This is a genomic window from Mesorhizobium sp. M0522 (assembly GCF_040321085.1).
Taxonomy (GTDB): domain Bacteria; phylum Pseudomonadota; class Alphaproteobacteria; order Rhizobiales; family Rhizobiaceae; genus Mesorhizobium.
Map to the genome: position 1 here is coordinate 169,951 of NZ_JAMYQW010000005.1, position 54,686 is coordinate 224,636.

60 protein-coding genes, 1 tRNA gene and 1 pseudogene (2 of these 62 only partly in view) are annotated in these 54,686 nt (G+C 62.4%); 37 read left to right on the forward strand and 25 right to left on the reverse strand.

Features of this window, described 5'->3' with window-relative positions; translation table 11 throughout:
- Positions 1-115, reverse strand: the 5' end (the start) of a protein-coding gene (locus tag NKI58_RS09115) for an alpha/beta hydrolase (RefSeq protein WP_352786389.1). The gene continues 542 nt to the left of window position 1, outside the view; only the first 115 of its 657 coding nucleotides appear in the window; the start codon lies at positions 113-115; the stop codon falls past the left edge of the window.
- Positions 116-330: 215 nt separating this feature from the next.
- Between NKI58_RS09115 and NKI58_RS09120 the strand changes: the two genes are divergently transcribed.
- On the forward strand, positions 331-1,506 hold the full coding sequence (locus tag NKI58_RS09120) for an OpgC family protein (protein ID WP_352786391.1): 1,176 nt from the start codon (positions 331-333) through the stop codon (positions 1,504-1,506).
- Positions 1,507-1,528: 22 nt separating this feature from the next.
- On the opposite strand, the gene NKI58_RS09125 is transcribed toward NKI58_RS09120, so the two are convergent.
- Positions 1,529-2,608, reverse strand: coding sequence for a LacI family DNA-binding transcriptional regulator (locus tag NKI58_RS09125; RefSeq protein WP_352786393.1), 1,080 nt, complete (start codon positions 2,606-2,608; stop codon positions 1,529-1,531).
- A gap of 371 nt (positions 2,609-2,979) precedes the next feature.
- Here NKI58_RS09125 and NKI58_RS09130 point away from each other — a divergent pair, with 371 nt between their 5' ends.
- Positions 2,980-3,123: a hypothetical protein gene (locus tag NKI58_RS09130; RefSeq protein WP_352786394.1), complete on the forward strand. Its 144-nt coding sequence runs from the start codon at positions 2,980-2,982 to the stop codon at positions 3,121-3,123.
- A gap of 69 nt (positions 3,124-3,192) precedes the next feature.
- On the opposite strand, the gene NKI58_RS09135 is transcribed toward NKI58_RS09130, so the two are convergent.
- Both NKI58_RS09135 and NKI58_RS09140 read right to left on the reverse strand, forming a co-directional pair.
- Complete coding sequence (locus NKI58_RS09135; protein ID WP_352786396.1) at positions 3,193-3,564, reverse strand: DUF423 domain-containing protein; 372 nt, start codon at positions 3,562-3,564, stop codon at positions 3,193-3,195.
- Between the two features lie 53 nt (positions 3,565-3,617).
- Positions 3,618-4,877 carry a multidrug efflux MFS transporter gene (locus tag NKI58_RS09140; protein ID WP_023674475.1) on the reverse strand — a complete coding sequence of 420 codons (1,260 nt, stop codon included), beginning with the start codon at positions 4,875-4,877 and terminating at the stop codon, positions 3,618-3,620.
- Between the two features lie 197 nt (positions 4,878-5,074).
- On the opposite strand from NKI58_RS09140, the gene NKI58_RS09145 reads away from it, so the two are divergent.
- Positions 5,075-5,737, forward strand: a complete 663-nt coding sequence (locus NKI58_RS09145) for a GntR family transcriptional regulator (RefSeq protein ID WP_352571474.1) — start codon at positions 5,075-5,077, stop codon at positions 5,735-5,737.
- Positions 5,738-5,833: 96 nt separating this feature from the next.
- Positions 5,834-6,091 (forward strand): DUF982 domain-containing protein, encoded by a 258-nt coding sequence (locus NKI58_RS09150; protein ID WP_023674477.1) that lies wholly within the window; start codon positions 5,834-5,836, stop codon positions 6,089-6,091.
- Between the two features lie 51 nt (positions 6,092-6,142).
- On the opposite strand, the gene NKI58_RS09155 is transcribed toward NKI58_RS09150, so the two are convergent.
- Positions 6,143-6,301: a hypothetical protein gene (locus NKI58_RS09155; RefSeq protein WP_352449291.1), complete on the reverse strand. Its 159-nt coding sequence runs from the start codon at positions 6,299-6,301 to the stop codon at positions 6,143-6,145.
- Between the two features lie 113 nt (positions 6,302-6,414).
- Complete coding sequence (locus NKI58_RS09160) at positions 6,415-7,458, reverse strand: aldo/keto reductase (protein ID WP_352449292.1); 1,044 nt, start codon at positions 7,456-7,458, stop codon at positions 6,415-6,417.
- Between the two features lie 280 nt (positions 7,459-7,738).
- Between NKI58_RS09160 and ppk2 the strand changes: the two genes are divergently transcribed.
- A complete protein-coding gene (gene ppk2, locus NKI58_RS09165; protein ID WP_352575879.1) occupies positions 7,739-8,659 on the forward strand; it encodes a polyphosphate kinase 2 in 921 nt (306 codons plus the stop codon).
- A gap of 49 nt (positions 8,660-8,708) precedes the next feature.
- On the opposite strand, the gene NKI58_RS09170 is transcribed toward ppk2, so the two are convergent.
- The 3 genes from NKI58_RS09170 to NKI58_RS09180 form a co-directional block, all read right to left on the reverse strand.
- The gene (locus tag NKI58_RS09170) at positions 8,709-9,356 is read right to left on the reverse strand and encodes a dihydrofolate reductase family protein (protein WP_352571472.1); all 648 of its coding nucleotides are present in this window, start codon (positions 9,354-9,356) and stop codon (positions 8,709-8,711) included.
- Positions 9,357-9,756: 400 nt separating this feature from the next.
- Complete coding sequence (gene hemB, locus NKI58_RS09175; protein WP_352571471.1) at positions 9,757-10,788, reverse strand: porphobilinogen synthase; 1,032 nt, start codon at positions 10,786-10,788, stop codon at positions 9,757-9,759.
- Between the two features lie 87 nt (positions 10,789-10,875).
- Complete coding sequence (locus tag NKI58_RS09180) at positions 10,876-11,700, reverse strand: DUF8605 domain-containing protein (protein WP_023674483.1); 825 nt, start codon at positions 11,698-11,700, stop codon at positions 10,876-10,878.
- Positions 11,701-11,845: 145 nt separating this feature from the next.
- Between NKI58_RS09180 and NKI58_RS09185 the strand changes: the two genes are divergently transcribed.
- From NKI58_RS09185 to NKI58_RS09200, 4 genes are all read left to right on the forward strand, one after another.
- Entirely contained in the window at positions 11,846-12,889 is a 1,044-nt protein-coding gene (locus NKI58_RS09185; RefSeq protein WP_352786400.1) for an enoyl-CoA hydratase/isomerase family protein, read from the forward strand.
- Entirely contained in the window at positions 12,886-13,308 is a 423-nt protein-coding gene (locus NKI58_RS09190; RefSeq protein WP_023674485.1) for a DUF6163 family protein, read from the forward strand. Before NKI58_RS09185 ends, NKI58_RS09190 begins: the two co-directional genes overlap by 4 nt.
- A gap of 202 nt (positions 13,309-13,510) precedes the next feature.
- Positions 13,511-14,026, forward strand: a complete 516-nt coding sequence (gene ldtR, locus NKI58_RS09195; RefSeq protein ID WP_023674486.1) for a transcriptional regulator LdtR — start codon at positions 13,511-13,513, stop codon at positions 14,024-14,026.
- A 338-nt stretch (positions 14,027-14,364) separates the two neighbouring features.
- Entirely contained in the window at positions 14,365-15,618 is a 1,254-nt protein-coding gene (locus NKI58_RS09200; protein WP_023674488.1) for a L,D-transpeptidase family protein, read from the forward strand.
- Here the strand turns inward: NKI58_RS09200 and NKI58_RS09205 are convergent.
- Positions 15,615-15,752, reverse strand: coding sequence for a hypothetical protein (locus tag NKI58_RS09205; protein WP_156937265.1), 138 nt, complete (start codon positions 15,750-15,752; stop codon positions 15,615-15,617). The two genes, NKI58_RS09200 and NKI58_RS09205, sit on opposite strands and share 4 nt — an antisense overlap.
- Between NKI58_RS09205 and NKI58_RS09210 the strand changes: the two genes are divergently transcribed.
- The 13 genes from NKI58_RS09210 (at position 15,747) to NKI58_RS09270 (ending at position 28,215) form a co-directional block, all read left to right on the forward strand.
- A complete protein-coding gene (locus tag NKI58_RS09210) occupies positions 15,747-17,393 on the forward strand; it encodes a Na+/H+ antiporter (RefSeq protein WP_352786403.1) in 1,647 nt (548 codons plus the stop codon). The two genes, NKI58_RS09205 and NKI58_RS09210, sit on opposite strands and share 6 nt — an antisense overlap.
- Positions 17,394-17,509: 116 nt before the next feature.
- The gene (gene glyA / locus NKI58_RS09215) at positions 17,510-18,823 is read left to right on the forward strand and encodes a serine hydroxymethyltransferase (RefSeq protein WP_352449301.1); all 1,314 of its coding nucleotides are present in this window, start codon (positions 17,510-17,512) and stop codon (positions 18,821-18,823) included.
- Positions 18,824-18,886: 63 nt separating this feature from the next.
- Positions 18,887-19,465, forward strand: coding sequence for an invasion associated locus B family protein (locus tag NKI58_RS09220; RefSeq protein WP_036238056.1), 579 nt, complete (start codon positions 18,887-18,889; stop codon positions 19,463-19,465).
- Positions 19,466-19,617: 152 nt separating this feature from the next.
- On the forward strand, positions 19,618-20,127 hold the full coding sequence (nrdR, locus tag NKI58_RS09225) for a transcriptional regulator NrdR (protein WP_023674492.1): 510 nt from the start codon (positions 19,618-19,620) through the stop codon (positions 20,125-20,127).
- 2 nt (positions 20,128-20,129) lie between these two features.
- A complete protein-coding gene (ribD, locus tag NKI58_RS09230) occupies positions 20,130-21,260 on the forward strand; it encodes a bifunctional diaminohydroxyphosphoribosylaminopyrimidine deaminase/5-amino-6-(5-phosphoribosylamino)uracil reductase RibD (RefSeq protein WP_352786407.1) in 1,131 nt (376 codons plus the stop codon).
- A gap of 30 nt (positions 21,261-21,290) precedes the next feature.
- Positions 21,291-21,908, forward strand: coding sequence for a riboflavin synthase (locus NKI58_RS09235; protein WP_352786409.1), 618 nt, complete (start codon positions 21,291-21,293; stop codon positions 21,906-21,908).
- A 130-nt stretch (positions 21,909-22,038) separates the two neighbouring features.
- Positions 22,039-22,533 (forward strand): 6,7-dimethyl-8-ribityllumazine synthase, encoded by a 495-nt coding sequence (ribH, locus tag NKI58_RS09240; protein WP_352449305.1) that lies wholly within the window; start codon positions 22,039-22,041, stop codon positions 22,531-22,533.
- Positions 22,530-23,030: a transcription antitermination factor NusB gene (gene nusB / locus NKI58_RS09245; protein WP_352449306.1), complete on the forward strand. Its 501-nt coding sequence runs from the start codon at positions 22,530-22,532 to the stop codon at positions 23,028-23,030. Before ribH ends, nusB begins: the two co-directional genes overlap by 4 nt.
- A complete protein-coding gene (locus NKI58_RS09250; protein WP_352590543.1) occupies positions 23,027-24,244 on the forward strand; it encodes an MFS transporter in 1,218 nt (405 codons plus the stop codon). The genes nusB and NKI58_RS09250 overlap by 4 nt, the downstream gene beginning before the upstream one ends.
- Before the next feature lie 159 nt (positions 24,245-24,403).
- Positions 24,404-25,315: a glycine betaine ABC transporter substrate-binding protein OsmF gene (gene osmF / locus NKI58_RS09255; protein WP_352590546.1), complete on the forward strand. Its 912-nt coding sequence runs from the start codon at positions 24,404-24,406 to the stop codon at positions 25,313-25,315.
- Between the two features lie 43 nt (positions 25,316-25,358).
- Positions 25,359-26,534, forward strand: coding sequence for an ABC transporter permease (locus NKI58_RS09260; protein WP_352590549.1), 1,176 nt, complete (start codon positions 25,359-25,361; stop codon positions 26,532-26,534).
- On the forward strand, positions 26,531-27,469 hold the full coding sequence (locus NKI58_RS09265; protein WP_023674500.1) for an ABC transporter ATP-binding protein: 939 nt from the start codon (positions 26,531-26,533) through the stop codon (positions 27,467-27,469). The genes NKI58_RS09260 and NKI58_RS09265 overlap by 4 nt, the downstream gene beginning before the upstream one ends.
- Positions 27,466-28,215, forward strand: a complete 750-nt coding sequence (locus tag NKI58_RS09270) for an ABC transporter permease (RefSeq protein ID WP_352746346.1) — start codon at positions 27,466-27,468, stop codon at positions 28,213-28,215. The genes NKI58_RS09265 and NKI58_RS09270 overlap by 4 nt, the downstream gene beginning before the upstream one ends.
- A 27-nt stretch (positions 28,216-28,242) precedes the next feature.
- On the opposite strand, the gene NKI58_RS09275 is transcribed toward NKI58_RS09270, so the two are convergent.
- Positions 28,243-28,476 carry a hypothetical protein gene (locus NKI58_RS09275; protein ID WP_023674502.1) on the reverse strand — a complete coding sequence of 78 codons (234 nt, stop codon included), beginning with the start codon at positions 28,474-28,476 and terminating at the stop codon, positions 28,243-28,245.
- A 106-nt stretch (positions 28,477-28,582) separates the two neighbouring features.
- On the opposite strand from NKI58_RS09275, the pseudogene NKI58_RS09280 reads away from it, so the two are divergent.
- Positions 28,583-29,048: pseudogene (locus NKI58_RS09280) on the forward strand (DUF2165 family protein).
- Between the two features lie 255 nt (positions 29,049-29,303).
- Positions 29,304-31,445, forward strand: a complete 2,142-nt coding sequence (locus NKI58_RS09285) for a sodium-translocating pyrophosphatase (RefSeq protein ID WP_352590555.1) — start codon at positions 29,304-29,306, stop codon at positions 31,443-31,445.
- Positions 31,446-31,569: 124 nt separating this feature from the next.
- On the opposite strand, the gene NKI58_RS09290 is transcribed toward NKI58_RS09285, so the two are convergent.
- Positions 31,570-32,103 carry an outer membrane protein assembly factor BamE gene (locus NKI58_RS09290; protein ID WP_352590558.1) on the reverse strand — a complete coding sequence of 178 codons (534 nt, stop codon included), beginning with the start codon at positions 32,101-32,103 and terminating at the stop codon, positions 31,570-31,572.
- Between the two features lie 114 nt (positions 32,104-32,217).
- Here NKI58_RS09290 and NKI58_RS09295 point away from each other — a divergent pair, with 114 nt between their 5' ends.
- The 7 genes from NKI58_RS09295 (at position 32,218) to NKI58_RS09325 (ending at position 37,154) form a co-directional block, all read left to right on the forward strand.
- Entirely contained in the window at positions 32,218-32,757 is a 540-nt protein-coding gene (locus NKI58_RS09295; RefSeq protein WP_352590561.1) for a ubiquinol-cytochrome C chaperone family protein, read from the forward strand.
- A gap of 40 nt (positions 32,758-32,797) precedes the next feature.
- Positions 32,798-33,346: a YceD family protein gene (locus NKI58_RS09300; RefSeq protein ID WP_352456592.1), complete on the forward strand. Its 549-nt coding sequence runs from the start codon at positions 32,798-32,800 to the stop codon at positions 33,344-33,346.
- Between the two features lie 123 nt (positions 33,347-33,469).
- Positions 33,470-34,540 carry a phosphate acyltransferase PlsX gene (gene plsX, locus NKI58_RS09305; RefSeq protein WP_352472001.1) on the forward strand — a complete coding sequence of 357 codons (1,071 nt, stop codon included), beginning with the start codon at positions 33,470-33,472 and terminating at the stop codon, positions 34,538-34,540.
- Between the two features lie 9 nt (positions 34,541-34,549).
- Positions 34,550-35,521 carry a beta-ketoacyl-ACP synthase III gene (locus NKI58_RS09310; RefSeq protein ID WP_023674509.1) on the forward strand — a complete coding sequence of 324 codons (972 nt, stop codon included), beginning with the start codon at positions 34,550-34,552 and terminating at the stop codon, positions 35,519-35,521.
- A gap of 105 nt (positions 35,522-35,626) precedes the next feature.
- Entirely contained in the window at positions 35,627-35,950 is a 324-nt protein-coding gene (locus tag NKI58_RS09315; protein ID WP_023717292.1) for an integration host factor subunit alpha, read from the forward strand.
- A gap of 245 nt (positions 35,951-36,195) precedes the next feature.
- Positions 36,196-36,738, forward strand: a complete 543-nt coding sequence (locus tag NKI58_RS09320) for a MerR family transcriptional regulator (RefSeq protein ID WP_023674511.1) — start codon at positions 36,196-36,198, stop codon at positions 36,736-36,738.
- A 74-nt stretch (positions 36,739-36,812) separates the two neighbouring features.
- On the forward strand, positions 36,813-37,154 hold the full coding sequence (locus NKI58_RS09325; protein WP_023674512.1) for a hypothetical protein: 342 nt from the start codon (positions 36,813-36,815) through the stop codon (positions 37,152-37,154).
- Positions 37,155-37,280: 126 nt separating this feature from the next.
- Here NKI58_RS09325 and NKI58_RS09330 read toward each other — a convergent pair whose 3' ends face one another.
- Complete coding sequence (locus tag NKI58_RS09330; protein WP_352590567.1) at positions 37,281-37,472, reverse strand: hypothetical protein; 192 nt, start codon at positions 37,470-37,472, stop codon at positions 37,281-37,283.
- Positions 37,473-37,789: 317 nt separating this feature from the next.
- Between NKI58_RS09330 and NKI58_RS09335 the strand changes: the two genes are divergently transcribed.
- Positions 37,790-38,068 carry a helix-turn-helix domain-containing protein gene (locus NKI58_RS09335; protein WP_023674515.1) on the forward strand — a complete coding sequence of 93 codons (279 nt, stop codon included), beginning with the start codon at positions 37,790-37,792 and terminating at the stop codon, positions 38,066-38,068.
- A 119-nt stretch (positions 38,069-38,187) separates the two neighbouring features.
- Positions 38,188-38,646 carry a YbaK/EbsC family protein gene (locus tag NKI58_RS09340; RefSeq protein ID WP_352456594.1) on the forward strand — a complete coding sequence of 153 codons (459 nt, stop codon included), beginning with the start codon at positions 38,188-38,190 and terminating at the stop codon, positions 38,644-38,646.
- Between the two features lie 38 nt (positions 38,647-38,684).
- On the opposite strand, the gene NKI58_RS09345 is transcribed toward NKI58_RS09340, so the two are convergent.
- From NKI58_RS09345 to NKI58_RS09375, 7 genes are all read right to left on the reverse strand, one after another.
- The gene (locus NKI58_RS09345; RefSeq protein ID WP_023674517.1) at positions 38,685-38,879 is read right to left on the reverse strand and encodes a hypothetical protein; all 195 of its coding nucleotides are present in this window, start codon (positions 38,877-38,879) and stop codon (positions 38,685-38,687) included.
- Positions 38,880-39,026: 147 nt separating this feature from the next.
- Entirely contained in the window at positions 39,027-39,260 is a 234-nt protein-coding gene (locus NKI58_RS09350; RefSeq protein ID WP_352786414.1) for a hypothetical protein, read from the reverse strand.
- A 790-nt stretch (positions 39,261-40,050) separates the two neighbouring features.
- Positions 40,051-40,127: transfer RNA gene (locus NKI58_RS09355), tRNA-Pro, on the reverse strand.
- A 36-nt stretch (positions 40,128-40,163) separates the two neighbouring features.
- On the reverse strand, positions 40,164-41,453 hold the full coding sequence (locus NKI58_RS09360) for an O-antigen ligase family protein (RefSeq protein WP_352786416.1): 1,290 nt from the start codon (positions 41,451-41,453) through the stop codon (positions 40,164-40,166).
- Positions 41,450-42,985: an undecaprenyl-phosphate glucose phosphotransferase gene (locus NKI58_RS09365; RefSeq protein ID WP_352571457.1), complete on the reverse strand. Its 1,536-nt coding sequence runs from the start codon at positions 42,983-42,985 to the stop codon at positions 41,450-41,452. Before NKI58_RS09365 ends, NKI58_RS09360 begins: the two co-directional genes overlap by 4 nt.
- 117 nt (positions 42,986-43,102) lie before the next feature.
- Complete coding sequence (locus tag NKI58_RS09370; protein ID WP_352571456.1) at positions 43,103-44,227, reverse strand: glycosyltransferase family 4 protein; 1,125 nt, start codon at positions 44,225-44,227, stop codon at positions 43,103-43,105.
- A gap of 12 nt (positions 44,228-44,239) precedes the next feature.
- Positions 44,240-44,803, reverse strand: coding sequence for a polysaccharide biosynthesis/export family protein (locus tag NKI58_RS09375; protein WP_023674625.1), 564 nt, complete (start codon positions 44,801-44,803; stop codon positions 44,240-44,242).
- 255 nt (positions 44,804-45,058) lie between these two features.
- On the opposite strand from NKI58_RS09375, the gene NKI58_RS09380 reads away from it, so the two are divergent.
- On the forward strand, positions 45,059-47,308 hold the full coding sequence (locus NKI58_RS09380) for a GumC family protein (protein ID WP_023674626.1): 2,250 nt from the start codon (positions 45,059-45,061) through the stop codon (positions 47,306-47,308).
- Positions 47,309-47,331: 23 nt separating this feature from the next.
- On the opposite strand, the gene NKI58_RS09385 is transcribed toward NKI58_RS09380, so the two are convergent.
- Positions 47,332-48,561: a GNAT family N-acetyltransferase gene (locus NKI58_RS09385; protein WP_352456599.1), complete on the reverse strand. Its 1,230-nt coding sequence runs from the start codon at positions 48,559-48,561 to the stop codon at positions 47,332-47,334.
- A gap of 89 nt (positions 48,562-48,650) precedes the next feature.
- On the opposite strand from NKI58_RS09385, the gene NKI58_RS09390 reads away from it, so the two are divergent.
- Positions 48,651-49,709, forward strand: a complete 1,059-nt coding sequence (locus NKI58_RS09390; RefSeq protein WP_352456600.1) for a polysaccharide deacetylase family protein — start codon at positions 48,651-48,653, stop codon at positions 49,707-49,709.
- On the opposite strand, the gene NKI58_RS09395 is transcribed toward NKI58_RS09390, so the two are convergent.
- The gene (locus NKI58_RS09395; protein ID WP_023674629.1) at positions 49,706-49,933 is read right to left on the reverse strand and encodes a DUF2842 domain-containing protein; all 228 of its coding nucleotides are present in this window, start codon (positions 49,931-49,933) and stop codon (positions 49,706-49,708) included. The genes NKI58_RS09390 and NKI58_RS09395 overlap by 4 nt on opposite strands.
- Positions 49,934-50,083: 150 nt before the next feature.
- Here NKI58_RS09395 and NKI58_RS09400 point away from each other — a divergent pair, with 150 nt between their 5' ends.
- Entirely contained in the window at positions 50,084-51,178 is a 1,095-nt protein-coding gene (locus NKI58_RS09400) for a COX15/CtaA family protein (protein ID WP_352456601.1), read from the forward strand.
- Here the strand turns inward: NKI58_RS09400 and NKI58_RS09405 are convergent.
- Genes NKI58_RS09405 through speB form a run of 3 tightly spaced genes read right to left on the reverse strand, consistent with a single transcriptional unit; the run spans position 51,168 to position 53,971 of the window.
- Positions 51,168-52,007, reverse strand: a complete 840-nt coding sequence (locus tag NKI58_RS09405; RefSeq protein WP_352826935.1) for an aminoglycoside phosphotransferase family protein — start codon at positions 52,005-52,007, stop codon at positions 51,168-51,170. The two genes, NKI58_RS09400 and NKI58_RS09405, sit on opposite strands and share 11 nt — an antisense overlap.
- Positions 52,008-52,934, reverse strand: coding sequence for an N-acetyl-gamma-glutamyl-phosphate reductase (gene argC, locus NKI58_RS09410; protein WP_352456603.1), 927 nt, complete (start codon positions 52,932-52,934; stop codon positions 52,008-52,010).
- 29 nt (positions 52,935-52,963) lie between these two features.
- A complete protein-coding gene (speB, locus tag NKI58_RS09415) occupies positions 52,964-53,971 on the reverse strand; it encodes an agmatinase (RefSeq protein WP_352449331.1) in 1,008 nt (335 codons plus the stop codon).
- A 286-nt stretch (positions 53,972-54,257) separates the two neighbouring features.
- Here speB and NKI58_RS09420 point away from each other — a divergent pair, with 286 nt between their 5' ends.
- Positions 54,258-54,686 carry the start of a glycerophosphodiester phosphodiesterase family protein gene (locus NKI58_RS09420; RefSeq protein ID WP_352456604.1) on the forward strand. The gene runs 630 nt beyond the window's last position, so the window shows 429 of its 1,059 coding nt (coding positions 1-429); it begins with the start codon at positions 54,258-54,260; its stop codon lies off the right edge, out of view.

Below are 54,686 nucleotides of genomic sequence, written 5' to 3' on the forward strand. Positions count from 1 at the left end.
CCGATCCATGCAACAGGAACAGCCAGTCACCGGGTAAATTGGCGGATCGATGGAGCCGGTAGAAAAAGCCTGAATTCTCCTGCAAAATACCGTCTTCGAGGCTTTGCTCGGCCATAGTCACATCCTTTTGATTCCGCGTTACTTTCGTTAATTTGCCGGCTTCAAAACGGAATATTTTCAAGCTCCGCGAAAGTTGATTGAACCGGGCGCATTTCAGTCCGTTTCTTTGCCGATATAATCCCCGCGGGGGGATCGAAGCAGTGTGCGCCGGGTGGTCGCCCGAGGGATCGCATGCCGGGCATGAACAACCAGCTTTAAGGCCTTTTATCGATGACCATGCCAGTTTCGCCGGAACGCGATACGCGTATTGATGTGTTCCGGGCTCTCGCCCTCCTGACCATATTCGTCGACCACGTGCCTGGCACCGTTTTCGAAACCCTGACCTACAAGAATTTCGGGTTTTCGGATGCGGCCGAGGCCTTCGTGCTGATCTCCGGCATGTCCGTCGCTCTCGCCTACGGCACTAAGTTCCAGCCGGGAAACCGGCTGATTGCAACACTGAAAATGTGGCGCCGCGCCGGTGTGCTCTATGTCACCCACATCGTCACGACGATGGTGGTGATGGCTATCTTCTGCGCGGCGGCGGTGTTTGCGAAACGGCCGGATCTTCTGACGCTGATCAACATCGAGCCGCTCGTCAGGAACCCGCCACAAGTCCTGGTCGGCATCGTCACGCTCGGCCATCAGCTCGGTTACAACAACATACTGCCGGTCTATGCGGCGCTGCTGTTGATGGCGCCGGTCTTCCTGCTGTTCATCAGCTACCGGCCACTGGCGGCGCTCGCAGTATCCGCAGCCCTTTGGCTGATTGCCGGAATCTACCAGATCGCGCCGCCGAACTACCCGGAGCCCGGCTTCTGGTTCCTCAATCCGCTGTCATGGCAATTGCTGTTCAATATCGGCATGGCCAGCGTGTTGCATGTGCGGCGCGGCCGCACCATCCCTGTCAATCGCTGGCTGGTCGGCGCGGCCGCCGCCTATGTGCTGACGGCACTCGTCTGGGTGCACAGCCCGCTGTGGGGGCATGTGTCGTGGCTCGACCTGCCGGTGGTGCTGACCGGTTTCGACAAGACGTTCCTGTCGTTGCCGCGGCTGCTGCACATCCTGGCGATGAGCTATCTGGTCGTCGCCTTGCCTTTCGTCTCGAACCTGTTCCGCACCGGCCGCGACAATCCGCTCGCCATATTGGGCAAACGCTCGCTGCCGGTTTTCATTGCCGGCACGGTGATTGCCATGGCGGCGCAGGTGATGAAGCTGGTCAACCCGGGCGGCTTTGCCTATGACAGTCTGCTGCTCGCCGCCGGCATCGCCATGCAGTTCGCGCTCGCCTTCTATCTGGAATGGCTGTCCGCTATCGGCTGGTCCGGCAAGGGCAAGCCGGTCCGCAACGAGGCGTCACCGGTCCGTCCATCCTTTGGCATCGGTCCGATGGCGGCCAATCGATAAGATTTGGAGCCGATCTGCCCAGTCAACCTGTGCCTGGCGGCGGCCCGGACGACGCCCTGACGACAAGTTCGACATCGAGCGTTTCTCGCCGCACCGTGCCGTCGAAGTCGAGGATTCTTCGCGCTGCCCGGCGGCCGATCTCGGCGATCGGCTGGGCGATGGTGGTGAGCGGAGGCTCGCAAATTGCGGCTTCAGGCACGCCGTCGAAGCCGACGACGGAAACATCGCGAGGAACCGCGATGCCCCGCGCGCTGAGCCATTCCAATGCTTCCATCGCGACCCGGTCCGACATCGCCAGGATGGCGGTCGGCGGTTCTGCCGAGGCGAAGAGGGTTTCGAGGCCGGCCTTTGTGCTGGCCTCATCGTTTTCAGTCTCGTAGACCGGCACCTTGGCGGTATCGACGCCGAACCGGGAAAGCTCTTCGAGATAGCCGAGGAGGCGGTCACGGGTTCCTGTATAGACTGCGGTCCGGACCTGCTCGGGCGAGACAAGTCCGGTGCTGTCGTCGGCGAAGGCCAGCGACAGCACGGCGAAGCGGCGATGTCCAAGTTCCGCCAGATGGCGCGCCGCGAGCCGGCCGCCGGCAACATTGTCGACGCCGATCGCGGAGACCGTGGCGTCCTGCGAGCCGAGCTCGAGCGCGACGAAGGGGAGCTTGCGTTCGCGCGTCAGTTCGACGAGGCGCGGACCGCCCTCGATGCAGAACAGGATGAAGCCGTCGACCAGGGCGCTCTGGATATTCCAGGCAAGTTTTTCCTCGTTGCCGGCCGACACGAGGGCTATTCCCGCGCCGGTGGCGTCGCATGCCTCCGAGATGCCGGCCATCATCACGCGCGCAAAGGGGTCGTCGAAGAAATAGGACAGCGGCTCGGTTGTGGCGACGCCGATCGCATTGACCTTGCCGGCGCGCAGCAGGCGGCCCTTTGGATCGGGGCCGGCGTAGCCCAGCGCGTCGGCCGCCGCCTTGACCCGCTCGCGGACTTCCTCGCGTACGATTTCGGGACGGCTGAAGACATTGGAGGCAGTGCCGTGTGATACGCCCGCGGCTTTGGCGATGTCCGCCAGCCGGATGGGCCTCCTGCCTTCGGTGAGTGATGCCATTTGTTTGTCTCCGGGACTCCGGTCCAACAGTATCGCCGACTACCTAACACCTTCGTTGGATCGATTCAAATTTTTGCTTGACATTTGTGGTGCGATGCGTATTCTTTGAATCGATCCAAGAGCGTTTTTCGTCCCCAGATTGGATCGATACAAGAGGAGAGCGCCATGCACCCCGTCAATTATCTGTTCGAGGACATTTACCGGAACGACTGGAGCATCCGTTCGAGCGCGGAGGCCCGGAAGCGGCGAAACAGGACCGGTCCGTGGATTCGCGACCTGGGTTTCCTCGTAGGACGCAAGCGGAGCTGATCGGTGGCCTATTTTTGTGCCCGCTGATTGGATCGATTCAAAAAACTAGAGGAGATTAAACCATGCACCCGATCAAGCGTCTGTTCGAAGACATCTATCGCAATTATTGGGGCATCTCGCCGGCCACCGAACGGCCGGAGCGGCGGCGTGTAGTCAAGACGACCAACAGCGATGGCCAAGTCCGGCCCGAACGTCCGCGAGACTGAGCTGGCAAGACAGAGCTCGTGGATCGAGGGCGGCTGGCGAAGGAGCAGCGGCCGCCACTGGTTGCCGCATCAATGGCGGCGCGGCCGCACCAGCGCAGAAGCGGCCATCACCAGCCAGCCGCCGATGAGCAGCGTGCCGCCGATCGGCGCCGACATCGGGAACAGCCGCGAGCCAAGGAAGTCGCGGGCCAAAAGATCTCCCGAGAATAGCAGAAGCCCGACGAGAAGGATGAGGCTTCCGGTTCGCAGAATGCTATTGCCACCGAGCAGCCCGACGGTAAGGAAGACCGGCGCATGCAAGAGCAGGAAGGATGCGGCCGTACCGACGAAAGCGCCGCCGAGATGTGCCGCCGCCGCCGAAAGCGCCACGCCGGTTGCGCCGCATAGGCCGCCGGCAAGAACCAGAATGCGGCCGCCTGCCGCGTGTTCATCCGTGCTCATTTCCACGCCTCCGTGATTCCTGGCGACCGCCTGAGATAGTGCCGCGAACCGTGTCAGGATTTGCCGGCTTCCGCCAGCATGTCGCGTTCGCGGCGCGACTGGACCAGCCAGTTATAGGCCGCTCCGCCCGCCATCAGAATGGATGTGCCGAGAAACACCGAGCGCATACCGAAATGGCCGCCGGCGAAGCCGCCGAGCAACGGTCCGGCGACCTGCCCGACATATTGCGCCGAGATCGACAAGCCCAGCACGTTGCCGCCGACCCCGTCGGGCACATTGTGGCGGATGACGCTGGTGATGCAGGGCAAAAGACCGCCAAGCGCCAGGCCCATCAGGAAACGCAGGCCGACGAGCTGCCAGCCCTGGGTAACGAAGGCCTGCGGGATCAGCAGCAGCGCCGAGACGGCGAGTGCGGCAACGATGACGTTCCAGTGGCCGATACGGTCGGCGAGCTTGCCGAGCCGCGACGCCGACAGGATGGCGCCTAGCGCTGCCGCGGACATGACGATGCCGGAGACCAGCGTGACCTGGCTCTGATCTTCGATGAGCTGCTGGACATAGACGGTGATGATCGGCTCGATCGACATGGTGGCGAAACTCAACAGCATGCCGGTCGCCAGCATGGCGACGACGGGGCGCTTGTCGGGAATCTGCGACCAGCCGTCTTTCACTTTTTCTTCTGACGCGGCCTTGGCGGCAACCGGGCGAGGGGCCTCCTTGATCAGCAAGGTGGTTGCCAGAAAAGCCAGGAAAATGACGCCGCCGGCGAGCAGGAATGTGGCGCGGATGCCAATCAGCGGCGGCAGCGCGCCGCCAAGCAGCGGACCGACCAGGGCACCGGCCGTGATTCCGGCCGACAGCACGCCCAGCGCCCAGCCGGAGCGATCCTTCGGCGTCTGCATGGCAACCAGGATGGTCGAGCCCGAAGAATAGCCGCCGGCAAAGCCGATCAGCAGGCGCAAGAGCACCAATTGCCAGACGGTCTGCACCATGCCGGTCAGCGACATACACAGCGCCATGCCGAAACTGGCTCGCACCAGCATCAGTTTGCGGCCGTAGCGGTCGCCTAGCCGCCCCCACAGGGGCGCGACCAGCGCGGCAGCAAGGAAGGTGGCGCCGTAGGCGATGCCCGACCACTGCACGATCGCCGCATGGCCCTCGGCGCCCAGCTGCTCGACGTAAAGCGGCAGGAAGGGCAACAGCAGCGTCATCGCTACAAGCGTGCTGAACGAGCCGGCAAAACACACGGCGAGATTGCGGCGCCAGTGGACGTTGTGCGTGCCTTGCATGGCGAGGGCGGCGTCTTGCGGCATGTCATGTCCTGTCCGGCCAGCTTGCATGAAACTTGCTACGGATACCAATTTGGGATACCAAACTGGTATCTGTCATGAACGCAAGCCCCGTCGCTGTCAATGCGGGCCTCTCAAACATGATCGACAAAGGCCGGCGTGATCGGCCAACGCCGGCCAGTGACCCGATTGCCGGAACAAATGACCTGAACGGAACGCCAATGTCGCAGATGCAGAACGTCGAAAAGCAGCTTCGCGAGATGATCCTCGGGCTCGAGATCGGTCCCGGCGAGCGGCTGACGGAGCGCTGGGTCGAAAGCCGCTTCGGTGCATCGCGCACGCCGGTCAGGGCGGCATTGCTGCGGCTCGAGACTGAAGGCCTGATCTGCCGCGACGGCCGCGGCTGGACGGTCTCGCCCATCAATCTTGCTGAACTCGAGCAGATCGCCGTCTATCGCGAGGCGGTCGAGGTCGCGGCACTCAGACTAACTTGCACCTTGCAGGACAGAAGTGCCGTCGAAATCATCGAGGCGATGCTCGATTCTTGCGACGACAAGACGCCGCGCGAGGAATGGCATCGCGTCGGCAGGGATTTTCATATCGAGTTGGCGCGTCTATCCGGCAACGAGTTCCTGTTCAGAGCGGTTCGCGACGTGATGACACGCCTGTCGCGCGCCCGCTGGCTCGAGGTTCGCGACGAGGCAGCGCTCGGCCGTGCCTGGGCCGAACACCATGCCATTCTGTCGGCGGTGCGGGCCGGCGATGCCGATAGCGCCGCCCGCCTGCTTTCGGCCCATATCATCGGCAGCCGCGACCGGCTGGTGACCTCGCTGCGCAACGACCGGCGCGGCCTGCGCGCCCGGGGATTTGCCGTCGTCGCTTGAGTGAGGATCGGCTGCCATTGATCACGAAAAGAGCAGATGAGCGAAGAATGCTACTTTCGGTCTCGCTTCGCAAATGCCGATGGCGTAAGAGCAGCGATGGAAAACAACCGATTTGACACACCCGTGACCGTCAAGGGCGCGGCGGGAAGCAATCAGCTCTTGCGTACGGCCCGCGAGGCTTCCGACTACCTCCTCAACAATTGGCCCGGCAAGCGCAGCCCCAAGCACCGCGAAGCGTTGCAAGCCTGTCATGATGCGCTGGCCGGCGACAAGCCGGCCATGAACGCAAGACGGGCCTTTATTGCCGCCGCGCGTGAAGTGAACGTCTTCGTCAGCGACAAGGCGCCCGCCTGAGGCATAGCGGGATTTGACCGAGGCCCGGACCGCCTGACAGGCCGGGCGTCATCACTCGGTCGTTTCGGTTTTGGTTTGGGACTCGCTCTCGCCCTCGGGCTTCGATCGCTCCTTGGCTGCGACCTTGGCAGCCTGCTTTTCCGCCTTCTTGGCAGCCTTCTGCCGGTCGCGTTCCTTGCGTTCCTGACCGTAGTTCGGTGCTCGTGCCATATCGTTTCCTTTCATTGTGCTTGGCCTTTGCCTAGGAGCATTGGACCGCAAACACAACACCGCAAGGCACGATCGGGCTCCATATCTCGGCGCAGTCCGGAGAGCCCGGCTTTTCAGGCGCCGTCGCGGTCGAGGACGAGATCGGCCGGCCCGAACCGGTCCTTTGCCGTGAATTGCTGGTGCCAGTAGGGATAGAGCACGGGCGGCCTGCTGACCACGTCGAGCCGTGTGCGCTCCTCATCGGCAAGCACAAGGCTTGCAGCGGCGATATTGTCTTTGAAATGCGCTTCGGTTCGTCCGCCGATCACCAGCGAACTGACAGCGGGCCGGCCGAGTAGCCAGGCAAGCGCCACTTGCGCTGCCGACACACCGTGGTTCTTGCCGATATCGATCAGCACGTCGACGATCCGCCACAGCCGGTCCTCGTCGCGGATCGGCGGTTCCGACCAGCCGCTGAGCTGGCGGGCGGTCGGCTGGTCACGGTGGTATTTGCCGGACAGCAACCCGCCGGCAAGCGGGCTCCAGACCAGCACGCCGAGCCCTTGGTCGACCGAGATCGGCAACAATTCGTACTCGGCCTCGCGCGCTTCCAGCGTGTAATGGATCTGCTGGGTGACGAAGCGTGGCTGGTGATGACGGTCGCTGATCCCCAGCCCCTTCATAACTTGCCAGCCGGAATAATTGGAGCAGCCGACATAACGGACCTTACCCTGCGCGACCAGCGTGTCGAGCGCGGCGATGGTTTCCTCAAGCGGTGTCAGGCCATCCCACTCGTGCAGGAAATAGATGTCGATGACATCGGTCCTGAGGCGCTTCAGGCTCCTCTCGCATTCGCGGATCAGATGGTAGCGCGACAGGCCTTCATCATTGGGGCCTTTGCCGATCCGCATGCGCGCCTTGGAGGCGATCAACACGTCGCCCTTGCGCTTGCCGCCGAGCGCCTCGCCGATGATCTCTTCCGACACCCCGTTCGAATAGACGTTGGCGGTGTCGATGACATTGACGCCGGCATCGATGCAAAGGTCGATCATCCGACGCGCCTCGTCGAGGTCGGTCTTGCCAACCGCCGAAAACGCGCCGCCGCCGCCGAATGTCATGGTGCCCATGGTCAGGGTCGAAACCTTCAGCCCGGAACGGCCGAGAGTGCGGTATTCCATGTCGTATCCTCACGATTTATCGGGAAAGGGCGTTGCAAACGACAGCCCCTCAGTGAACCGGGCATTTGTAGGATAATTCGTTCCGCTTGTCGCCCGCCCCGCAGGGCAAGCTCGATCACATCTTGCGGATTGAACGCACAGCCGGCGCAGTAGTGGCTGCAATAAAACCGTCATTGCCGGCCTATACTAACATCGGTCCAGCGCTTCGATTTCCGGCCGCCGGGCCGGGCGGCAGAGCGCCTGACAGCGGCCGGCAAGGCCTGTAAGCGGAGCAGCGCAAATGACCGAGATAAAACAGAATTCCCCGGCCAGGGACTGGCTGGAAGCGGAACTCGCCGACACGCTCGACGAAGATTATGAGCTGGAAATCTCGGAGCCGGCGCTGTCGATGGAGATCGCCAAGATCTACAAGAATGCGCATCCGCCATCGATCGACCGCCTGCAGTATTTTCGCAATCTCATCACGCTGCAATCCGAATTGATCAAGCTACAATCCTGGGTCGCCTATCACAAGAAGAAGCTCGTCGTGGTCTTCGAGGGCCGCGACTCGGCGGGCAAGGGTGGTGTTATCAAGCGCATCACCCAGAGGCTTAATCCGCGCATCTGCCGCGTCGCAGCACTTCCGGCGCCGACCGAGCGCGAGAAGTCGCAATGGTATTTCCAGCGCTACGTTCCGCATCTGCCGGCCGGCGGCGAGATCGTGCTGTTCGACCGCTCCTGGTACAACCGCTCGGGCGTCGAGCGGGTAATGGGCTTTGCCCAGCCGGATCAGGTCGAGGAGTTCTTCCGCGACGTTCCGGATTTCGAACGCATGCTGGTCCGCTCAGGCATTACGCTTGTCAAATACTGGTTTTCGATCACTGACGAGGAGCAGCAGATGCGCTTTTTGATGCGCATCCATGACCCGATGAAGCAATGGAAACTGTCGCCGATGGACCTCCAGTCGCGCGTGCGCTGGGAGCAGTACACCAAGGCCAAGGAAGAAACGTTCGCCCGCACCAATATCCCGGAAGCCCCGTGGTTCATCGTCGAGGGCAACGACAAGAAGCGGGCACGGCTGAACTGCATCGACCATCTCCTCAAGCAGATGCCCTATGAGGAGGTGCCGCACGAAGAGATCACACTGCCGGAGCGCGTCTTCAATCCCGAATACGAGCGCCAGGTACTGCCGCGCGAACTGTATGTGCCGGAGAAGTACTGACTAAAGCGGCGAGGAAGGCGGCGCCTCCATGGCGGCGCCCTGCAACAAGCTAGGTGCGCTCGATGATGACATGCGTGGCCTTCGGCGTCGCGACCTGCTCGCTGCAGCGATAGCCGAGCTTGGGCATGTCGATGCCGGCAAAAAGGCTCTCGCCGGCGCCTAGCAGGACCGGTGAGATCGCCAGATGCATTTCGTCGATGAGCTTTTCCTTGAGATATTGCCGGATCGTAGAAACGCCACCGCCCAGCCGTACATCCTTGCCGTCAACCACTGCTTTCGCCTTCTCCAGCGCTGAGTGGATGCCGTCGGTCACGAAATAGAAGGTCGTGCCGCCCTCCATGACAATGGGATCACGTGGATGGTGCGTGAGCACGAAGACCGGCACATGGTAGGGCGGGTTGTCACCCCACCAGCCTTTCCAGCTGTCATCCGGCCATTCGCCGCGGATCGGCCCAAACATGTTGCGGCCCAGGATCCACGCGCCGATGTTTTTGAAGCTGCGCGCGGCGAACGCCTCGTCAGTGTCCGTGGTCCCGCCATCCTTGCCGAGGACCATCTTGCGGAAGGTGCGGGTGCCGAACATCCATTCGTGCAGGGCTTCCCCGCCAACACCCAGCGGGTTCTTCAGGTCTTGGTCGGGACCGGCGCCGAAGCCGTCGATCGACAAGGTGAAAGCGCTGACGCGAAGTTTGGACATGAGAGCCTCCTCGATAACCAATTGTGAGATGCAAGCAGTTATCGGGGTAGCTTAACTGATTGCATTTTGCAAGCGGTATTTTGAATCGCCGGCGGGGCAATCGCTTCCAAATCATGTTGGAATAACTAATCTCAATGTCGGCGCCGCCCGTCATCCGCCTGCCGGCAGCTTCTCCCTGTATAGTGACGGGGAGAAGGGGCTGGCCGCAACGTCGATATTTTTGCAACGCTGGAGATTGGTGAAATCTTTTACGAACGCGTCTTTCTCCCTGCCACTTTACGGCGAGAAATGCCCGGCAGGGCAACGAGGGGCAGCGTAAACTTGAAGCGATGTCCTGCGGCGTTCCATGTCGCGCTTTGGACGAACGAACACTACTCGATGTAGACGCTACAAAGGCGCATCACCCCTTGAGCATCGCCGCCACTTCGGGCGCAAAGTAGGTGAGAATCCCGTCGCAGCCGGCGCGCTTGAAGGCGAGCAGCGATTCCAGCATCGCCTTTTCGCCATCGATCCAGCCATTGGCGGCGGCGGCCTTGATCATCGAATATTCGCCCGAGACCTGATAGGCGAAGGTCGGCATCTGCAACTCGTCCTTGAGCCGCCGGATGATGTCGAGATAGGGCAGGCCGGGCTTGACCATCAGCATGTCGGCGCCCTCGGCGAGATCCTGCTCGGCCTCGCGCACCGCTTCGTCGGAATTGGCGTGGTCGATGTAATAGGTCTTCTTGTCGCCCTTGAGCAGGCCGGCGGTGCCGACCGCCTCACGATAGGGGCCGTAAAAGGCGGATGCGAACTTGGTCGCATAGGACATGATCGCCACATCCTGAAATCCATTGGCGTCGAGCGCATCGCGGATGGCACCGATCCGGCCGTCCATCATGTCCGAGGGGGCAATGATGTCGGCCCCCGCCGCCGCCTGGATGACTGCCGCCGCCGTCACCTGCTCCACCGTTTCATCATTGACGATAATGCCCTCGCGCAAGATGCCGTCATGGCCATGCGAGGTGAAAGGGTCAAGCGCGGCGTCGGTGATGATGCCGATCTCCGGCACCGCGTGCTTGATGGCGCGGGTGGCACGGTTGATGATGTTTTCCGGATCGAGGATATGCGAACCGGTCTGATCGCGCAGGCCGAGCTCGACATTGGGGAAAGTGGCGATCGCCGGAATGCCAAGTTTGGCCGCTCGCTCAGCCTCCTTGACGGCGAGGTCGAGCGACAGGCGGAACACGCCGGGCATGGCGGCAATCGGTTCGCGCACTTGTCTGCCGTCGACGACGAAGATCGGCCAGATCAGATCGTCGACCGACAGCCGGTTCTCCTGGACAAGGCGGCGCGACCAATCGGCCTTGCGCATGCGCCGCAGCCGCCGGCTGCCGGTGATCTCGTCGACGCTGCGCGCGCCGGCAGGCTTTGCAGGGGTGAATTTGTTCATCGCAAAAACTCCGGATCGGGCGGCTTTTACCACGAGCTTTCGCTGCTGACCAATGCGACACGATTGTGCCAGCGGTCCTGTCGGGCGCTATTCTGGTTGCCCATTGCCCGATAGGATCTGCGCAGCACCCCGCATGGCGACGCGGAATGCCTCGTCGAAGCTGACGCCGCGCACTTGCCAATTGTAGCTCTTGCCATTCAAGGCAAGCCGCCAGTCGGCTATCCAGCCCAGTTCCTTGTCGCTCCAGACGATACTGCCGGCGAGCGCCTGGTCGGCTCCGGCCTTCCTGGCAAGCTGGTCCAGCGTCGTGATATCGGCATGGCGCAGGGCCTGGTCGTTAAGCTTTGAGGCCGATAGCAGCGACGCTTCGGGAAACACAATCCGCATGACCAGCGGACCGGTGGCGTTGACGAACGATTCGCGCATCGCCGCCCCGCGCTCATCGTCGGCGGTCAGCACGAACTGCCTTGTGCCTTGCTCCGCCGCCAGGAAAATTACCAGGCGTGGCCGCTCGCCAAGCCATGGTTTGCTGCCGAGCGTGGCAAGCACCGGATCGATAACGTCAGGCCTGTACAGACAAGTGAGATCGTGCGGCCGGTCATGGGTGCCCTGTTCGTCATGGACCGGAATGCCTTCGAGACGGTCGCGATAGCGGAATTCGGCAACGAAGCTGCCGGCCTTGTCGCGCAGCGCCGCCATCTCAGTTCTCTTCGGCAGCCGCTGATCGCCGGACACACGAACCAGCACCGCATCGAGGCAGGCCTTGAAACCGATCTGCCTGTTGACCTCGCCCTGGCCGGTGACGATGGTCTGCGATTGATAGAGCTCGTCGACGGTTCCGGCCGATACGGGAGGAGCGTTCGCAGCGATCAGGCCGACCACCACAACAGCAAGGCGCGGCAACCAAGGCATGGTTCAACCTTCCGGTTCAAAGCGCCAGCATTAGCACTGGGTGACGCCGACGACCATGCAGCGGATTGGGCGCCGCCATTGACGCGGCCATGCGCCACGCTTTAGCACTTCACTCCCGGCGGGCGCGGGGAGGGATTCTCTGGCGATGGATTTTGGCGGAGGCGACGAGATTCGCTTCGAAAGATTGGGCAGGGCCGGCGTCGTCACGCTGACGCGGCCGCAGGCGCTCAATGCCGTAACCCACCGCATGGTCAAGGCGCTGGACAAGGCGCTGCGCAGTTGGGAGCGCAACGACGGCGTCGACGTTGTCGTCGTCAAGGCCGAGGGCAGGGCATTTTCGGCGGGCGGCGACATCCTCCACATCTACGAAGCCGGCCGCGCAGGAAGGCCTCCGGTCGATTTCTTCGCCGATGAATACCGGCTGAATGCCCGCATCGCCCGCTTCAAGAAACCCTATGTCGCGGTGATCGACGGCATCGTCATGGGCGGCGGCGTAGGTATCTCCTTCCATGGCTCGCAGCGAGTGCTGACCGAGAACGCCCAGTTTGCCATGCCCGAGGTCGGCATCGGCTTTTTCCCGGATGTCGGCGCCAGCCATCTGTTGCCGGATCTCGGCGGCAGCTTCGGCATGTATCTGGCGCTGACCGGCAACCGCATCCGCTATGGCGATGCTTTGTGGTCGGGCCTCGCCACCCATACGATCAAGGCGGAGGGCCAGGCCGGCTTCCTCGACCGTCTGGCGGAAAGCGGCGACCCGGAATCGGTGCTGCGCGGCTGCTTCGTCCCGGCCAGGCGCGAGACCGACAGGCCGACGCTGGAAGCCATCGCCCGGCATTTCGCGCAGCCGTCGCTGGCCGATATCGTCGCTAGCCTGGAGCGGGCAGCCGCTGCCGACGAGTTCGCGGCAAAGACGCTGGCCACCATCCGCACACGTTCACCGACCAGCTTGCATGTTGCATGGCGCCAGATCAGCGCCGGGCAGACGTTGTCGATGGACGAGTGCATGAAAATGGAGTTCCGTATCCTCAACCGCATGCTTGCCGGGCACGACTTCTATGAAGGTATCCGCGCCGCCATCATCGATAAAGGCTCGACGCCGCAATGGCGGCCGGCAGGCATCGATGACGTCAGCGCCGCCAACGTCGACGCCTATTTCGCACCGCTCGGCGAACGGGAACTGAAGCTGTGAGCGAGGTCGCCTCGAGACGCGTGGTGCTGCAGCCCTCGACGATCGAGGTCATCTTCGCCTGGTTCCAGCGCGTCATCGCCGGCTACTGTCTGCTGTTCGGCATCTTGTACTGGATCCGGCTGATCGGCTTTTACCCCGGCCCGTTGTGGCGCTTCGACCTGATGCCGGTGCACTGGCAGGTGGCGGCGGTGGTGCTGGCGGTGTTTTTTCCGTTCGCTGCCGCCGGCCTCTGGATGCTGGCGTCCTGGGGGCCGGTGATCTGGTTCATCTGCGCGGTGACCGAGTGCGTCATGTATGCCGGCTTCCCCGAGCTGTTCGGCCACCGGCCGCTGATCGTCGCCTCGCACCTTGCGGTGGCGCTGCTCTACATAGTGTTCCGCGTGGTGATCTGGATCCAGAAGCGGCAACCCCGGCGATAGCAATTCCGGCCAGGATCGTTGGCTAAATCTTTAGGTTAATTATCCTTGCTCGGGTGACCGTCCGTTAAGCCTCTTTCGAAACCCCTTACCGGTAAGCTCTTGTTAGCCTTGGCGTTTAAGTCGAATTTTATGAGTATTCGATAGTGTCGCGATCAAGGTGAAGAACAAAAAATCACCGGGCGACAAACGAGAGGCAAAGACAATGATCAATTCGCGTCCGGCGGCGAAGACCGCCAACGTATCCGATGACCGCCGCGAGGCGATCCGTTCGCTGTACATGGAATCGCTGCAGCTGGTCGAGCGGCTGCATCGCCGTCTGCTTGACGTGATCAAGGACGAATTCGACCGCAACGGTCGCTCCGACATCAACGCCATCCAGGCGCTGCTCCTGTTCAACATCGGCAATTCGGAGCTGACCGCCGGCGAACTGCGCTCGCGCGGCTATTATCTCGGCTCGAATGTCTCCTACAATCTGAAGAAGCTGGTCGATCTCGGCTTCATCAACCACCAGCGCTCGCGCATCGACCGCCGTTCGGTGCGGGTTTCGCTGACGCCGAAGGGCAATGAGGTGGCGGAAGTCGTCGCCGGCCTCTACGAGCGCCATGTCGGTTCGATCGAGCAGGTTGGCGGCATCAACACGGAAGAGTTCAAGCAGATGAACCGCGCCCTGCAGCGCCTGGATCGGTTCTGGAACGATACCATCGCCTACCGGATGTAATCGCATCCGCCGCATCAAGATCTGAAGCTGGACTACGGAAATGCTGCCGCGGAGTGGACCAAAGGCCGGTGCCGAAAAGCACCGGTCTTGCCGTTTCGTCAGGCCGGCCGATCCAAATTCGAGCAACAGCCACGTTGCCGCCATATTCCAATGGAACCGAAGATGCGGGTGATGCTGGGGCCAAAGCCGTGCATTTGTCCTGTGCTCAAGTCACTTCCCATGTGGTTTTACACCGAAGTGATGCGGGCCATGGTTGGCTAATTGTTAAGAAGCCAACTCTAGAGTGCGGGCGAGACCGCCCGGTGGGTTGAATTGTAGCAAGAATGTCTGGAACGTCCATGAGAACCAGCCGCCGTTTCTTCCTTTCAGGAGCCTCCGCGCTCGCAGCCGCAATGGTCGCCGGCCGCGCCAGTGCGCAGGATGTGATCGGGGATATCCTGAAATCCTCGGCGCGCGGCAATTGGGACGACCAATTCGATGCGCGTGCCAGCGAAGGCGGCAAGGTTGCCTCGACGCTGCCGATCTTCAGCCTGCAGACGGTGTCCTTCACCGAGCAGGCGATCATGCAGTATCAGAATATCGTCGCGCAAGGCGGCTGGGAGCAGGTTCCAGACACCAAGAAGCTGCAGCTTGGCGTCGAGGATCCCGATGTGGTGCCGCTGCGCAGGCGCTTGATGATATCGGGCGATCTGGCGCAGAGCGCCGGGCTCTCGGAAGCGTTCGATTCTTACGTCGACTCGGCGCTCAAGCGCTTCCAGTTGCGTCACGGCTTGCCGGCCGACGGAACCACGGGCAAATATACTTTCGCGGCAATGAACGTGTCGGCGCCGGTTCGGCTTGGTCAGCTGCAGACCAATCTGCAACGGCTGCGTGAGCGGGCCGGCACGCTTGGCAACCGCTATGTTCTGGTCGACATCCCGGCGGCGCAGATCGAGGCAGTCGAGAACGACCGCGTTGTGCTGCGCCACACCGCAATCGTCGGCAAGATCGATCGCCAGACGCCGATCGTCAATTCCAAGATCAACGAAATCATCGTCAATCCGTACTGGAACGCGCCGGTCTCGATCGTGCGCAAGGACATCATTCCGCTGATGCGGAAGGACCCCAACTATCTCAAGGATAGCCATATCCGCCTGTTTGCGCCGGACGGCAGCGAGGTCGACCCAATGACGGTCGACTGGTCGACCGACGATGCCGCCAAATACCGCTTCCGCCAGGATCCCGGTTCCGGCAACGCGATGGCCTCGGTCAAGATCAATTTCCCCAGCCCGGACGGCGTCTACATGCACGACACGCCGCAGCAGAGCCTGTTCGGCAAGCTGATGCGCTTCGATTCCTCTGGCTGCGTGCGGGTCCAGAACGTGCGCGACCTCGTCACCTGGATTCTGCGCGACACACCGGGCTGGGATCGCCAGCATTTCGAGGCGGCGATCAAGACCGGGGAGAACACGCCGGTGCAGGTCACCAATCCGGTGCCGGTTTATTTTCTCTACGTCTCGGCCTGGTCGACAGGGCCGGGCGTGGTCCAGTTCCGTGACGACATTTACGGCCTCGACGGAGCCAACGAGCTGCAGATCACATCCGCGCTCTAAGCAGCTGAGTTCATTTGCAAAAGGCCGCCGGAAGGGCGGCCTTTTTCGTTGCCGAGTCTTTCGCGGCAAGCTTTGCTGGACTGATCGCCGGCAAAAGAACGCGCGGCGCCGTATTCGGAAATCGCATCATGCATGTCGCAATGTTCATTCTGGTCGTGCTTATCTTCGTCGCCGTTTCGGGCGCGCTGGTCCGGCCGGTGCGGGTTCCGCTACCTGTGCTGCAGATCGCCATCGGCGCGGCACTGGCTTGGCCGGTGCGCGGAATGCATGTCGAGATCGATCCCGAGCTGTTTCTGCTGGTGTTCATCCCACCGCTGCTGTTCAGCGACGCCTATGGTGCGCCCAAGCGCGAACTGATCGCGCTGCGCGGGCCGATCCTCGACCTCGCCATCGGGCTGGTCTTCTTCACCATTGTCGGCTTCGGCTACGCTTTGCACTGGCTTGTCCCGAGCATCCCGCTCGTCGTCGCTTTCGCACTTGCTGCGGTGCTGTCCCCGACGGATGCGGTGGCCGTCTCCTCGATCGTCGACAAGAGCCTGGTCCCGGCTCGGCTGATGCACATCCTGGAGGGCGAGGCGCTGCTCAACGATGCGTCGGGCCTCGTGATGTTCCGCTTTGCGGTGGCAGCTGCCTTGACCGGCAGCTTCTCCTTCGTCGCGGCGTCCGTGACTTTCCTCTATGCCGTCGCTGCCGGCATCCTGGCCGGCGTGGCTGCCTTGTTCGTCGCCGCCAAGGCGCTGCAATTGCTGAACCGTATCGGCGGCGTGCCGGCCGAGGTGCAGGTGCTGGTCATGGTCCTGCTGCCGTTCATCGCCTATCTCGGCGCCGAGAATGTCGGCGCCTCGGGCATTCTGGCGGCGGTCACGGCCGGAGTGCTCACCGGCGGCTCCGGGATTTTCCGCTTTCTCGGCGTCTCGGCACGCATACAGACCGTATCGCTGTGGACGACGCTATCCTTCGTCTTCAACGGCGCGCTGTTCATCCTGCTCGGGTTGCAGCTTCCCGAAATCATCGGCAACGTGCCGCCTGAGCTCGGCAGCCGCTATCCGGTCATCCAGCCAATCGCCACGGTGGTCGCGCTGACACTATGCCTGATCGGGCTGCGCTTCCTGTGGATCTGGGTCGGCGACATTGCGACGCGCGTCTCAGCGCGATTACGCGAGCAGAAGGCCGAGCCGTTCGGGCTGCGCGTTCGGATCGCCGGCTCTGTTGCCGGCGTGCGCGGCGCCATCACGCTGGCCGGCATCCTGTCGCTGCCGCTCGCCATGCCGAATGGTTCGCCCTTTCCGGCGCGCGACGTGGTGATCTTCCTCGCCGCAGGCGTCATCATCTGCTCATTGCTCATTGCCAGCCTTGCCTTACCCAAGGTGGCACGAGGGCTGGTCGAGCCGGGCGAGGATCCTGGCGCTGCCGAGGAGCGTCTTGCGCGCGTGGGCGCGGCCAAGGCCGCCATCGCCCGCATCGAGAGCATGGCCGGCGCGACCGACGGCGATGAAGGGGAAACACCCGGCGCCCGGCTTACCACCGCCGACAGCATCGTCGCCGGCTACCGTCGCCGCATCGCTGCCTCCGACGAAGCCGACGAGGCGCGCGCCGAGGCCCGCGAGGCCGGACGGCTGGAACTCGAATTGAGGCTGGCGGGCATTGAGGCCGAACGCGCAGCGGTTCGCGCAATGTTTCGCAGCGGCCAGATTAACGACCATACGATGCAGGCGCTGTTCACCGAGATCACGCTCACCGAGGCCCTGCTGAAGGGCCGGCAGGCAAGGAAATAGAGGCTGCCAGTCTCTCTGGCGCAATCCGGCCAGCAAATTTCGCGCTGCAAACGTGGCGGGCCGAAAGCAACTGTGTTAATGGCGCGACAGACCCCGAACCTTGAGGATTTCAACCCATGGCAACAGCAGCGGCAGTGTCGAACAAATTCGAATCCTTTTTCGAAACCACGCTTGCCGATGCCGACCCCGAGATTTTCGGCGCAATCCGCAACGAACTCGGCCGCCAGCGCCACGAGATCGAGCTGATTGCCTCGGAAAATATCGTCTCGCGTGCCGTGCTCGAGGCACAGGGGTCGATCATGACCAACAAATATGCCGAGGGCTATCCGGGCAAGCGCTACTATGGCGGCTGCCAATTCGTCGATGTCGCCGAGGAACTGGCCATCGAACGCGCGAAAAAGCTGTTCGGCTGCAACTTCGCCAACGTCCAGCCGAATTCCGGCAGCCAGATGAACCAGGCGGTGTTCCTGGCGTTGCTGCAGCCCGGCGACACCTTCATGGGCCTCGACCTCAATTCCGGCGGACACCTGACACATGGCTCGCCGGTCAATATGAGCGGCAAATGGTTCAAGGTCGTCTCCTATGGCGTGCGCCGGGACGATCATCTGCTCGACATGGATGCGATCGAGAAGACCGCCCATGAGACCAGGCCGAAATTGATCCTGGCCGGCGGCACAGCCTATTCACGTGTCTGGGACTGGAAGCGTTTTCGCGAGATCGCCGATTCGATCGGTGCCTATCTGATGGTCGACATGGCTCACATCGCCGGCCTGGTCGCCGGCGGCATGCATCCGTCGCCGCTGCCGCATGCCCATGTGGTCACCACCACGACGCACAAATCGCTGCGCGGGCCGCGCGGCGGCATGATCCTTTGCAATGACGAGGATATTGCCAAGAAGATGAATTCGGCCGTCTTCCCCGGCCTGCAGGGTGGACCGCTGATGCATGTGATCGCCGCAAAGGCGGTGGCTCTGGGCGAGGCGCTGAAGCCGAGCTTCAAGATCTATGCGGAGAGCGTCGTCGCCAATGCCAAGGCGCTGGCCTCCAGTCTGCAGGAAACCGGTCTCGACATCGTCTCCGGCGGCACCGACAACCATCTGATGTTGGTCGACCTGCGTCCCAAGAACGCCACCGGCAAGCGCGCCGAGGCTGCCCTTGGCCGCGCCAACATCACCTGCAACAAGAACGGCATCCCCTTCGATCCGGAAAAGCCTTTCGTGACATCGGGCGTTCGGCTCGGCACGCCGGCCGGCACCACGCGCGGCTTCGGTCAGGCCGAGTTCCGCGAGATCGGCAAGCTGATCGCCGAAGTGCTGGATGGGCTGAAGGTCGCCAATTCCGACGAGGGCAATGCGGCCGTCGAGGCGACCGTGAAGGCCAAGGTGGCGGCATTGACCGATCGTTTTCCGCTTTACCCGTATCTTGGTTGACCGACGCGGAGTGTCGCCCGTGACAACTCCGGTGCGACAGCAAGGCAACTGCGGAGAAGCTTAATGATGCAAACTTTCCGTTTCGCCGGCTTTGGTGCCTTGCTGGCATCGGCTATTCTGCAGCTGTCCGGCCGCGCCTTGGCGCAGACCGAGCCAACCCCGGCAACACCCAAGACAGAGACCTTCGGCAGGTGGTCCACCACGATGGACGAGGTCAACACCGGTGAGGATGTGCGCAAGACCTGCGCCGCGTCGACGGTCTTTTTCGACGCAAACGGCACCAGCGGCACCCTTACACTGGCCATCTCGAATGGCGACGTATTGCCACCCGATGGTTATCCGAGCCTCATCATCGCCGTGAGAAACAGTGACTTGCCCAAGGGCGATAACATCCCGGTGGTGTTCCGGGACGTCAACGACAAGATCAAGGCCGGTTTTCGTCTTATCGCCGACGGACAGTGGATGATAGACAACAAGTCCGAGACCACGCTCGCGGTACTGCGCGCCATGCGCCGCACCAGCGCCCTCGATGTCAGCTTCGCCGACAAGCCGGTCGCGACCATATCGATGGACGGCTTCACCAAGGCCTATCGCTATCTCGGCACGTCTTGCGGCTTCCCGACCGGCGACGTCGCGCCCTGATTGGCGGACCGCTGTCAACTGATTGCCGCTCTCGCAATTTTCCTCGCGCCTCGCTATCTCTGAGACGCGATCGGTCATCGGCCATACTTTGCCACGGCGGCAAAAACCTCTAAGCCTTTCGCTCCACGAGAATCGCGAACCGAAGGCTCTCCATGCGCTGCCCTTATTGCCAGTCCGAAGATACGCAGGTGAAGGATTCTCGCCCCGCCGAAGACGGCGCGGCGATCCGCAGGCGGCGCGTCTGCCCGGATTGCGGCGGCCGCTTCACCACTTTCGAGCGGGTACAACTGCGCGATCTCGTCGTGGTGAAGAAGTCTGGACGCAAGGTGCCGTTCGACCGCGACAAGTTGCTGCGCTCTGTCGAGATCGCGGTACGCAAGCGCAATGTCGACCCGGAACGTATCGATCGGGCGGTGACCGGCATCGTGCGCCAGCTCGAAAGCTCGGGCGAGACCGAGGTGGCCTCGGGGGAAGTCGGCCGGCTGGTCATGGAAGCACTTAAGTCGCTCGATGATGTCGCCTATGTGCGCTTTGCCTCCGTCTACCGCAATTTCCGCGAGGCCAAGGATTTCCACGACGTGTTGGGCGAACTCAAAGGCGACGAGCTCAAAACCGACGAGCCCAGGGGCGAAGAGCTGAAGAGCGAAGAGGACGCCAGCTGAGCATGGCAGGGTCCGAACGCAGCACGGCTGAGCAAGAGGTCCTCGATCGCCGCTATATGGCGGCAGCCCTCAGGCTGTCGCGCAAGAATGCCGGGCGGACCTCGACCAACCCTTCCGTCGGCACGCTGATCGTGCGCGATGACGGCGACGGGCCGATGATCGTCGGCAGCGGCGTCACCGCCGTCGGCGGCCGGCCGCATGCCGAGACCGAGGCTTTGGCAGAGGCCGGCGAACTGGCGCGCGGCGCCACCGCCTATGTAACGCTGGAGCCCTGCGCCCATCACGGCCGCACGCCGCCTTGCGCCAATGCGCTGGTCAGTGCCGGCGTGGCGCGTGTGGTCGGCGCTGCCAGCGATCCGGACCCGCGTGTTTCCGGCAAGGGCTATGCAATCTTGCGTGCCGCCGGCGTCGAAGTGGTGGAAAAAGTGTTGGCGGCCGAGGCCGCGGAGCAGATGGCCGGCTATTTAATTCGATCTCTGAAAAAACGCCCGGAAGTGATCCTGAAACTTGCGCTTTCGAGCGACAACAAGATCGGCGTGAAAGGCGAGGGACAGGTCTCCATCACCGGCGATATTGCGCGGCGCGAAGTCTATCTGATGCGCGCCGAAGCCGATGGCATATTGATCGGCATCGGCACGGCACTGGAGGACGATCCGGCGCTGACGGTTCGGCTTCCGGGACTGGAGAGCCGTTCGCCGGCGCGCATCGTACTCGACCGTCAGATCAGGCTACCCGAGACTTCGAAACTGGTCGCCGGCGTCAACCGTGTGCCGCTCTATGTCGCTGCCTGCGCCGAGGCCGATCCGCACCGGCGCGCCGCGCTCGAACGCACCGGCGTGCGCTTTATCGGCACTGAGACGTATGAAGGCGATATTGCGTTGCCGGAACTGCTCGAGGATCTGGCGGCGCTCGGCATGGCCAGCGTGCTGGTCGAGGGCGGCGCCGAGGTGGCCAAGGCGTTCCTTGAGGAAGGCCTAGTCGACCGCATCGTGCTGTTTCAGGGGCCGGATGCGATCGGCGAGGGCGGCATTACATCGCCGGTCGATGCCAACAATATCCCGCCGGGATTTCGCAAATTGCGCAACATGCGTTTCGGCGAAGATACATATGCGGAATGGATAAGAGACATCTAGGACCGAACTGATGTTCACGGGGCCAAACTAATGTTCACTGGAATCGTCACCGACGTCGGCACTGTCGCTGCCGTGAAGCCGCTCAGGGAAGGCGTCGGTTTGCGCATCGACACCGCCTACGATCCGCAGACCATTGCTATCGGCGCCTCGATTTCCTGCGGCGGCGTCTGCCTGACGGTGACGGGATTGCCGGAAGACGGCGCCAACGCACGCTGGTTCGAGGTCGAGGCCTGGGAAGAAGCACTCAGGCTGACGACCGCGATGGGCTGGAAATCCGGCACGCGCATCAACCTGGAGCGGGCGCTGAAGATCGGCGACGAGCTTGGCGGCCATATCGTTTCAGGCCATGTCGACGGCATGGCCGAGATCGTGGGGCGCAAGGAGGAAGGCGACGCCGTTCGCTTCACCCTGGATGCACCGCGCGACCTGGCAAAATTCATCGCGCCCAAGGGTTCCGTCGCACTCGACGGCACTTCGCTCACCGTCAACAAGGTCGAAGGCAGCCGCTTCGACGTGCTGTTGATCCACCACTCGCTGACGGTCACCACCTGGGGCGAACGCCAGGTCGGCGATCGCGTCAATCTCGAGATCGACACCATGGCCCGCTACGCGGCGCGACTGGTGGAGGCGGCTAAAGAGGGGCTTTGAGGCGCTCGTCCATAAAGCCCATTCCCTGATGCGACCGCCGCCGAGTTGGCCTTGAAAGTTCCTTCGGCAATCTTCCGCTTGCGATCAAACCGGCTTCGGCCTAAGTCACCGGCGATCCCCGGAGACATCTATGGCAGGCACATCCCAACACGGCAAAGCGTTCATCCGTCCGAAGAAGAAGGCCCACCTTCTTGTCATCGAGGCGCGCTTTCACGACGACCTTGCCGACGCGTTGCTCGAAGGCGCGACAAAGGCCCTCGAGGAAGCGGGCGCGACATACGATGTCGTCACTGTTCCGGGCTCGCTCGAAATCCCGGCGGTGATTTCCTTCGCGCTCGACGGTGCCTCCGAAGGCGGGACGAACTATGACGGCTTCGTCGCCCTCGGCACGGTGGTCCGCGGCGACACCTATCATTTCGATATCGTCGCCAATGAATCCAGCCGTGCCCTGATGGACCTGTCCGTGCAGGATGCAGTCTGCATCGGCAACGGCATCCTGACCACCGAAAACGACGAACAGGCATGGACGCGAGCAAGACGTTCGGAAGGCGACAAGGGCGGCTTTGCGGCGCGTGCGGCGCTGACCATGATCGCTCTAAAGGAACAGCTGGGAGAGCGAACGTGAGCGAACCCGCTTCGCCCGGCCAGCCTGCGGTTCGCCATGCCAACAAGCGCGGTGCTGCCCGTCTGGCCGCCGTGCAGGCGCTCTACCAGATGGACGTCGCCGGCAGCGGTGTGTTTGAGATCACCGCCGAATACGAGGCGTTCAGGCTCGGCAAGGAAGTCGATGGCGCGCTCTATCGCGAAGCCGATGCGCAATGGTTTCGCGCCATTCTTGCCGGCGTTGTCGAGCACCAGAAGACCATCGATCCAGTCATCCGACAGGCGCTGACCGAGGACTGGCCTCTGTCGAGGCTCGATTCGACGTTGCGCGCCATATTGCGCGCCGGCGTCTACGAGCTGATGCAGCGCGAGGACGTGCCGGTGGCGGTCATCGTCTCCGAATATGTCGACATCGCCAAGGCATTTTACGAAGAAGACGAGCCGAAACTGGTCAATGCGGTGCTTGATCGCGTGTCGCGCCGGGTGCGTGGCGAGGGCCGGGGCAAGGACGCCTCATGACTGCTGTCGTCGCCGTTGAGGCGGGCAAGGAAGCGCGTCGCACCGCCTTCATCCTCGCAGCCTCGCAGGCGATCATCGGCTCGGCCGCACCCATCGCCATTTCCATGGGCGGATTGGCCGGGCAGTACCTGCTCGACGCTGACAAGTCGCTGGCAACCGCGCCGATCACCGGCTTCAATGTCGGCGTGGCGCTCGGTTCCCTGCCGGCCGCGGCGATCATCCGCCGGCTCGGCCAGCGCGACGGCTTCATGACCGGCACGGGGGTGACAGCGCTTGGCGGCCTGATCGCCACGTTGGCGCTGTTTCATGACAGCTTCTGGCTGTTCGCTTTCGGCTTGGCCGTGATCGGCATCGGGGGCGCCTTCGTCCAGCAATTCCGCTTTGCCGCCGCCGACAATGCTCCGCCTGAATTCAAGGCGCGTGCCATCTCCTTCGTGCTGGCCGGCGGCATCGTCACCGCCATACTCGGGCCGCAGATCGTCATCTTCACCGGCGATCTATTCTCGCCGGTGAAGTTTGCCGGCTCGTTTGCGTCCATCCTGGTGCTGGCGGCGGTCGGCGCCGCCATTCTCTCTTTGTTGCGTATCCCAGCCAAGGCAACCGAGAAGGTGGAAATTTCCGACAGCGACGCCCGGCCGCTCTCGGAAATCGTCACCAGGCCACGCTTCGTCGCGGCGTTGTTTTGCGCCATCGGCAGCTACGCACTGATGAGCTTCGTGATGACCGGCGCGCCTCTGGCCATGGTCGGCTGCGGCCTTTCGACCGACGACGCCACGCTCGGCATTTCCTGGCACGTCATGGCGATGTTCGCGCCGAGCTTCTTCACGGGGTCGCTGATCTATCGCTTCGGCGCTGAGCGGATCGTGGCCATCGGCCTGGTGCTGCTGATTGGCTGCGCCATAGTGGCGCTGTCAGGGTTGGCACTGTGGCAGTTCTGGACGGCGCTGATCCTGCTCGGCCTTGGCTGGAACTTCAGCTTCATCGGTGCCACCGCCATGGTGGCCGACAGCTACCAGTCATCCGAAAAAGGCAAGGTCCAGGGGTTCCACGATTTCGTCCTGTTCGGCTCCGTCGCCTTCGCCTCGCTGATGTCGGGGGCAGTCTACAATGCCTGGGGCTGGGAGATGTTGAACTGGATGATTTTCCCGGTCGTCGTGCTGTGCTTCGTGGCACTGGGCGTGTTGAAGATGACGGGCTTGCGCGCGGCCAACTGACGTCACCCTGTCGGGACGTCGCGGCAGCGGATTCACTCACATCCGAACAAAATTATTGCGCCCATCCCCCCTCTTATGAAACCGTGTACCCCGACGGGGCATCGAAGCCATGCTCATATGCGGCAGCCGTATTCCGGTTCACAGCAAGGGATTTGTGAGATGTTTTCAATCAAGATTCTGGCCGGCGCTGTACTGGCGCTCGGAATTGCGTTGGCCTCGGCGAGTGCCCAGGTGGTGGTGTCGTCGAAGATCGACACCGAGGGCGGTGTGCTCGGCAATATCATCCAGCTGGTGCTGAACGCCAATAATATCCAGACTACCGACCGTATCCAGCTCGGCGGCACGCCCGTGGTACGCAAGGCGATTACAGCCGGCGAGATCGACATCTATCCGGAATACACCGGCAACGCCGCCTTCTTCTTCGAGAAGGCCGACGATCCGGTGTGGAAAGACGCCGCCAAGGCCTATGAGACTGCCAAGAAGCTCGACTACGACTCCAACAAGATCGTCTGGCTGTCACCGTCACCGGCCAACAACACCTGGGCGATCGCCCTGCGCAAGGAGGTCGCCGATACCAATAAGCTCGTCACCCTTTCCGACTTCGGCAAATATGTCTCGGGCGCCGGCAAGGTGGTGCTGGCGGCCTCCGCCGAGTTCGTCAATTCGGCGGCCGCGCTGCCCGCTTTCCAGAAGACCTATGGCTTCACGCTAAAGCCGGACCAGTTGATCACGCTGTCGGGCGGCGACACGGCGGCGACCATTGCCGCTGCGGCCAACCAGACCAACGGCGCCAACGCCGCCATGGTCTACGGCACCGACGGCGGCATCGCGCCCTCCGGCCTCGTCGTGCTTGAAGACGACAAGGGTGTGCAGCCGGTCTACCAGCCGGCGCCGATCATCCGCGAGGCGGTGCTGAAGGAGCATCCCGAGATCGAGACACTGCTGAAGCCGGTGTTCGCCAAGCTCGACCTTGTCACGCTGCAGGAGTTGAACGGCCGAGTGCAGGTCGGCGGCGAACCGGTCAAGGGCGTCGCCGAGGACTTTTTGAAAAAGAACGGCTTCCTCAAGTAAGGCGATTCCGGCGCGCCGCTTTCGAGGTGCGCCGGATCGGCCGATGGGGGAGGGCGTGCGCATCCGGTTCGACAAGCTCGGCGTGGTCATCGCGGCGATATCAGCCTATGCGGCTTTTGCGGCACCATTCGCCACCTTCCGCGCCAATCGCATTGTACCCGGCGAGGCGCGCTCGATCCTCGAATCTGTGCCTGCGACGGTCGGTCCGCTGTTGATGGCGATTGTTGTCGCAGCGGCGCTCATTGCGCTGCTGAAAACGCCGCTTGTTCTGCGCCTCGCCGCCAGTGTGGTTGCGCTTGCAGCGCTGGCGCTGCTGATCGGCGTCGCCGGCAGTTTCCTGACACCTGCCGGCAACACCTTCGCCCGTATCTCGCCGGCTTCGGGCTTTTGGCTGCTTATCTTCGCCTTCACGCTTCTGCTCGCCGACGTGCTTACGCGGCTGAACCTGTCGCCGCAGGCACGGATCGGCGTGCTTGTTGTCGCCGCCGCGGCGATCGGCCTGCTGCTCGTCTCGGGAAGCTGGAACAGCCTGTCGATCCTCAAGGAATATTTCAATCGCTCCGATAGTTTTTGGGCGGAAGGCTCCAAGCATGTGACGCTGGCGCTGGGTTCGCTGGCGGCAGCGGTGATCATCGGCCTGCCGCTCGGCATCCTCTGCCATCGCGTCGAGAAATTGCGGGCCGGCGTGCTCAACGTGCTGAATATCATCCAGACCATTCCTTCGATCGCGCTGTTCGGCCTCTTGATCGCACCGCTCGGCTGGGTCGCTTCGCATGTGCCGGGTGCTGCCGCGCTCGGCATTCGCGGCATCGGCACGGCGCCGGCTTTCGTCGCTTTGTTCCTCTATTCGCTGCTGCCGGTGGTGGCCAACACCGTGGTCGGCCTCGCCGGTGTGCCGCGTGCCGCCAACGACGCAGCGCGGGGCATGGGCATGACCGATCGCCAGCGGCTGTTCGGCGTCGAGTTTCCGCTGGCTTTCCCGGTGATCCTCACCGGCATCCGCATCGTGCTGGTGCAGAATATCGGCCTCGCCACGATTGCCGCGTTGATCGGCGGCGGCGGCTTTGGCGTGTTCGTATTCCAGGGGGTCGGCCAGACGGCGATGGACCTGGTGCTGCTCGGTGCTGTTCCCACGGTGGTGCTGGCCTTCGCCGCTGCCATCATCCTCGATGCAGTGATCGAAATGAGCGCCAGCAAGCGCAGGGTTGAAACGGCATGATCGAGATCGAAGGCATTACCAAGCGCTACGGCGAGACGACAGTCGTCGACGACGTGTCGATAGTAATCGAGCCGCGCAGCATCGCCGTCATCGTCGGCACCTCCGGCTCCGGCAAGACGACGCTGCTTCGCATGATCAACCGGCTGGTCGAGCCGACATCGGGCGTGATCAAGCTCGACGGCGTCGATAACCGCTCGGTCCCGGATTATGAGCTGCGTCGCAGCATCGGCTATGCCATCCAGGGCCACGGCCTGTTTCCGCATCGCACGGTGGCGCAGAACATCGCCACTGTGCCGGTATTGCTCGGCTGGGGCGCCAACCGCATCAAGGCCCGCGTCGACGAGCTGATGACGCTATACCAGCTCGACCCGCAAGCCTACGGGCCACGCTATCCGCATGAGCTTTCCGGCGGCCAGCAGCAGCGCGTCGGCGTCGCCCGGGCGCTTGCCGCGGAACCCAACGTGCTGTTGATGGATGAGCCGTTCGGCGCGCTCGACCCGATCATCCGCAACAAGGCGCAGGAGGATCTGCTGGCGATCCAGAAACGCTTCGGCACCACCATCATCCTCGTCACCCATGACATGGAAGAGGCCGTTCACATGGGCGACAAGATCGCGGTGATGGATGGCGGCAAAGTAGTGCAATATGCCGCGCCGGCCGAGATACTGGCGAAACCGGCCAGCGCGTTTGTCGAGACCCTGGTTGGCGCCAGTGAAAAACCGTTCCGGCTGTTGTCGCTTGGCCGGGTGCGCGACGCGGTGGAAAAAGGCACGGCCGAAGGCGAGGCGATCCCCGGTGACGCCAGCCAACGCGACGCGTTGGCCGAACTCCTGTGGTCGGGCCGCCCGGCACTTCCGGTGAAAGATTCTGACGGCAAATCGCTTGGCCGCGTCACTGTGGACGGGCTGGTTAAGCGTGCGGCGAGGCCGGCATGAAAGCCTGGCTTCCGTCGCTGCTCAGGCTGGCCTTGGTGGTAGTGCTTATTGCCTTCGTCACCAATCCCGGCTGGTTCGAACCGCTGCTGAAGCCGCTGACAGAGAACAACGCGCCGGTAATCTACAATCAGGGCAGCCTTTTGACGTTGACGCTGCTGCATCTGCGGACCGTGCTGATCGCGACGGTTGCCGCGACGATCGTTGCGGTCGCGCTCGCCATTCTGGTCACCAGGCCAGCCGGCGCCGAATTCCTGCCGCTGTCGCGCAGCCTGGTCAATATCGGCCAAACGTTTCCGCCGGTGGCGGTGCTGGCGCTTGCCGTGCCGGCCGTCGGCTTCGGCGAAAAGCCGACGCTGATTGCGCTGTTTCTCTACGGACTGCTGCCGATCTTTGAGAATGCGCTGACCGGCCTGACGACGCTGCCGGCCAACGTAGTCGAGGCGGCGCGTGGCGCCGGCATGACCGGCTGGCAAAGACTGGTCAAGGTCGAGCTGCCGCTCAGCGCGCCGATCATTCTCGGTGGTATCCGGCTGTCGGTGGTGATCAGCCTTGCCACCGCGACCATCGGCTCGACGGTAGCGGCGAGGACACTGGGCGAGGTGATCATCGCAGGCCTGCTGTCGAACAACCTCGCCTTCATCCTGCAGGGTGGCCTGATCGTCGCCGCCCTTGCCGTGCTGATCTATGACGGGCTGTCGGCGGTCGAGCGCTATACCGCCCGGCGCATGGGACGCGAGCCCGAGTAGCGTCTCGGGGCGAAGTTCGCTCTTTTTTCAGTGGCCGGTCGACCGCGTCGGATGATCGAGCGTCAGTTCCAGCGTTGTGCCCGTCTCGCCGGTGATCCAGCGGCGGCGGATGATGGCGAAATCGTGCTGTGTGTCGGCTCTAACCACAGAGACCAAGTCGCCCACCGCGCAATCACTGTCGAGATCGAGGGCTTCGACAGTCTCGGCAATGTCTTGCTTGCCGGCATAATGTCTCGCAATGGCTGTGAGCACGATGATCACTGGCCCACCCGTTGCGCGATCTTCGGGACTCGGCGATTGATGAGTGTGATGCCCCGATCTTTCAGCAGGAGTTCTTGCCATGACCGCGCGTTTCTCCAAGATCGTCATGTGTTTGTGTCTGGCGGCTTTCGCCTGCCTCGTCGCCTTCGGCAACATCACCGATTACGGCTCAAACTTCGCCTTTGTCCAGCATGTGCTGAGCATGGACACGACCTTTCCCGGCAATGCACTGATGTACCGCTCGATCACCAACCCGTCGCTGTGGACGGCTGGCTACTGGCTGATCATCATTGGCGAGGCGCTGACCTGCCTGCTTTACCGCCTGGCAACTCTGGCAGGCGCGCAACGCCAGCGGACAGGCTTTCAACGATGCCAAGAAGTTCGCCATCATTGCCGCCACAATGGGCTTCCTCGTTTGGTATTTCGGCTTGACGGTCGTTGGCGGCGAGTGGTTCGCCATGTGGCAGTCTTCGATTTGGAATGTTCAGGAGGCGGCGTTCAAATTCTACATGACCATGCTGGTGGTGCTGGTCTTCGTCGTCCAGCCGGACGGCGACCCGCGTAAAGCCTGACCGCCGTTCGTCGATTTCAACCGATCTAACCGGATGGCACTGTCGACAGGCGCACACTGCCGTCCAGCCTTTTGGACGAAACCCGGGATCTTTTGGGCGAAAGCCGGACAGGAACGGAACAATATCTTGACGTTCCGAGCCCTGTTTCGCATAAGCCGCTGCGAAGGGACGGATTCCGGTTGCGGAAAATTCGTCCCCTGTCTCAACGGCCCGGGGAGGGGTTCTTTTGGGCCACCAATCGAGGAAAATTCGGCAATGACCATACTTTCAGCTGTCATCGCCTGCGGTCTGCTTTCAGTCCTTTACGCCATCTGGGCGACACGTTCGGTCCTCGCGGCCGATCAGGGCAATGCACGCATGCAGGAAATTTCCGCGGCCATCCGCGAAGGCGCGCAGGCCTATCTGGCGCGCCAGTACACCACTATCGCCATCGTCGGCGTCGTGGTCCTGCTGCTCGCCTGGTGGCTGCTTTCGATCACCGCCGCCATCGGCTTCCTGATCGGCGCCGTTCTATCGGGCGCCGCTGGCTTCATCGGCATGCACGTCTCGGTGCGCGCCAATGTGCGCACCGCGCAGGCGGCTTCCAACAGCCTCGCTGCCGGCCTCGAGATCGCCTTCAAGTCGGGCGCCATCACTGGCATGCTGGTTGCTGGCCTGGCCCTGCTCGGCGTCTCGATCTACTACCTGATCCTGACCCAGTTCATGGGTCTGCAGCCCGACGATCGCGTCGTCATCGACTCGCTTGTTTCGCTCGGCTTCGGCGCCTCGCTGATCTCGATCTTCGCCCGTCTCGGCGGCGGCATCTTCACCAAGGGCGCCGACGTCGGCGGCGATCTCGTCGGCAAGGTTGAAGCCGGCATTCCCGAGGACGATCCACGCAATCCGGCCACCATTGCCGACAATGTCGGCGACAATGTCGGCGATTGCGCCGGCATGGCCGCCGACCTGTTCGAGACCTATGCGGTGACCGTGGTCGCCACCATGGTCCTTGCCGCCATCTTCTTCGGTGGCACCGCCGTGCTCGGCGCGGCCATGCTCTATCCGCTGGCCATCTGCGGGGCCTGCATTCTCACCTCGATCGTCGGCACCTTCTTCGTCAAGCTCGGTTCCAGCGGCTCGATCATGGGCGCGCTCTACAAGGGCCTGATCGTCACCGGCCTGCTGTCAGTCGTCGGCCTTGCCGTCGCCACTTCGGCATGCGTCGGCTGGGGTGAGATCGGCACCGTCGCCGGCATGGCCATCACCGGCACCAACCTGTTCATCTGCGGCCTGGTCGGCCTTGTGGTGACCGGGCTCATCGTGGTGATCACCGAATATTATACCGGCACCAACAAGCGTCCGGTGAACTCCATCGCCCAGGCCTCGGTCACCGGTCACGGCACCAACGTCATCCAGGGCCTCGCGGTCTCGCTGGAAGCGACGGCGTTGCCGGCGATCGTCATCGTCGGCGGCATCATCTCGACATACCAGCTCGCCGGCCTCTACGGCACAGCGATCGCGGTGACGACGATGCTTGGCCTCGCCGGCATGATCGTCGCGCTCGATGCCTTCGGCCCGGTCACCGACAATGCCGGCGGCATTGCCGAAATGGCCGGCCTGCCCAAGGAAGTGCGCCAGTCCACAGACGCGCTCGACGCTGTCGGCAACACCACCAAGGCGGTAACCAAGGGCTACGCCATCGGTTCGGCCGGCCTCGGCGCGCTGGTGCTGTTCGCGGCCTACTCTAACGACCTGAAGTTCTTTGCCGCCAATGGCGACAAATACCCGTACTTCCAGGGCATGGGCGACGTCTCCTTCGACCTCTCCAATCCTTACGTCGTCGCCGGCCTGATCTTCGGTGGCCTGATCCCGTATCTGTTCGGCGGCATCGCCATGACCGCCGTCGGCCGCGCCGCGGGTGCTATCGTCCAAGAGGTGCGCAAGCAGTTCCGCGAGGATCCGGGCATCATGGCCGGCACCTCGAAGCCGAACTATGCGCGCGCCGTCGACCTTCTGACCAAGGCAGCGATCCGGGAGATGATCGTTCCGTCATTGCTGCCGGTGCTGGCGCCGCTGGTGGTCTATTTCGGCGTCCTCCTGATCTCCGGTTCGAAGGCATCCGCCTTTGCCGCGCTCGGCGCCTCGCTGCTCGGCGTCATCGTCAACGGCCTGTTCGTTGCCATCTCGATGACTTCCGGCGGCGGCGCCTGGGACAACGCCAAGAAATCGTTCGAAGATGGTTTCGTCGACAAGGACGGCCTCAAGCACCTCAAGGGCTCCGAAGCGCACAAGGCTTCGGTGACCGGCGACACGGTCGGCGATCCCTACAAGGATACTGCCGGCCCAGCGGTCAACCCGGCGATCAAGATCACCAACATCGTCGCGCTGCTGTTGCTGGCCGTTCTCGCGCACGGCTAAGCTCGGTCGCTATGGCCTTAAGACAAAAACCCGCGGGATCGCTCCCGCGGGTTTTTCATTGCCTGAGATATGCCGCTTACAGGGAAGCGAAAGGAACGGAAGGAAGCCGACACCCTCGGGTGGATCAGGTGCCGCCGAGCGTGCTGCCGCCGCTGGCGCCGGGAACACCAGGCGCCAGTTTGCTGGCGCCACTGATGATCTGGCTGAGGAAGTTCTGGTCCTTGCCGCCGGTCGGCGTGGTGCGCGAGATGAAGTCGAACACCTTGCCCTCCTTCAAGCCGTAATTGGCGATCTGGGTGACGCGCCCGTCATCGCCAAAATAGACCGCCAGCACATGTTGGTCGACCAGCCGCGGCTTGTCGAAGGCGACATAGCGCTTGCGCGTCTGAGAAATGTAATAAAAGGCCTCGTTATCGAAGGTCGCCTTCGTCGAGGGAGTGCCGAGCGCCAGCAGCACCTGTTCGCGGCTTGAGCCGACCGGCACCAGGTCGATCGCCTGCTGGTCGATGACGTAGCCTTGCGTCAGCGTCTCGCTCGGATTGAGATCGCCGATCATCTTGGACGAATTGCAGGCGGAAAGCGCCGCAGCGATCACCAGCAGCGAAACCGCACCGCCGGGCCTGGGCAGGAAAGTCGACTTGAATTTCAGCGCGCGCAACTACAACTCCATAAGCTGGCCGCAACTTGCGCTGGGCCGCAAAACCGGTAAACCAGCTTGCTTGCCGATGCAACAAGGCCACTTCAACAAACGGTCCCGGGAGACCACCCTCAAATGTTCCAGCGCCTCTTTGGCCACGAACGACATGCCAACCGCGCCATCACCGAGGCGCTTTACGCACAAATCGTGGCGGCGGCGCGGCAAACGGTGTTTTATTCCGCCTGGGACGTGCCGGACACGCCGCTCGGCCGCTTCGAGATGCTGTCGTTGCACATGTTCCTGTTCCAGCACCGGTTGCGCGGCGAGGGCGGTGCTGCGGCAGAGGTTGCGCAGGTGCTGATCGACGAGTTCTTCATGGATGTCGAACATTCGTTGCGTGAATTGGGCATTGGCGACGTCGGCGTGCCGAAGCGAATGCGGAAACTGGCGAAGATGTTCTATGGCCGTACCGCCGCCTATGATGATGCGCTGCAACGAAATGACCATGATGAACTCGCCGCCGCCCTTGCCCGCAATGTCAGGCCGGATGCCGGCGCCTGGCCGCAAGCGTCGCAATTGGCACTCTATGCCGCCGATGCATCAAGGCAACTCGCGGAACAGCCGACCGAATCGATCGTTTCCGGAACGGTGGCATTTCCCGTGGCCAACGCTTGAGCGACGGCAGGCCGATGAAGGCGGCGAAGTGGAGGCGAAGATGAAACACCCTGATACCCACAGCCCAGTGTCATTCCTGGCAAATGTCGCCCGGCTGCCGCAAAAGGGGCTGCCGGTGGTCATCGATGCCGACGCTGGGCAGCGCGCCCTGCTGGCCGTCGAGCACGAGCTGCTTTCGGTCGAGAACTATCGCGCCGAACTCCTGGTCGAGCCCTGGAAGCGCAACGGGGTGAAAGTCAGCGGCCATGTCGAGGCCGATATAACGCAGGCCTGCATCGTCACTCTCGACCCGGTCGAGGCGCATATCGATGAGCCGGTCGAAGCGCTGTTCCTGCCGGAGCAATCCAAGCTCGGGCGGCAAGGTTTCGACGGCGGCGGTGAGATCCTGCTCGACGCCGAAGGCCCGGACAGCCCGGAAACCTTTTCCGGCGATGCGATCGACGTCGGGGCGCTTGCCGAGCAGTTCTTTGGCTTGGCGATCGATCCATATCCGCGCAAGCCGGGTGTATCGCTGGAGGCCGCCGGCGATGCCGAGCCTGTGGAGAATGAATTCCAGCAAAAGCTCAGATCACTGTTGGGAAAATCCTGATAGCTGACCCAATTTGAGAAAAGTTGGTTGTGCGGCAGCCCAAAACCGTTATTTTCGCCGAACCTTCGCGAGCCCCGCACCTTGGCAAGCCCGCTGGCCAAGCAACCGTGAGATGAACACCGCGTGATCAGGATTTCCATCGATGCCATGGGCGGCGATCACGGGCCAAGCGTGGTCATCCCGGCGCTCATGACTGTCGCCACCCGCCGTCCGGATATACGCTTCGTCATTTATGGGCGCGAAGAAGTGGTACGGCCCGAACTCGCCAAATTCCCCAAGCTGGCGGAAGTGAGCGAGTTCGTGCACTGCGAGATCGCAGTGCGGATGGACGACAAGCCGAGCCAGGCGCTGCGCCATGGCCGCTGGAAGTCATCGATGTGGAAGGCCGTCGAGGCGGTCAAGGCAGGCACTGCCGACGCCTGTATCTCGGCCGGCAATACCGGCGCGCTGATGGCAATGTCCAGATTCTGCCTTCGCACCATGGCGACCATCGATCGCCCGGCAATCGCGGCGCTCTGGCCGACATTGCGCGGTGAGAGCGTGGTGCTGGACGTCGGCGCCACCATTGGCGCGGATGCGCATCAACTGGTTGATTTTGCCATTCTGGGCACCGGCATGGCGCGCTCGGTTTTCGGCATCGAACGGCCGAGCGTCGGACTGCTCAATGTCGGCGTCGAAGAGATCAAGGGCCAGGAAGAGGTCAAGGAGGCGGGTCGTATGTTGCGCGAGGCCAACATGGCCTCGATGAACTACCATGGCTTTGTCGAGGGTGACGACATCGGCAAGGGCAGTGTCGACGTCGTCGTTACCGAAGGATTTGCCGGCAACATCGCGCTGAAGACGGCGGAAGGCACCGTCAGGCAGATCGCCGGCTATCTACGCGCGGCGATGAACCGGACGCTGATGGCCAGGATCGGCTATATCTTCGCCAAGACCGCCTTCGATCGCCTGCGCGAGAAGATGGATGTCGGCCGCTCCAATGGCGGCGTCTTCCTCGGATTGAACGGCATCGTGGTGAAAAGCCATGGCGGGGCTGATTCGGATGGCTTTGCGGCGGCGATCGAGCTTGGCTACGACATGGTGCGCAATAATCTGCTTGACCGCATCGAAGCCGATCTCGACCTGTTCCATGCCCGCAATCCGAATGCCCAGACAATCCGGAAATCCGACGTCGTCATCGACGCAAAGGAATAGGAAAGAGCATTGATCAGATCAGTCGTGCGCGGCACGGGCGCCGCGCTGCCCCGCCGCATTATGAAGAATGCCGATTTCGAAGGCATGGTCGAGACGTCGGACGAGTGGATCGTCCAGCGCACCGGCATTCGCCAGCGCCACATTGCGGCCGACGACGAGACGACGGCCTCGCTGGGCGAGGCGGCAGCGCGCGCAGCCCTCGACAGCGCCGGCCTGACGGCTGACGACATCGACCTGATCGTGCTGGCGACCTCGACGCCCAACAACACCTTTCCCGCGACCGCGGTCGAGATCCAGAACCGGCTCGGCATGCACCACGGTTTTGCCTTCGACCTGCAGGCGGTCTGCTCCGGCTTCGTCTATGCAGTGACGACCGCCGACCTCTATATCCGCGGCGGCTTGGCCAGACGGGTACTGGTGATCGGCTCGGAAACATTTTCGCGTATTCTCGACTGGAACGACCGCTCGACCTGCGTTTTGTTCGGCGACGGCGCCGGCGCGATGGTGCTGGAAGCAGGCACGGGGGCAGGCGGCATCGCCGACCGAGGCGTTCTGGCGGCCAGCCTGCGCTCCGACGGCATCCACAAGGACAAGCTTTTCGTCGACGGTGGGCCGTCGACCACCGGAACGGTCGGGCACCTCAGGATGGAAGGCCGCGAAGTGTTCAAGCATGCGGTCGGCATGATCACCGACGTCATCGAGGCGACGTTCGCACAGGCCGGCATCGGCGCCGCCGATCTCGACTGGTTCGTGCCCCATCAAGCCAATAAACGAATTATTGACGCTTCGGCCAAAAAGCTCGGGATAGAGGAGCGGAAGGTGGTGGTGACCGTCGATTTGCACGGTAATACCTCGGCGGCTTCCGTGCCGCTGGCACTGTCCGCAGCCGTCGCCGACGGTCGCATCAAAAAGGGTGACCTGGTACTGCTCGAGGCGATGGGCGGCGGCTTCACCTGGGGTGCCGTCCTGCTCCGCTGGTAAGTGCCGAACTATCGGGTTCGGGTCCCTTGACCTTGACGGATCAATTACTTAGGTTCTGCCGTTGCTTGTATCGATTTATGTTTTTGAGCTGATGGGACGGTTCGTATGGGGGGAAAGACACTTACGCGCGCCGACCTCGCCGAAGCCGTTTACCGCAAGGTTGGGCTGTCGCGTACTGAATCGGCCGAGCTTGTCGAGGCGGTGCTGAATGAGATCTGCGAGGCGATCGTTCGCGGCGAGACGGTGAAGCTGTCGTCCTTCGCGACCTTCCACGTGCGCTCCAAAAACGAGCGCATCGGGCGCAATCCCAAGACCGGTGAGGAAGTGCCGATCCTGCCGCGCCGGGTGATGACCTTCAAGTCGTCGAACGTGCTGAAGAACCGTATCCTGCGCTCCCATCAAAACAGCAAAGCCAAGGGCAGCAAGTAGCCGCCCAATCCCCCTTTGCCGAGAATCCTGCTCCAGGCTTCGGTTGAAAAGCGAACCCTGCTTTTGCGCCGGGCTTGAATATTGTTTCATAAACCGCTGAAATAAGATGCGATTCGGTAGGCCGGATCGGTATTTGGGTGTGATCCGTTCCGGCGGGACGGAAAGCTGCTCTCCTTGTTAAGCGTGATGTCGCCCGAACCCGGTTCCCGCCTTTCGCGATCATGCTCTAGCGTGAGGATTCGCCCATGGACAAGAGCCCTGATGCTTTCCGCACCATCAGCGAGGTTGCGGAGGATCTGGATTTGCCGCAGCACGTGCTGCGCTTCTGGGAGACGCGTTTCAACCAGATCAAGCCGATGAAGCGCGGCGGCGGCCGCCGCTACTACCGTCCGCAGGACGTAGAACTGATCAAGGGTATTCGTCATATGCTCTACGACCAGGGCTATACGATCAAGGGCGTGCAGAAGCTGTTGCGCGAGAACGGCAACCAGTTTCTGATCGCCGTCGGCAGTGGCGACATGGCGGCGGTCGAGGCGATCTCGCAGCGCCGACAGGCCGACACGGTACCGCTGACGCAAGCGGCGCAGCCGCGCGGCCCGGACGACGAAATGCTGGTTGGCCAGCCGAGGGTGAAACCCAGCCGTCGTTTTTTCGGTATAGGCAAGACCGACGAGGAAGGTCCGGTTCCGCCGGACACGTCAAAACTTTCCCGTGACAATCGCGCATTGCTGCAGGAGGCGCTGTTCGACCTCCTGGAATGCAAGCGCCTGCTCGATCAGGTTCGCTAGAGCCCGCCGGGCTGACCGGAACGGTCTTCAGGGTCATGCGTTAGGCTTCCTTCTACAGATGAAGGAAGCACGTCATGGCATCGCTTTCGAGCATCTCCGACACCGATCTGGACAAACAGGTCGCGGCCCTGACCAGGGAACTGGCCACCTTGAAGAAAGCCGTGTTAAAGCGGGGCGGCGCCTTTTACGAAGACGGGCGCGATACCGCGTCGGATTATTATTCGGATATCACTGAGCGCCTCGGCGACGCCTTGCCGGCAATCAGAAGGCAAGGCCGGGCGATCGAGAAGACCGCCCGAGATCACCCGGCGACGGCGGCCGCTGTCGGGCTGGTTCTGGTCGGGCTCGTCGCCAGTCTGTTCCTCGGCGGCCGGCAGCAACAAGCACCGCGAGCGCGTTCAAGATCGGCACGTTGAGATAAGCAAATGGCGGTGGTCAGCGGACCGCCGCCATTTTTCGCCGACACGGAAAGCCCGGCAAGCGCGCCGCCCTTGATCAAGCACCAGAACGCCTGATTGCGGGTTGTTCGCCCGAGGGTGTTTTCAGTACTTCTTCGCGACGACCTTCTTGTGATGGTGGCGGTAGTGGTGGACGCGGTGATGGTAGTGATGGCGGTGATGCTTCTTGACGGTGGTGTGCATCGTCGTTGCATTCGCGCTGCTTGCGCCGATGATCGGCATCGAGAGGGCAAGTGCGATTGCAAGTCCAAGGGCGGAGAGAAGAGTCTTCTTCATGACATCGTTTCCTTTTTGCGCAGGCGGAATTTGAGCGTCACTGATTCAGGTCGGTGACTCGAGCGCTGCGGTTGGGACTATCGGCTTGGAGTTTTTCGGCAGTTTTTCCGGCCTGTAGAATTTTGTTTCCGAACTGTGTCTGCTGACGATCCGGCCAGATGTCGGCGCGCCGGCATCCGCCATCCATTCCGGCGTCGGTTCACGATGCCGTGACGCTATCTTTGATGCTTGGCAAATCACCGGCGAGCGGGCATTCTCCCGATCGTCTCAGGCAACAACATGATTTGATCTAACTCTTTCATCCCACGGAGTTGCCAATGCCCCAAATAGCAAAACGCGAACCTTACTCCGAACTGGCGGCGAGCGCGGTTACGCCTGAACGCAGTGCCGTCCGAACCGCCCGGGAAGCCCGTGGATACAGCATCGAAGAGCTGTCCCTGGCGTGCGGGCTGGCAGCCTATGAGATTGCCGACATTGAAAGCGGCAAGGATGCCGATCCCTCGAAACGTCGGCGTATTGCCTCCGCGCTTCAACTTCCGGAAAGCGCTCTGTTTGACGAAGCCGTGTTGCCTGCCAAAAGGCGATCCGTGTCGTAGCGACGTGTCATGCTTTTATTCCACGAGCTCGCCATGGGTCGCCCTGGCGGGCTTCGTTTTTTCGGCCACGTAGTGGACTTGCCGGCCGCCACGGCGACGCCAGACGGAAATTGCCGGAGATGAGCCTCGAATCCGTTCGCGCCTTTTTCGCCGCACACGCGCCCGAAATTGATGTCATCGTCACGGAGGCAAGCTCGGCGACGGTGCCTCTGGCCGCCGAAGCGCATGGCGTAGCGCCGGCGCAGATTGCCAAGACGATCTGCTTGCGCGCCGGCGACCAGACGATGCTGATCGTGGCCAGCGGGATCTCCAGGCTGGACAATCGCAAATTCAAGGACCGGTTTGGTGGCAAGGCGCGAATGCTGGACGCCGAGCAGGTGCTCGCCGCGACCGATCATCCCGTCGGTGGGGTGTGCCCGTTCGGCCTACCGGCGCCGCTCCCGGTCTACTGCGACATCTCGCTGCGCGCCTTTGACGAGGTCGTCCCGGCGGCAGGCGCGACGAATGCCGCCGTGCGGCTCAGCCCGCAACGCCTGGCCGAACTCGTCGACGCCGAGTGGGTGGATGTGTGCCAGTAGCCATTTATCCGGGTCGTGGGATCCGCTGAGCGTTACCGCTACTCGGTCTTCTGTGGCTCTTCTTTCTTGATCGTCTGAGCGTCCGTGACAGTCGACATATCGGCCTTCTCGACGCTTGCTGTCTTCGTCTGCGTGTCGACCGATGCCTGGACCTTGGAATGCGCGGGGCAATCCGCAGAGGCAGCTGATATGGACATGGTCAGTGCCGCGGCTATTGCGAGGAATGTCTTCATGATCATTCTCCTCTTTCGTTCGATGGGTAAAGTTAGCCCGTCTGGCACCGACCGCAAAATCACATTTGTTCACACGCGCTCTTGCGCACACGGAAGCCGACGCTGGGCCAGTAATTCAAATGGTTGCGCGGATAGCCGCTTGCCGTATCAAAGCCCACTGGCTCCGGCCGGAGGATTTTTGGCGTTAAAGATCTCGCCGCTCAGAGCCAGTCTCAAATCTTCGGCGCTGAGCTGACCACTTTCAAATAAATCCATCACCCTGCGGCCGAGCAGTTCTCTGCCTGGATCTCCATCAGCGAGGCCTAGTTCACGGCATCGGGCATCAAGTGCCTTGGTCAACATGGTCAGATCGGCACGACAGGCAACCCCTTGAAGCGACATTGCATCTCTCCCGGAAAGGGCGAAAGCGCGTGGCATCTTCGAAGCGTCCGCTCGCCCTTACAACTGCGGACGACGGCAATTCAACTAGAGCCAACCTTTTTCGAACTCAACATTCAAACGTACCAAAACGCCGCGCGCTCCAATGGGAGGATCCTGCTACAATACGGTATGGCCGTCCGAATAGCGGTTGTCCTCGCGCTTCTTTTCGCCTTCGCCTACGGTTTCGCAAAACTCGCGGAACATTATGGCAGCGTTGGCGACAGGCCCTCTCCGTGTGAAGAATTGCCCTATCCTGATTGTCCTGACCAAAAAGCTCCTCCCCGGGAAGAAACTGAGCCTTGAGCGCGCGCCTGTTCAGGCCAGGCCAGCCGTCGGGATTGAATTAGTTCTTTCCAACCGACGGTTGGTGGACGCATTGCAGCTGATGCGCCTAGGGTTCACTACGATCCGCGCGCACCGGGCATGCCCAACCCCCGAGTCACCCCTGCCTGATGCAAGGCGCCTGATCGAGTCCCGCCGTTCTGGCATGTGCGGCGGGACCTTTTCTTATTGAAGCTGGAATACGGGCTCACGATAAAGGTTGGCGTACGCAGCAAAGCTTACCTAGCCATTACCGCGCGGTTTCTCGGTGGGCTTCTGGCTAGACGCCAGCCTCCGTGCCTCGCGCACGAGTGATGCGTGATCGATTCCTCGATGAGATCACGCGCCTGCGTATGTTGCGCTGGCTGCAGTGCGGCTATTGTCTGTACAGCCAGTTTGGGGGAAAACTGGCTAAGCCTTTGGATTTTAATGGTCGGAGTGGCCGGATTCGAACCGACGACCCCTTGACCCCCAGTCAAGTGCGCTACCGGGCTGCGCTACACTCCGGACCGGTCGCGATGTATCGTGATAGACCGGGTCCGGTCAACCGAATTCGGTTGCTGTCCTGCCTGAAGCAACCGCGACGGGGATTGCCGGTCGCTGCGCCGCCCGCAGCTGCCACTGGTGGCGGTATTCGAGCGCGATGGCACCCCAGATCAAGCCAAGCAGCAGGTAGACATGGCGCCAGTGGTCGATGTCGATGAAGGTGCCGAGCCCGATATTGCCGATGAAGGCGACGTAGGCGCATAGAAGATAAGGCTGCCACGGCCGGTCGCGCAGCAGAATGCGGAAGCCGGCGGCGATCGTCCAGCACGTCAGCGTCAGGAACGACACGAAGCCGAGCCAGCCGTAATCCATCAGCATCTTCAGCCAGATGTCGTGCGTGTCCTCGCCGAACATCTTGCCGAAGACGAGCGGGCCGATGCCGAACGGATGCTCCAGTGCCATCTGAAAGCCGATCGTATAGCGGGCGAAGCGGCCGAGCCGGGCGGTGTCGTAGCTTTGTTCGAGCTGTGCGCGGTTCGAGAACATCTCGGCGACGCCTGGCAGTTGCAGGATGACGATCATTGCGATGACCAGCAGTCCGACGGCGGCGATGGTCATGACGACGACGCGCAGCTTGAACTTGCCGCTGGCGCTCTGCAGGAACAAGGCACCGGTCAGCAGGATCGCCGAAACGGCGAACATGCCCCAGGCGCCGCGCGAAAAGGAAAAGAAGATGCCGGCGGTGATTATCAGCAACGGCACCGCCAATAGCGGCATGCGTGCGACCGAGCCGGTAAGCAGCAGGTAGAGCAGGTAGATGCCGGGCAGCACCAGGAACGGACCGAACACGTTCGGGTCCTGGAAGGCGCCGGCGGCACGGTCGTATTTGGTGAAGATCTCCGCTCCTGGAAAGGCATGGAAATAGCCGGCTATGCCGACCAGCGAAGTCAGCACTGCCGACACCACATAGGCGACGAAGATCACCCGGTAGAGACTGGGCTGGACGGCCGTCATCGAGGCGAAGAACACTGCGGTCAAGGCAAGGAACAGCGAGACTGCGAGATAGAGCGGCGTGCTGGCAAGGTCCGACATCTGCGTCATCGAGATCATGCCGCCGATATTCATGATCACCAGCAGCACCAGCAGCGGCACCGCCGCGCGGTGGATGCGCAGGCCGAACAAGGGCCACACCACGATCAGTCCGATCATATAGAGGTCGTATGGCGCCGGCTCGGCGATGACGAAACCGGACAGGAAGACGCCGAGGAAAACCGCCCCCGACACAATCAGTGCGATCAGCTTGGCGTTGACCGCCGCCGCCGGCAATTCGTAGGCCGTCGCGATCAATACGCGTTTTCCGTATTGAGCAGGCGGATCGGCGTCAGGAACAGGATTCTGAGGTCGAACAAGAGCGACCAGTTCTCGATGTAATAGAGGTCGTATTCCGTCCGCATGCGAATCTTCTCGTTGGTGTCCATCTCGCCGCGCCAGCCATTGATCTGCGCCCAGCCGGTCACACCGGGTTTGACCTTGTGGCGGGCGAAATAGCCGTCGACCACTTCATTGTAGAGGAGGTTGTGCGACTGCGCGGCAATGGCGTGCGGGCGCGGCCCGACCAGCGACAGCGAACCGAACAGCGAATTGAAGAACTGCGGCAGTTCGTCGATCGAGGTCTTGCGGATGAAGCGGCCGACGCGGGTGACGCGCGGATCGTTCTTGGTCACGGTCTGCTTCGCCGTCGGGTCCGCCTTGTCGGTATACATCGAACGGAACTTGTAGACGTCGATAATCTCGTTGTTGAAGCCGTGCCGCTTCTGATGGAACAGCACCGGCCCCTTGCTGTCGAGTTTGATCGCGATTGCGGTCGCCAGCATCACCGGCGAGAACACGATGATGCCGATGATCGAAAAGACAATGTCGAAGGCGCGCTTGGCGACCGAATCCCAGTCGTTGATCGGCTTGTCGAAGATATCGAGCATCGGCACCGAGCCGATGTAGGAATAGGCGCGCGGCCTGAACTGCAGCGCGTTCGAATGCGCCGATAGCCGGATGTCGACCGGCAGCACCCACAGCTTCTTCAATAACTGCAGCACGCGCGATTCGGCGGTCAGCGGCAGCGATACGATCAGCATGTCGATGCGCGCGATGCGGGCAAATTCGATGAGTTCGGAAATTGTACCGAGCTTGGGATAACCGGCGACAACCGGCGGCGACCGCTTGTCGCCGCGGTCGTCGAAGATGCCGCAGATGCGGATGTCGTTGTAGGGCTGCCTTTCGACCGAGCGGATCAGTACCTCCGCCGCCTTGCCGCCACCGACGATGACGGCGCGGCGCTCCATCCGCCCGTCGCGCGCCCAGCGCCGGATCAGCTTCGACATCACCAGCCGGAGACCCAGGATCAGCACGAAGCCAATAACGAACCACGTGCCGAAGAGCAGGCGCGAATAGTCTTCCGACATTTTCATGGTGAAGGCGGTGAGCGCCATCAAGGCGAAGGTTCCAGCCCAGACCAGCAGGAGGCGGCCGAAATTGGCGATCGGCCGCATCAGCGCGACAATCTGGTAGCAGTCGGTGACGTCGAACAGAACGACCGCGAGGAACGAGGTGGCGGCGATCGTCAGCGAGTATTGCCAGGCAAGATAGTTGAAAAAGCCGACATAATAGAAATAGACGGCAAGACCTGACACCAGCAGCAGCGCGAATTCCACCATGCGCAGGACGCCGCTCACCATGATCGGCGACATCGTATCGCGCCGGTATTGCGAGGCGACCTGGCGGGCAACATCGTTCATGCCGCCGGCCGTATTGTTCTCGGCAGGGGCGTCGAATTTGCGCACCGCGTCTAGCGAAAAACGGCGCGCGGGGTCGATTTCGTTCATGGGGCGTCCGCAGGTTTCCCTCAGGTGAATAGCAAAAGAGAGCTAAGAAACCCTTGAAACAACACATGGCTTTGGAGACGCTTTCACCAGGAGCAGCCCGGTGGAAAACCCGTTGCTCTATTTTTTGAGCGCGGCGAAATAAGCCTTTTCGATTTCGGCGGCCATTACATCGGCGCCGAAGCGTGCCTTGAGGTCGGCGAGGCCGGGCATCAGGCCTTTGTAGGTGTCGAGATCGGCCAATGCGGCGCTTATCTTGTCGCCAAGTTCGCGCGGGTCGGGCCGGATCAGGGCAGGCGAGCCGGTGTCGAAGATTTCCGGTATGCCGCCGACCGCCGTCGCGATGATCGGCTTGCCGGCGGCGAGCGCTTCCAGAACTATATAGGGCATGGCTTCCGCGCGCGAGGGAACGACGACCAGTTCGGCCAGCGTGAAGGCGAGCCTGGCCGGCATCGGCGCCAGGAAACCGACGTCGAGGCCGAGCTGATTTACCTGGGCGCGATAGCGCGGCAGGTCGTCGCCGTCGCCGACCATCAGCGCTTTCAATGGGCGGCCGAGCCGTGTCGCGGCTAGCCCCAGCGCATCGATGAAGATGTCCGGGCCTTTGAGGTCTCGCATCATGCCGATATAGAGGAGGTCAACCGCATTGTGCTCGGTCCGCACCGGCTCGAACTCGGCGGCCCGCAGGCCGTTGTGGACGAGAGCGTTCGGAATGGGCGGTTCGCCGACCTTCCTGCGATAAGTCCGCCGCTCATAATCGGAAACAAACAGCAGGCAATCGGTGAAGCGAGCCATGAAGCGCTCGAGCGCGAAGAACAGCTTCCCCATGGCGGTGGTCTCGTCATAGTGAAGCGAGCCGCCATGCGGCGAATAAAGGCGGGCTACGCGAGACCTGGATACCCGCAACAATGAGCCGAACAGACGGGCATAGGCGCCACCTTTGGCGCCATGCCCGTGCAGCACGTCCGGCCGCAATTCTTTTATGATCCTATAGGTGCACCGGGCCGAGGCGAGATCGCCTGGCCCGACATGCCGCTGCATCGGGGTGCGGTGAATGCCGAGCGCCAGGCTGCCTTTCATCTGTTCGAACAGCCGTTCCTCGAAATCGCCGCCCGTCGTCGAATCGCAGACGATGCCGACGGCATGGCCGGCGGCGACCTGAGCCTCGGTCAGGTCGCGCACATGCCGGAAGATGCCTCCGACCGGTGAGCGAAAGCAGTGGACGATCCTGAGTGTGTCCGCCACTTTGTCAGCACATCAAAACAGGCGTTCGCGAACATAGACTGTATCGCCGGGCAATAGCGGGTCGGAGGTCACCACGCGTCCGGTTATCACCTTGCCGTTGATGTCGCGGGTAATGTCGACGCTTTCCTGGTTGGCGCGTGGCGTGAACCCGCCGGCGATGGCGACGGCTTTCTGCACGGTCAGGCCTGGAACGTAGGAATACTGCCCCGCCGCACCCACTTCACCCATGACGAAGATCGGCCGGTAGCGATCGATTTCGACCGAAACATCGGGATCCCGCAAATAACCCTGGCGCAGTTTCTCGGCGATCTCGCTTTCAAGCTGTTGGGCGGTGTGGCCGCGCGCCGGCACGTTGCCGACGAGCGGCAGCGAGAGATAGCCGGACTGGTCGACGCTGTAGGTATTGGTCAGTCCTTCCTGCTCGAACACGGTTACGCGGACGCGGTCGCCGGCGCCGAGGCGATAGGGCTGGTCGAGAACTTCATGGAATGCGGCCGGCGTCGGCCGGTAGCTGGAGCAGCCCGAAAGCATCGATACGGCAAGCAGCGCGCGGAAAAGGGGAGCAGTGCTTTTCATGAGCGGACACGTACCTTTGAATAGCCGGCGACTCTGCGGCAAACCTTAACGATCGAGCTCGGTTATCATCCTGTTAGGGTTAATGGCCGGTAAAGGCGCGCGGCCGATGCGGGCCGGATCGACAAATGCAGATGGTTTTCAGCCTCTTGTTTGCGGCTTGTTAGTAGAGCCTAACAGGTTCTTACCGCGATATTAACGGCTGAGTTACCATAGTTGTTTACGGTGCATGCTGACTCAGTACCGGAGCAGGGATGCATGTCCGTTCAATCCGCGGCCGCAGATGTCGACGTCGATCTCAGGCAGCTTTTCGCCAGCCTGGCGCGAAACTGGTTGCGCATCCTTGTCGTCGCACTGGTTGTAACCGGCCTGGCCTTTGCGCTCGCCTGGCTTGCAACGCCCGAATACAAGGCGGCAGCCAAGCTGGAGATCGGGCCTCGAGAATCGGAGTTCACGCGGCCAGCCGGGGCCAACGGCAACGAGCGGTCGATTCCCGACGAAGAGGCTGTGGCCACCGAGGTCCAGATCATCTCGTCCCCCGACATCCTCAAGCAGGTGGCGGCGAAGCTCAACCTGGCGAAATTGCCCGAATTCGACGAGGCGCTGAAGATGTCGGCGCTGAGCCGCGCCCTTGTCCTTGTTGGCTTGAAAAGCGATCCGTTCGAGATTCCGCTGGAAGAGCGCGTGCTGGACGCAATGCATGAGAAGCTCAACGTCTATGGCGTTGAAAAAACCCGCGCGATCGCAATCGAGTTCTCGTCAGAGGATCCAAAGCTTGCCGCCGCGATCCCGAACGCCATTGCAAACGCCTATATCGCCTCCAAGGGCAATGCCAAGCTCGAATCGAATTCCGCCGCCACCGACTTTCTGGCGCCGGAAATCGCGGATCTGCAGAACCGGGTGAAGGAGGCGGAAGCCAAGGTTGCCGCATTCCGTGCGCAGTCCGATCTTTTGATGGGCGGCAACAATTCGGTGCTTGCCACCCAGCAGCTGTCCGAATTGTCGAGCGAACTGTCACGCGTGCGCGCCAATCGCGCTTCGGCGGAAGCGACCGCTGACAGCGTGCGCAGGGCGTTGCGCAATGGCGGCTCGCTGGATGCCGTTCCGGAGGTGTTGTCTTCCGAACTGATCCAGCGCCTGCGCGAGCGGCAAGTCGAACTCAAGAACAACATCGCCGACCTTTCCACCACCTTGCTCGACAACCATCCGCGCATCCGCGCGCTGAAGTCGCAGCTCGCGGATCTCGACCGCCAGATCCGCAACGAAGCGGAAAAGATCATGAAAGGTCTGATGGCGCAGGCCGAGACGGCGAAGGCGCGAGAGGCTCAACTCGTGGCAGACGTCAACACGCTGAAGGCGGCGTCCGCCCGCGCCGGCGAAGAGCAGGTGGAACTCGATGCGCTGCAGCGTGATGCCGCGACCAAGCGTCAGCAGCTCGATCTCTATTCATCCAGCTATCTCCAGGCGGCCGCACGCAAGGATCGCAACTATCTGCCCGTCGACGCTCGCGTATTTTCGGAGGCCCAGGTGCCGGCCGAACCTTATTTCCCCAAGATTGGTCCGATTGTCAGTGCGGCCTTTGTCGGCTCGTTGCTCATCATGGCGATCGTCACGCTGCTGCAGGAACTGTTTTCCGGCCGCGCCATGCGTCCGGCCGCCGGTGCCCATTTCGAGCGCATCGAGCAGGTTGCGATGCCGGCTGTCCAGGCCGAACGCGTGATGGCCGAGCCCGACCCGTCGGTTGGCCGGTCCGAACCGGCAGTCGTCGAGATCGATGAGGCCGACGACGACAATATCATTGAAAGCAAAGTGGAGCCGGAACCCGTCGCGGTGGCGGAAGCGGCTGCCGAGAAAATCGAACCGGAGTACTCTGAAATGGCCGCTGGAGACATTGAACCGGCACGTTCTATCCTCGGCGAGGTCGACATCGACAAGGCCGCGGAAAAACTGATCGCCACCGGTGCCGCCCGCGCCATATTCGTGTCGCCAGAAGGCGACGAGGCGGCCGCCTCGGCGGTGTTGGTGGCGCGCGCAGTCTCCGACGCCGGGCTACGCGTGCTGCTGCTTGATCTCACCGCTTCGGGTGCCGCCTCGCGGCCGATGCTGGACAGCGGGCTGTTTCCGGGCATCACCGATCTGCTCGCCTCGCAAGCGCAGTTCAGCGATGTGATCCACCCCGATCTCTATTCGGACTGCCACGTTATTCCCGTCGGCACAGCCGATCCGGTCCGCGCCATGCGCGCCGCCGACCGGCTGCCGATCATCATGCAGTCGCTGACCACCGCCTATGATTTGGTCGTGGTCGAATGCGGACCGGCCGACGCGCAAGGCATCAGCCGCCTGGTGGGCGAGGGGACCGAGGTCTTGCTCTCCATGCTTGAGCCGGACGACGAGGTGACGCAGGCCGCGGTCGCGCTCATCGAGAGTGGCTATCCCGACCTGACGCTGGTCACGCCCATCGGCCATGTGGCGCCGGGCCCAATGCCGGGACGGCGCTCGGCCGCCTGAGGCAGTTTTCTCTCAAATCGAAATCAGCTGTCGTCTTCGCCTGCGGCCGGTGCTGTCCGCCCCACGGCTTTGCGGCGCAGCAGCTTGGTCAGCTTCCAGACCATTGGGCTGTGCTTGATGAATGCCTTCAGGCTTGCGCCGTGCCTGAGCGCAAGCGCCAGCGCACGACCTTTCAGCGTCAGCGGAACCAGCACCTCGAAATGCTGCGTTTCGACATCGCACCACAATCGCTTGTAGGGTTCGTCGCCGACCGAGAAATCATAGATTTCGAAACCCGCCTCGCAGGCTTCCAGGATGTTCTCGAAGAACAGGAAGTCGCCCGGGCTGGTGTGTGCGAGGTCGTCCTCGGCGATCGCCCCGAATTCGCAGATCAGCCGCTTCCCCGTGCGGCTCGATCCGGTGACTGCACGAAGTTTCCCGGCGACTTCCAGCCCATGCAGGACGAAGGACGGATATTCCTCTTGAAGCGCGTCGGCAAACAGCGAGCGGAAAAAAGCGCGCACCTCCGCCTCACCGAAAACATTGGCGATGCCCATCTTGCGGAAGCGGAATTCCTTCATCTCGAAAAAGGCATCGAGCAGCATGTGCACCTCGTCCGCAGTCCTCGCCTCGATGCGACGATAGCTGCCAACGGCCTCGAACTTGCGCGCCTGCGAGCGATGCTTCTTGCGCCTGCGCTTGCCGCTCACGCGGGTGAGCAGTGCGTCAAATCCTCCCACAAGACCGGCGGCCAGCGACAGATTGGGGCTCGAAAAATGCGGCAAGGCGGAGAGCGGGTTGGCAACGCCGTCGAGATCGGGCAGCAGCCGCTCCAGCGCAACAAGATCGATGTCGCGCCGCGTCTTGGCAATCGCAGCCAGCATCGAGCGGATCGCCGCGCTATCGGCATTCGACAGCCATTGCGGGTCGGCGGCGGCAAAATTGCCGTTTGCATGGCGGCCGCCCATGAACCGGGCGACGCGGAACGCTCCACTGCGAGTGACCTCCAGCGCCAGTGAGAAAACCGGCCTGTCCTCGGCGCGCAGCGTCGCAACGACAACGTCGGCGCCGGTATGTGCGGCCCAGTTCAGGATCCAGCCTGCGCTTTGCGCAGGGGCAAAAAGCGCCGAATGGCAGAATTCTGCGTACGCCGCCAACGCCGCACTATCGGCGACCGAGGTTGACAGGCCGGCTTTGCCGGCCGGCAAGGCACACGGCGACGCCTCGCTGCTTGCCAGCTGATTGCCGTCAAATGACGCGGTGGCGTCAACCATACCTCAATCCTTAGGGCGTATTCGTCGCGATTGGGGGTCCGCGCAGGCGCATTCCATGCTTGATGAGCTTAGGCGCAAAAGGTGAATGAATGATCGACGGGGGCGAGGCAATCCGCAAACTGGCGCTCAATCTCGCCCGCTATTCCGGTCTCGCTCCGCTGGCCAAGCCGTTTATCGGCGGTCTCGGCGCTATCCTGATGCTGCATCGGGTAACCGCGACACCGGAAAAGCCGAACGGCGTCAACCGCCACTTGAACATCGCGCCTGGGTTTCTCGACACCGTGATCGCCGACATGAAGGCGAACGGCTACAGTTTCGTCACGCTTGACGAGGCGATCGAGCGCATCAAGGCTGGCGACAAGGACGGCCAGTTTGCGACGATCACCGCCGACGACGCCTATCGAGACAACATGACCGAGGCGCTGCCGGTGCTGGAGAAACACGGCGCGCCGATCACCATCTACGTCGCGCCGGGACTGATCGACGGCGCTGCCGATTTGTGGTGGGACGTGGTCGAGGACATCGTCAATGCGCGCGATCGCCTGACGCTGACGACGCCGGATGGCCCGGTGACAATCGACTGCTCGAGTCCGGGAAAAAAGGTCCAGGCCAATGCGCGCCTGCACGCTCATCTGACGCTGAAGGTGCGCGAGCAGGACCAGCGTGCGGTGTTGCGGGATCTGGCGCGCTCGAACGGCATCGAGTTGGGTGCTCCGCGCCCGAGCACGCTGATGAACTGGGACGAGATCCGCACCATGGCCGAGCACCCGCTGGTGACGATCGGCGCACATAGCGTCAATCACTGCAATCTGAAGCGGCTTTCCGAGAGCGATGCGCGACATGAGATCGGCGACGTCAAGCGCATATTGCAGGCCAAACTCGGCGAGGAGCCGCGCCATTTCGCCTATCCCTACGGTTATGCCAGTGCCGTCGGCCGCCGCGAAGTAGGCCTAGTCCGCGATGCCGGCTATGCCTCGGCGGTGACGACCCGCCACGGCATACTCCGCGCCGAGCATGCCGGCTTCCTGCACGCCCTGCCGCGCATTTCGGTCAATGGCCGCTATCAGAGCGTCGCCCACATCCGAACAATGTTGTCGGGCGTGACGACGCCGCTGGCCAATGCCGGCAAGACGGTGGTGACGATCTAACTGTTGCCTCGCCCCTTCGGCCGCGGCTCCAGGATCAGCCATTTGATGATGCCCATCGCCGGCAGCACCCACAAAAGCCCGCTGAGCAGGAAGAAGATGAAGTGCGCCAGCGGCCCGGACTGCGACAATTGGGCGACCGCCACGATCGAGGCGACCAGCGCATAGACTATGACCAGCACTACCAGCAGGAAGCTTCCGATCAGCTTTTTCAGGCGAATGGGCATGGCGCGATCTCGTTGAAGCTATCGCTTAGGCCGAACAGCCAATACGCGCAACCCGCCAGAAACGGCGCGACGGCGTGCCGCGCTGTCCGGTCTTGCAAGCCGGGTTGCGATGGTTCACCAATCCGCGACTTCAACTGCCGGGACAAATCCATGGCTGCTGCCATATCCGATGCCGCGCCTTTCGCCGCCCGCGATCGCGACCTTCGCAACCGCGCGCTGGTGCGCGGTTGGCTCTATGTCGTGCTCCTGGTGCTGTTTGCGCTGGTACTGGTCGGCGGCGCTACAAGGCTCACCAATTCCGGCCTGTCGATCACCGAATGGCAGCCGATACACGGCGTCATCCCGCCGCTCAATGATGCCGAGTGGCAGGAGGAGTTCCTGCGCTACCAGCAGATCCCGCAATATGCCGAACTCAACAACGGCATGAGCATCGAGGCGTTCAAGTCGATCTTCTGGTGGGAATGGGTGCACCGCATCCTGGCGCGTAGTGTCGGCGTGGTCTTCGCCCTGCCGCTGCTGTTCTTCTGGGCGACGCGCCGCATCGAGCGCGGGCTCGGAACGAAATTGTCGGGCATCCTCCTTCTCGGCGCCCTGCAGGGCGCGATAGGCTGGTGGATGGTGGCGTCCGGGTTGGTCGACCGGGTTTCGGTCAGCCAATACCGGCTGGCGACGCATCTGACGCTGGCGGCGCTGATATTCACGGCGACCATGGTGGTCGCGCGCGGATTGGCCCCACACTCCGAACCGGCCGCCGACCGCTCAACGCAACGCCTGGCCGGCTTGCTGGTGCTGCTGGCGCTGGTCCAGATCTATCTCGGCGGGCTGGTCGCAGGGCTAGACGCCGGCTTGAGCTACAACACCTGGCCGCTGATGGACGGCAAGCTGGTTCCCGGCGACCTGCTGCTGCTGGAGCCGGCATGGCGCAATTTCTTCGAAAACCCGAAGACGGTGCAATTCGTCCACCGGGTCGGCGCCTACACGATCTTCGCGGCCGCGCTCTGGCACATGATTGCGACACGCCGGCGCCTGCCGGGCACGACGCATGCCCGACGCGCGACGCTGCTGTTCCTGATTGTCGTGGTGCAGGCATCGATCGGCATCGGCACGCTATTGATGCATGTGCCACTGCACATGGCCCTGACGCATCAAGCATTCGCGCTGTTTCTGCTCGGCTTCGCCGCCGCGCATTGGCGCGGTACCAAGGGCGCTTACCCGCTGCCCCACGAGATCGCTCTCAGAGGCTGAGCCGCACCCGCCGGATTGCCGCGGCAATCGCCAGTTCGCGGTTTTCGTCGACCGCATTCCGATCTTCATGGTGCCATGCAGCCGACAGGCAGCCATAGGCGATGGCGTGGTCCAGTATCGCGGGCGGCGACTGGCCGAGCGTTGCGGCAAAGACATGCGCCATATGCGCGATCCGCCGCGGATCGAGGCAAAGATCGTCTCGGTCGAGTGGGTTGTAGAACACATTGGCGGCATCGAAGCCGGGGTCGCCGAGAACGCCCTTCGGATCGATCGCCAGCCAGCCGCGCGGACCGTGCATGATGTTGTCGTGATGCAGGTCGCCATGCAGCGGCCGTACGTCGTGCGGATTGGACAACAGCCGTTCCGCGATTTCGGCAGCTTCGACATACAGGCTCTTTTCGCCGGCGGCGCGATCGGCCTTCGCCTTTTTGAACAGGCTGGAAAACCGGGTCCGCAACGGCTGAAGGTCCGGCGGGGCAGCGTGCTTCGACGGCGAGAACAGCTTGGCCATTACCTCCGCCGCGATCGCGGTGGCGACATTGTCGCCCTGATCCGCAATCATCTGTGACAGCGAGGTTTCGCCGGCATACTCGAGCAGCATGCGGTGGCCATCGCGGCCCAGCAGCCGCACCGCGCCTTCGCCGCGTCGCCAGGCGAGGAAATGCTCGCCGCGCAACTCGTCCTCGACATCGTCGAAAGGCTTTAGATCCTTGACGATTGCCGGTGAGCCGTCTTCGCGCGCGACCTTCCAGATGCGGCTGCTGAACGTTTCGGCGATGAGTTCGGGCGCGCCGACCTTCCAGCGCTTTGGAAATGCCGGCACATCCATTCAGAGGCCGAGCATCAGATCCATGTTCTGCACGGCGGCGCCCGAGGCGCCCTTGCCGAGATTGTCATAGACCGCAAGCAGCAGCGCCTGCGCTCGATCGTCATTGGCGAAGACATAGAGCTTCATCCGGTTGGTGCCATTATAGATCTCCGGATCGATGTCAGGCATGCGTTCCTGATGCAGATACGGCGCCACCTCGACCGCGCCGCCATCGAGGGAAGCGAAATGATCGGCGATCGCCGCGTGAAGCTCGGCGCCGGTCGGCACATGGTCGAGGCCGCCGAGTTGCAGCGGCACCACCGTGATCATGCCTTGCGCGAAATTGCCGACTGCCGGCTGCATAATCGGATCGTGCGAAAGCCTAGCATACGTCCTGAGCTCCGGCACGTGCTTGTGCTGCAGCGTCAGTCCGTAGGGCAGGAATTCCGGTGCATCCTCGCCCTTGGCGACATAATCCTCGATCATTGGCCGGCCGCCGCCGGAATAGCCGGAAATGCCGTTGACGGTGACCGGAAAATCGGCCGGCAGCAGCCCCGCCGCAACCAGCGGCCGCAGCGTCGCGATTGGTCCTTGCGGCCAGCAGCCCGGATTGGCGACGCGCTTCGCCGAAGCGATCTTCTTCGCCTGGTCCTTGTCCATTTCGGCGAAGCCATATTCCCACCCATCGGCGACACGATGCGCCGTCGAGGCGTCGATCACTTTGGTGGTGTCATTGGCGATCAGCGAAACGCTTTCCTTGGCGGCTGCGTCCGGCAGACAGAGGATCGCGACATCCGCAGCATTGAGGAACTCGGCGCGCGCTGCCGTTTCCTTGCGGCGCTCGGTCGGGATGGAGATGATTTCCAGGTCGCCACGCTCGGCAAGCAGCGCCCTTATCTGCAGACCGGTGGTGCCGTGCTCGCCGTCGATGAAGATTTTCGGTTTCATTGCTTGCCAAAATTCCTGTTATCTCAAAGCTATATGCCGCTTGCCTGATTCAATCCGGCGACGCCGTGATTGCCCTGGTTCATTTCTTCGAGTCGGGCCTTTCGTTCCGCCAACAGCCCGAGATAGTGCATGGCCACCATCGACCCGGCAATTGCCGTTATATCGGCGTGATCATAGGCTGGCGCAACCTCGACGACGTCGGCGCCGACGATATCGAGCTGGTTGATCTGGCGCAGCACCGACAGGATCTTTGCCGAAGACGGGCCTCCCGCGACCGGCGTTCCGGTGCCGGGCGCAAAAGCCGGGTCCAGGCAATCGATGTCGAAAGTAACGTAGGTCTTCTTGCCGCCCGTACGGTCGACGATGGCATACGCGATGTCCGACGCACGCATTTCCTCCACTTCATGGCCATACAGGATCTTGATACCGAACGTGTCGGGCGCATGGGTGCGGATGCCGATCTGGATCGACCGGTCGGGGTCGATGATGCCCTCCTTGACTGCACGGCCGACGAAGGAGCCGTGATCGATGCGCTTGCCGTCGTCGGGCCAGGTGTCCTGGTGTGCGTCGAACTGCACCAGAGCCAGCGGGCCATGGATGGCGGCATGCGCCTTGAGCAGCGGCCAGGTGACGAAGTGATCGCCACCGAGTGACAGCAGAAAGGCGCCGGATTTCAGGATCTTCGCCGCTTCGCGTTCGATCGTGGCAGGCGTCTTCTGGTGATTGCCGCTGTCGAGCAGGCAGTCGCCATAATCGACCACGGCAAGCTGTTCGAACAGATCGCGCGAAAACGGATATTGCGGATCGTTGTCGAGGATGGCCGAGGCGCGGCGGATTGCCTGCGGTCCGAAACGGGCGCCCGGCCGATTGGTGACCGCAGCGTCGAAGGGAATGCCCCACACCACCGCATCGGCGTCCTTCACGTCCTTCGAATATTTGCGCCGCATGAACGACAGGGCGCCGGCATAGGTCGGCTCGAACGACGCACCCGTCCTGGAGCGGGTGGTGAAGGCGTGATCGATGGTCCTTGGCGGCATGAAGCGATCTCCTGTGCGTCGACGCGCAACCTTATTGGACATAATTCTCAGAATTGCGACCCCTGCGGAGGATCATGGCCATTCGATCCGGTCACAAATCCTTGCTCGCCAGGCGAACCCGGCATGGCTCGCCAGGAGATTGCCTGGCAAGCAACCGAAAGTAGCCGCCGACGACTGCTTCGGCCGGCGCTGACCTGATTTTCCGGCATTTTGCAAGCCGGCTTCGTTCACTGGGGTGTCACGAGCGTCGCTTAACCGGGTGTCGATCCGGTACGGAGCGATTCTCATGCGAACGACTTGGCTGAGCCTTCTGCTTTCCGTCGCGCTGACGGTCCCACTTGGTCATGCGTCGGCAGGCGAAACGCGCGCGAGGCAGATACTCGACCGCTTCGAGCATGCCAACCAATGGCGCGACCATGTGATGGTGGCCGCGCACCGCGCCGGCGGCATGCAGGCCGGCAAGACGCTCTATCCCGAAAATTCGATCGCCGCCGTCGAGGCGTCGATCGCAATGGGCGCCGAAATCGTCGAGGTCGATATCAGGCGCTCGAAGGACGGACAGTTCGTCGTCATGCATGACAGTTGGCTCGACCGCACCACGACTTGCAAAGGTGAGGTCGACAAGCACACATTGGCCGAACTCAAGACGTGCCGGTTGGTGATCGAAGGCACCGGCGCCGTTACCGGCGAGACGGTCTCGACGTTGCGCGAGCTG

Coding starts and splice junctions, on each gene's coding strand:
- NKI58_RS09120 (WP_352786391.1), top strand. CDS start 331: ATGACCATGCCAGTTTCGCCGGAACGCGATACGCGTATTGATGTGTTC.
- NKI58_RS09125 (WP_352786393.1), bottom strand. CDS start 2,608: ATGGCATCACTCACCGAAGGCAGGAGGCCCATCCGGCTGGCGGACATC.
- NKI58_RS09130 (WP_352786394.1), top strand. CDS start 2,980: ATGCACCCGATCAAGCGTCTGTTCGAAGACATCTATCGCAATTATTGG.
- NKI58_RS09135 (WP_352786396.1), bottom strand. CDS start 3,564: ATGAGCACGGATGAACACGCGGCAGGCGGCCGCATTCTGGTTCTTGCC.
- NKI58_RS09140 (WP_023674475.1), bottom strand. CDS start 4,877: ATGCCGCAAGACGCCGCCCTCGCCATGCAAGGCACGCACAACGTCCAC.
- NKI58_RS09145 (WP_352571474.1), top strand. CDS start 5,075: ATGTCGCAGATGCAGAACGTCGAAAAGCAGCTTCGCGAGATGATCCTC.
- NKI58_RS09150 (WP_023674477.1), top strand. CDS start 5,834: ATGGAAAACAACCGATTTGACACACCCGTGACCGTCAAGGGCGCGGCG.
- NKI58_RS09155 (WP_352449291.1), bottom strand. CDS start 6,301: ATGGCACGAGCACCGAACTACGGTCAGGAACGCAAGGAACGCGACCGG.
- NKI58_RS09160 (WP_352449292.1), bottom strand. CDS start 7,458: ATGGAATACCGCACTCTCGGCCGTTCCGGGCTGAAGGTTTCGACCCTG.
- ppk2 (WP_352575879.1), top strand. CDS start 7,739: ATGACCGAGATAAAACAGAATTCCCCGGCCAGGGACTGGCTGGAAGCG.
- NKI58_RS09170 (WP_352571472.1), bottom strand. CDS start 9,356: ATGTCCAAACTTCGCGTCAGCGCTTTCACCTTGTCGATCGACGGCTTC.
- hemB (WP_352571471.1), bottom strand. CDS start 10,788: ATGAACAAATTCACCCCTGCAAAGCCTGCCGGCGCGCGCAGCGTCGAC.
- NKI58_RS09180 (WP_023674483.1), bottom strand. CDS start 11,700: ATGCCTTGGTTGCCGCGCCTTGCTGTTGTGGTGGTCGGCCTGATCGCT.
- NKI58_RS09185 (WP_352786400.1), top strand. CDS start 11,846: ATGGATTTTGGCGGAGGCGACGAGATTCGCTTCGAAAGATTGGGCAGG.
- ldtR (WP_023674486.1), top strand. CDS start 13,511: ATGATCAATTCGCGTCCGGCGGCGAAGACCGCCAACGTATCCGATGAC.
- NKI58_RS09200 (WP_023674488.1), top strand. CDS start 14,365: ATGAGAACCAGCCGCCGTTTCTTCCTTTCAGGAGCCTCCGCGCTCGCA.
- NKI58_RS09210 (WP_352786403.1), top strand. CDS start 15,747: ATGCATGTCGCAATGTTCATTCTGGTCGTGCTTATCTTCGTCGCCGTT.
- NKI58_RS09205 (WP_156937265.1), bottom strand. CDS start 15,752: ATGCATGATGCGATTTCCGAATACGGCGCCGCGCGTTCTTTTGCCGGC.
- glyA (WP_352449301.1), top strand. CDS start 17,510: ATGGCAACAGCAGCGGCAGTGTCGAACAAATTCGAATCCTTTTTCGAA.
- NKI58_RS09220 (WP_036238056.1), top strand. CDS start 18,887: ATGATGCAAACTTTCCGTTTCGCCGGCTTTGGTGCCTTGCTGGCATCG.
- nrdR (WP_023674492.1), top strand. CDS start 19,618: ATGCGCTGCCCTTATTGCCAGTCCGAAGATACGCAGGTGAAGGATTCT.
- ribD (WP_352786407.1), top strand. CDS start 20,130: ATGGCAGGGTCCGAACGCAGCACGGCTGAGCAAGAGGTCCTCGATCGC.
- NKI58_RS09235 (WP_352786409.1), top strand. CDS start 21,291: ATGTTCACTGGAATCGTCACCGACGTCGGCACTGTCGCTGCCGTGAAG.
- ribH (WP_352449305.1), top strand. CDS start 22,039: ATGGCAGGCACATCCCAACACGGCAAAGCGTTCATCCGTCCGAAGAAG.
- NKI58_RS09250 (WP_352590543.1), top strand. CDS start 23,027: ATGACTGCTGTCGTCGCCGTTGAGGCGGGCAAGGAAGCGCGTCGCACC.
- osmF (WP_352590546.1), top strand. CDS start 24,404: ATGTTTTCAATCAAGATTCTGGCCGGCGCTGTACTGGCGCTCGGAATT.
- NKI58_RS09260 (WP_352590549.1), top strand. CDS start 25,359: ATGGGGGAGGGCGTGCGCATCCGGTTCGACAAGCTCGGCGTGGTCATC.
- NKI58_RS09265 (WP_023674500.1), top strand. CDS start 26,531: ATGATCGAGATCGAAGGCATTACCAAGCGCTACGGCGAGACGACAGTC.
- NKI58_RS09270 (WP_352746346.1), top strand. CDS start 27,466: ATGAAAGCCTGGCTTCCGTCGCTGCTCAGGCTGGCCTTGGTGGTAGTG.
- NKI58_RS09285 (WP_352590555.1), top strand. CDS start 29,304: ATGACCATACTTTCAGCTGTCATCGCCTGCGGTCTGCTTTCAGTCCTT.
- NKI58_RS09295 (WP_352590561.1), top strand. CDS start 32,218: ATGTTCCAGCGCCTCTTTGGCCACGAACGACATGCCAACCGCGCCATC.
- NKI58_RS09300 (WP_352456592.1), top strand. CDS start 32,798: ATGAAACACCCTGATACCCACAGCCCAGTGTCATTCCTGGCAAATGTC.
- NKI58_RS09315 (WP_023717292.1), top strand. CDS start 35,627: ATGGGGGGAAAGACACTTACGCGCGCCGACCTCGCCGAAGCCGTTTAC.
- NKI58_RS09320 (WP_023674511.1), top strand. CDS start 36,196: ATGGACAAGAGCCCTGATGCTTTCCGCACCATCAGCGAGGTTGCGGAG.
- NKI58_RS09325 (WP_023674512.1), top strand. CDS start 36,813: ATGGCATCGCTTTCGAGCATCTCCGACACCGATCTGGACAAACAGGTC.
- NKI58_RS09330 (WP_352590567.1), bottom strand. CDS start 37,472: ATGAAGAAGACTCTTCTCTCCGCCCTTGGACTTGCAATCGCACTTGCC.
- NKI58_RS09335 (WP_023674515.1), top strand. CDS start 37,790: ATGCCCCAAATAGCAAAACGCGAACCTTACTCCGAACTGGCGGCGAGC.
- NKI58_RS09340 (WP_352456594.1), top strand. CDS start 38,188: ATGAGCCTCGAATCCGTTCGCGCCTTTTTCGCCGCACACGCGCCCGAA.
- NKI58_RS09345 (WP_023674517.1), bottom strand. CDS start 38,879: ATGAAGACATTCCTCGCAATAGCCGCGGCACTGACCATGTCCATATCA.
- NKI58_RS09350 (WP_352786414.1), bottom strand. CDS start 39,260: ATGTCGCTTCAAGGGGTTGCCTGTCGTGCCGATCTGACCATGTTGACC.
- NKI58_RS09365 (WP_352571457.1), bottom strand. CDS start 42,985: ATGAACGAAATCGACCCCGCGCGCCGTTTTTCGCTAGACGCGGTGCGC.
- NKI58_RS09375 (WP_023674625.1), bottom strand. CDS start 44,803: ATGAAAAGCACTGCTCCCCTTTTCCGCGCGCTGCTTGCCGTATCGATG.
- NKI58_RS09380 (WP_023674626.1), top strand. CDS start 45,059: ATGTCCGTTCAATCCGCGGCCGCAGATGTCGACGTCGATCTCAGGCAG.
- NKI58_RS09385 (WP_352456599.1), bottom strand. CDS start 48,561: ATGGTTGACGCCACCGCGTCATTTGACGGCAATCAGCTGGCAAGCAGC.
- NKI58_RS09390 (WP_352456600.1), top strand. CDS start 48,651: ATGATCGACGGGGGCGAGGCAATCCGCAAACTGGCGCTCAATCTCGCC.
- NKI58_RS09395 (WP_023674629.1), bottom strand. CDS start 49,933: ATGCCCATTCGCCTGAAAAAGCTGATCGGAAGCTTCCTGCTGGTAGTG.
- NKI58_RS09400 (WP_352456601.1), top strand. CDS start 50,084: ATGGCTGCTGCCATATCCGATGCCGCGCCTTTCGCCGCCCGCGATCGC.
- NKI58_RS09405 (WP_352826935.1), bottom strand. CDS start 52,007: ATGGATGTGCCGGCATTTCCAAAGCGCTGGAAGGTCGGCGCGCCCGAA.
- argC (WP_352456603.1), bottom strand. CDS start 52,934: ATGAAACCGAAAATCTTCATCGACGGCGAGCACGGCACCACCGGTCTG.
- speB (WP_352449331.1), bottom strand. CDS start 53,971: ATGCCGCCAAGGACCATCGATCACGCCTTCACCACCCGCTCCAGGACG.